Annotated in this window: 52 protein-coding genes, 1 tRNA gene and 6 pseudogenes; 26 read left to right on the plus strand and 33 right to left on the minus strand. The window is 42.0% G+C overall.

Translation table 11 applies throughout. From position 1 onward, the window contains the following. Positions 1 to 87: 87 nt before the first annotated feature. A pseudogene (locus H6G48_RS13910) lies at positions 88 to 423 on the minus strand (hypothetical protein); the annotation flags it as partial. A gap of 34 nt (positions 424 to 457) precedes the next feature. Continuing rightward, positions 458 to 1,093, minus strand: a complete 636-nt coding sequence (gene trmB / locus H6G48_RS13915; RefSeq protein ID WP_190722219.1) for a tRNA (guanosine(46)-N7)-methyltransferase TrmB — start codon at positions 1,091 to 1,093, stop codon at positions 458 to 460. Between the two features lie 65 nt (positions 1,094 to 1,158). On the opposite strand from trmB, the gene H6G48_RS13920 reads away from it, so the two are divergent. The 3 genes from H6G48_RS13920 to petG all read left to right on the plus strand — a co-directional run bounded on the left by H6G48_RS13920 (position 1,159) and on the right by petG (position 3,195). Beyond that, entirely contained in the window at positions 1,159 to 2,295 is a 1,137-nt protein-coding gene (locus H6G48_RS13920; protein WP_190722220.1) for a metallophosphoesterase family protein, read from the plus strand. A gap of 77 nt (positions 2,296 to 2,372) precedes the next feature. Beyond that, positions 2,373 to 2,858 carry a hypothetical protein gene (locus H6G48_RS13925; protein WP_190722221.1) on the plus strand — a complete coding sequence of 162 codons (486 nt, stop codon included), beginning with the start codon at positions 2,373 to 2,375 and terminating at the stop codon, positions 2,856 to 2,858. Positions 2,859 to 3,078: 220 nt separating this feature from the next. Continuing rightward, positions 3,079 to 3,195 (plus strand): cytochrome b6-f complex subunit V, encoded by a 117-nt coding sequence (gene petG, locus H6G48_RS13930; RefSeq protein WP_002738052.1) that lies wholly within the window; start codon positions 3,079 to 3,081, stop codon positions 3,193 to 3,195. A 169-nt stretch (positions 3,196 to 3,364) separates the two neighbouring features. Here the strand turns inward: petG and H6G48_RS13935 are convergent, their stop codons facing one another. After that, positions 3,365 to 3,916: a 1,2-dihydroxy-3-keto-5-methylthiopentene dioxygenase gene (locus H6G48_RS13935; RefSeq protein WP_002759439.1), complete on the minus strand. Its 552-nt coding sequence runs from the start codon at positions 3,914 to 3,916 to the stop codon at positions 3,365 to 3,367. A 131-nt stretch (positions 3,917 to 4,047) separates the two neighbouring features. On the opposite strand from H6G48_RS13935, the gene H6G48_RS13940 reads away from it, so the two are divergent. Continuing rightward, positions 4,048 to 4,120, plus strand: a tRNA-Ala gene (locus H6G48_RS13940). A gap of 41 nt (positions 4,121 to 4,161) precedes the next feature. Here H6G48_RS13940 and H6G48_RS13945 read toward each other — a convergent pair. From H6G48_RS13945 to H6G48_RS13955, 3 genes and pseudogenes are all read right to left on the minus strand, one after another. Next, positions 4,162 to 6,387 (minus strand): hypothetical protein, encoded by a 2,226-nt coding sequence (locus H6G48_RS13945; protein WP_190722222.1) that lies wholly within the window; start codon positions 6,385 to 6,387, stop codon positions 4,162 to 4,164. Positions 6,388 to 6,397: 10 nt separating this feature from the next. Beyond that, positions 6,398 to 7,462: an NAD-dependent epimerase/dehydratase family protein gene (locus H6G48_RS13950; RefSeq protein WP_190722223.1), complete on the minus strand. Its 1,065-nt coding sequence runs from the start codon at positions 7,460 to 7,462 to the stop codon at positions 6,398 to 6,400. Positions 7,463 to 7,487: 25 nt separating this feature from the next. After that, positions 7,488 to 7,873: pseudogene (locus tag H6G48_RS13955) on the minus strand (glycosyltransferase); the annotation flags it as partial. A 686-nt stretch (positions 7,874 to 8,559) separates the two neighbouring features. On the opposite strand from H6G48_RS13955, the gene H6G48_RS13960 reads away from it, so the two are divergent. Continuing rightward, on the plus strand, positions 8,560 to 10,224 hold the full coding sequence (locus H6G48_RS13960) for a hypothetical protein (RefSeq protein WP_190722224.1): 1,665 nt from the start codon (positions 8,560 to 8,562) through the stop codon (positions 10,222 to 10,224). 459 nt (positions 10,225 to 10,683) lie between these two features. Here the strand turns inward: H6G48_RS13960 and H6G48_RS13965 are convergent, their stop codons facing one another. The 5 genes from H6G48_RS13965 to H6G48_RS13985 all read right to left on the minus strand — a co-directional run bounded on the left by H6G48_RS13965 (position 10,684) and on the right by H6G48_RS13985 (position 16,347). Next, positions 10,684 to 11,955 carry a glycosyltransferase gene (locus H6G48_RS13965; protein WP_190722225.1) on the minus strand — a complete coding sequence of 424 codons (1,272 nt, stop codon included), beginning with the start codon at positions 11,953 to 11,955 and terminating at the stop codon, positions 10,684 to 10,686. A 190-nt stretch (positions 11,956 to 12,145) separates the two neighbouring features. Further along, positions 12,146 to 13,213, minus strand: a complete 1,068-nt coding sequence (locus H6G48_RS13970) for an NAD-dependent epimerase/dehydratase family protein (RefSeq protein WP_190722226.1) — start codon at positions 13,211 to 13,213, stop codon at positions 12,146 to 12,148. Positions 13,214 to 13,283: 70 nt separating this feature from the next. Continuing rightward, positions 13,284 to 14,063: a pantothenate kinase gene (locus H6G48_RS13975; RefSeq protein ID WP_190722227.1), complete on the minus strand. Its 780-nt coding sequence runs from the start codon at positions 14,061 to 14,063 to the stop codon at positions 13,284 to 13,286. A gap of 103 nt (positions 14,064 to 14,166) precedes the next feature. Further along, positions 14,167 to 15,000, minus strand: a complete 834-nt coding sequence (locus H6G48_RS13980) for a metallophosphoesterase (protein ID WP_190722228.1) — start codon at positions 14,998 to 15,000, stop codon at positions 14,167 to 14,169. Positions 15,001 to 15,111: 111 nt separating this feature from the next. Continuing rightward, on the minus strand, positions 15,112 to 16,347 hold the full coding sequence (locus H6G48_RS13985) for an LL-diaminopimelate aminotransferase (RefSeq protein ID WP_190722229.1): 1,236 nt from the start codon (positions 16,345 to 16,347) through the stop codon (positions 15,112 to 15,114). Positions 16,348 to 16,503: 156 nt separating this feature from the next. Here H6G48_RS13985 and H6G48_RS13990 point away from each other — a divergent pair, with 156 nt between their 5' ends. Continuing rightward, positions 16,504 to 16,716 (plus strand): DUF2839 domain-containing protein, encoded by a 213-nt coding sequence (locus H6G48_RS13990; RefSeq protein WP_002759416.1) that lies wholly within the window; start codon positions 16,504 to 16,506, stop codon positions 16,714 to 16,716. A 122-nt stretch (positions 16,717 to 16,838) separates the two neighbouring features. On the opposite strand, the gene H6G48_RS13995 is transcribed toward H6G48_RS13990, so the two are convergent. After that, positions 16,839 to 17,780, minus strand: a complete 942-nt coding sequence (locus tag H6G48_RS13995; RefSeq protein ID WP_190722230.1) for an NAD-dependent epimerase/dehydratase family protein — start codon at positions 17,778 to 17,780, stop codon at positions 16,839 to 16,841. Between the two features lie 229 nt (positions 17,781 to 18,009). Here H6G48_RS13995 and H6G48_RS14000 point away from each other — a divergent pair, with 229 nt between their 5' ends. Then, positions 18,010 to 18,462 (plus strand): DUF29 domain-containing protein, encoded by a 453-nt coding sequence (locus H6G48_RS14000; RefSeq protein WP_190722231.1) that lies wholly within the window; start codon positions 18,010 to 18,012, stop codon positions 18,460 to 18,462. 8 nt (positions 18,463 to 18,470) lie between these two features. On the opposite strand, the gene H6G48_RS14005 is transcribed toward H6G48_RS14000, so the two are convergent. The 3 genes from H6G48_RS14005 to H6G48_RS14015 form a co-directional block, all read right to left on the minus strand. Next, positions 18,471 to 19,259, minus strand: coding sequence for a hypothetical protein (locus H6G48_RS14005; RefSeq protein WP_190722232.1), 789 nt, complete (start codon positions 19,257 to 19,259; stop codon positions 18,471 to 18,473). A 246-nt stretch (positions 19,260 to 19,505) separates the two neighbouring features. Then, entirely contained in the window at positions 19,506 to 20,012 is a 507-nt protein-coding gene (locus H6G48_RS14010; RefSeq protein WP_190722233.1) for a type IV pilin protein, read from the minus strand. Positions 20,013 to 20,366: 354 nt separating this feature from the next. Next, complete coding sequence (locus tag H6G48_RS14015) at positions 20,367 to 20,894, minus strand: type IV pilin protein (RefSeq protein WP_190722234.1); 528 nt, start codon at positions 20,892 to 20,894, stop codon at positions 20,367 to 20,369. A 250-nt stretch (positions 20,895 to 21,144) separates the two neighbouring features. On the opposite strand from H6G48_RS14015, the gene H6G48_RS14020 reads away from it, so the two are divergent. Next, the gene (locus H6G48_RS14020) at positions 21,145 to 21,558 is read left to right on the plus strand and encodes a four helix bundle protein (protein WP_061431063.1); all 414 of its coding nucleotides are present in this window, start codon (positions 21,145 to 21,147) and stop codon (positions 21,556 to 21,558) included. 56 nt (positions 21,559 to 21,614) lie between these two features. Here the strand turns inward: H6G48_RS14020 and H6G48_RS14025 are convergent, their stop codons facing one another. From H6G48_RS14025 to acsF (H6G48_RS14060), 8 genes and pseudogenes are all read right to left on the minus strand, one after another. Beyond that, a complete protein-coding gene (locus H6G48_RS14025; RefSeq protein ID WP_190722235.1) occupies positions 21,615 to 21,926 on the minus strand; it encodes a DUF4164 domain-containing protein in 312 nt (103 codons plus the stop codon). 54 nt (positions 21,927 to 21,980) lie between these two features. Continuing rightward, a complete protein-coding gene (locus H6G48_RS14030) occupies positions 21,981 to 22,343 on the minus strand; it encodes a hypothetical protein (protein ID WP_052278088.1) in 363 nt (120 codons plus the stop codon). A 53-nt stretch (positions 22,344 to 22,396) separates the two neighbouring features. After that, positions 22,397 to 22,792, minus strand: a complete 396-nt coding sequence (locus H6G48_RS14035) for a shikimate dehydrogenase (protein ID WP_052278087.1) — start codon at positions 22,790 to 22,792, stop codon at positions 22,397 to 22,399. Positions 22,793 to 22,875: 83 nt separating this feature from the next. Further along, positions 22,876 to 23,019 (minus strand): annotated as a pseudogene (locus H6G48_RS14040) (DUF4164 domain-containing protein); the annotation flags it as partial. Beyond that, complete coding sequence (locus tag H6G48_RS14045) at positions 23,015 to 23,839, minus strand: hypothetical protein (protein WP_002769784.1); 825 nt, start codon at positions 23,837 to 23,839, stop codon at positions 23,015 to 23,017. The gene H6G48_RS14045 and the pseudogene H6G48_RS14040, both read right to left, overlap by 5 nt. 70 nt (positions 23,840 to 23,909) lie before the next feature. Continuing rightward, entirely contained in the window at positions 23,910 to 24,968 is a 1,059-nt protein-coding gene (gene acsF / locus H6G48_RS14050; protein ID WP_190722236.1) for a magnesium-protoporphyrin IX monomethyl ester (oxidative) cyclase, read from the minus strand. A gap of 207 nt (positions 24,969 to 25,175) precedes the next feature. After that, positions 25,176 to 27,140, minus strand: coding sequence for a M48 family metalloprotease (locus H6G48_RS14055; RefSeq protein WP_190722237.1), 1,965 nt, complete (start codon positions 27,138 to 27,140; stop codon positions 25,176 to 25,178). 273 nt (positions 27,141 to 27,413) lie between these two features. After that, a pseudogene (acsF, locus tag H6G48_RS14060) lies at positions 27,414 to 28,471 on the minus strand (magnesium-protoporphyrin IX monomethyl ester (oxidative) cyclase). A gap of 189 nt (positions 28,472 to 28,660) precedes the next feature. Here acsF (H6G48_RS14060) and rpmF point away from each other — a divergent pair. From rpmF to H6G48_RS14080, 4 genes and pseudogenes are all read left to right on the plus strand, one after another. Continuing rightward, positions 28,661 to 28,843, plus strand: a complete 183-nt coding sequence (gene rpmF / locus H6G48_RS14065; RefSeq protein WP_002742494.1) for a 50S ribosomal protein L32 — start codon at positions 28,661 to 28,663, stop codon at positions 28,841 to 28,843. A gap of 88 nt (positions 28,844 to 28,931) precedes the next feature. Then, a pseudogene (locus H6G48_RS14070) lies at positions 28,932 to 29,264 on the plus strand (molybdopterin-dependent oxidoreductase); the annotation flags it as partial. Between the two features lie 84 nt (positions 29,265 to 29,348). Further along, the gene (locus H6G48_RS14075) at positions 29,349 to 30,536 is read left to right on the plus strand and encodes an RNA-guided endonuclease InsQ/TnpB family protein (RefSeq protein ID WP_190722238.1); all 1,188 of its coding nucleotides are present in this window, start codon (positions 29,349 to 29,351) and stop codon (positions 30,534 to 30,536) included. A gap of 37 nt (positions 30,537 to 30,573) precedes the next feature. Further along, positions 30,574 to 30,852: pseudogene (locus tag H6G48_RS14080) on the plus strand (molybdopterin-dependent oxidoreductase); the annotation flags it as partial. 116 nt (positions 30,853 to 30,968) lie between these two features. Here the strand turns inward: H6G48_RS14080 and H6G48_RS14085 are convergent. The 4 genes from H6G48_RS14085 to H6G48_RS14100 all read right to left on the minus strand — a co-directional run bounded on the left by H6G48_RS14085 (position 30,969) and on the right by H6G48_RS14100 (position 35,080). Next, positions 30,969 to 32,555 carry a tetratricopeptide repeat protein gene (locus H6G48_RS14085; RefSeq protein ID WP_190722239.1) on the minus strand — a complete coding sequence of 529 codons (1,587 nt, stop codon included), beginning with the start codon at positions 32,553 to 32,555 and terminating at the stop codon, positions 30,969 to 30,971. A 161-nt stretch (positions 32,556 to 32,716) separates the two neighbouring features. After that, a complete protein-coding gene (locus H6G48_RS14090; protein ID WP_190722240.1) occupies positions 32,717 to 34,012 on the minus strand; it encodes a P-loop NTPase fold protein in 1,296 nt (431 codons plus the stop codon). Between the two features lie 97 nt (positions 34,013 to 34,109). Next, complete coding sequence (locus H6G48_RS14095) at positions 34,110 to 34,361, minus strand: BolA family protein (RefSeq protein ID WP_002737239.1); 252 nt, start codon at positions 34,359 to 34,361, stop codon at positions 34,110 to 34,112. A 71-nt stretch (positions 34,362 to 34,432) separates the two neighbouring features. Next, positions 34,433 to 35,080 (minus strand): hypothetical protein, encoded by a 648-nt coding sequence (locus H6G48_RS14100; RefSeq protein WP_002760602.1) that lies wholly within the window; start codon positions 35,078 to 35,080, stop codon positions 34,433 to 34,435. A 230-nt stretch (positions 35,081 to 35,310) separates the two neighbouring features. Between H6G48_RS14100 and H6G48_RS14105 the strand changes: the two genes are divergently transcribed. Together H6G48_RS14105 and H6G48_RS14110 are read left to right on the plus strand one after the other, a co-directional pair. Further along, positions 35,311 to 35,874 carry a Uma2 family endonuclease gene (locus tag H6G48_RS14105; protein WP_190722241.1) on the plus strand — a complete coding sequence of 188 codons (564 nt, stop codon included), beginning with the start codon at positions 35,311 to 35,313 and terminating at the stop codon, positions 35,872 to 35,874. Positions 35,875 to 35,879: 5 nt separating this feature from the next. Beyond that, the gene (locus H6G48_RS14110) at positions 35,880 to 36,449 is read left to right on the plus strand and encodes a Uma2 family endonuclease (RefSeq protein WP_190722242.1); all 570 of its coding nucleotides are present in this window, start codon (positions 35,880 to 35,882) and stop codon (positions 36,447 to 36,449) included. Positions 36,450 to 36,587: 138 nt separating this feature from the next. Here the strand turns inward: H6G48_RS14110 and folD are convergent, their stop codons facing one another. Continuing rightward, positions 36,588 to 37,445, minus strand: coding sequence for a bifunctional methylenetetrahydrofolate dehydrogenase/methenyltetrahydrofolate cyclohydrolase FolD (gene folD, locus H6G48_RS14115; protein ID WP_149986838.1), 858 nt, complete (start codon positions 37,443 to 37,445; stop codon positions 36,588 to 36,590). Between the two features lie 89 nt (positions 37,446 to 37,534). Here folD and H6G48_RS14120 point away from each other — a divergent pair, with 89 nt between their 5' ends. The 3 genes from H6G48_RS14120 (at position 37,535) to ctpB (ending at position 40,278) form a co-directional block, all read left to right on the plus strand. Then, positions 37,535 to 38,233 carry a single stranded DNA-binding domain-containing protein gene (locus tag H6G48_RS14120; RefSeq protein ID WP_190722243.1) on the plus strand — a complete coding sequence of 233 codons (699 nt, stop codon included), beginning with the start codon at positions 37,535 to 37,537 and terminating at the stop codon, positions 38,231 to 38,233. A gap of 157 nt (positions 38,234 to 38,390) precedes the next feature. Beyond that, complete coding sequence (locus tag H6G48_RS14125; protein WP_190722244.1) at positions 38,391 to 38,810, plus strand: NUDIX hydrolase; 420 nt, start codon at positions 38,391 to 38,393, stop codon at positions 38,808 to 38,810. A 142-nt stretch (positions 38,811 to 38,952) separates the two neighbouring features. Next, on the plus strand, positions 38,953 to 40,278 hold the full coding sequence (ctpB, locus tag H6G48_RS14130; protein WP_288139177.1) for a carboxyl-terminal processing protease CtpB: 1,326 nt from the start codon (positions 38,953 to 38,955) through the stop codon (positions 40,276 to 40,278). A gap of 377 nt (positions 40,279 to 40,655) precedes the next feature. On the opposite strand, the gene recR is transcribed toward ctpB, so the two are convergent. Next, positions 40,656 to 41,246: a recombination mediator RecR gene (gene recR, locus H6G48_RS14135; protein WP_043999193.1), complete on the minus strand. Its 591-nt coding sequence runs from the start codon at positions 41,244 to 41,246 to the stop codon at positions 40,656 to 40,658. A 120-nt stretch (positions 41,247 to 41,366) separates the two neighbouring features. Then, complete coding sequence (locus H6G48_RS14140) at positions 41,367 to 41,900, minus strand: DUF4330 domain-containing protein (RefSeq protein ID WP_190722246.1); 534 nt, start codon at positions 41,898 to 41,900, stop codon at positions 41,367 to 41,369. A gap of 278 nt (positions 41,901 to 42,178) precedes the next feature. Between H6G48_RS14140 and speA the strand changes: the two genes are divergently transcribed. The 7 genes from speA to H6G48_RS14170 all read left to right on the plus strand — a co-directional run bounded on the left by speA (position 42,179) and on the right by H6G48_RS14170 (position 49,038). Next, on the plus strand, positions 42,179 to 44,218 hold the full coding sequence (speA, locus tag H6G48_RS14145; RefSeq protein ID WP_190722247.1) for a biosynthetic arginine decarboxylase: 2,040 nt from the start codon (positions 42,179 to 42,181) through the stop codon (positions 44,216 to 44,218). Positions 44,219 to 44,295: 77 nt separating this feature from the next. Next, on the plus strand, positions 44,296 to 46,311 hold the full coding sequence (locus H6G48_RS14150; RefSeq protein ID WP_190722248.1) for a ribonuclease catalytic domain-containing protein: 2,016 nt from the start codon (positions 44,296 to 44,298) through the stop codon (positions 46,309 to 46,311). A gap of 156 nt (positions 46,312 to 46,467) precedes the next feature. Continuing rightward, entirely contained in the window at positions 46,468 to 46,653 is a 186-nt protein-coding gene (locus tag H6G48_RS27205) for a hypothetical protein (protein ID WP_341275502.1), read from the plus strand. 414 nt (positions 46,654 to 47,067) lie between these two features. Next, entirely contained in the window at positions 47,068 to 47,343 is a 276-nt protein-coding gene (locus H6G48_RS14155; RefSeq protein ID WP_190722249.1) for a UPF0175 family protein, read from the plus strand. After that, positions 47,340 to 47,825, plus strand: coding sequence for a PIN domain-containing protein (locus H6G48_RS27210; protein WP_190722250.1), 486 nt, complete (start codon positions 47,340 to 47,342; stop codon positions 47,823 to 47,825). The genes H6G48_RS14155 and H6G48_RS27210 overlap by 4 nt, the downstream gene beginning before the upstream one ends. Before the next feature lie 189 nt (positions 47,826 to 48,014). Then, positions 48,015 to 48,494, plus strand: coding sequence for an excisionase family DNA-binding protein (locus tag H6G48_RS14165; protein WP_190722251.1), 480 nt, complete (start codon positions 48,015 to 48,017; stop codon positions 48,492 to 48,494). Then, positions 48,478 to 49,038 (plus strand): PIN domain-containing protein, encoded by a 561-nt coding sequence (locus H6G48_RS14170; protein WP_190722252.1) that lies wholly within the window; start codon positions 48,478 to 48,480, stop codon positions 49,036 to 49,038. Before H6G48_RS14165 ends, H6G48_RS14170 begins: the two co-directional genes overlap by 17 nt. A gap of 741 nt (positions 49,039 to 49,779) precedes the next feature. Here H6G48_RS14170 and H6G48_RS26365 read toward each other — a convergent pair. Further along, entirely contained in the window at positions 49,780 to 50,829 is a 1,050-nt protein-coding gene (locus H6G48_RS26365) for a PEP-CTERM sorting domain-containing protein (protein WP_242034649.1), read from the minus strand. Positions 50,830 to 51,208: 379 nt separating this feature from the next. Here H6G48_RS26365 and H6G48_RS14180 point away from each other — a divergent pair, with 379 nt between their 5' ends. Then, positions 51,209 to 51,511 (plus strand): hypothetical protein, encoded by a 303-nt coding sequence (locus H6G48_RS14180; RefSeq protein ID WP_079209850.1) that lies wholly within the window; start codon positions 51,209 to 51,211, stop codon positions 51,509 to 51,511. Next, positions 51,486 to 51,845, plus strand: coding sequence for a DUF5615 family PIN-like protein (locus tag H6G48_RS14185; RefSeq protein ID WP_079209849.1), 360 nt, complete (start codon positions 51,486 to 51,488; stop codon positions 51,843 to 51,845). The genes H6G48_RS14180 and H6G48_RS14185 overlap by 26 nt, the downstream gene beginning before the upstream one ends. Positions 51,846 to 51,970: 125 nt before the next feature. Here the strand turns inward: H6G48_RS14185 and H6G48_RS14190 are convergent, their stop codons facing one another. Then, positions 51,971 to 52,222 carry a type II toxin-antitoxin system RelE family toxin gene (locus tag H6G48_RS14190; protein WP_004162546.1) on the minus strand — a complete coding sequence of 84 codons (252 nt, stop codon included), beginning with the start codon at positions 52,220 to 52,222 and terminating at the stop codon, positions 51,971 to 51,973. Beyond that, complete coding sequence (locus H6G48_RS14195; RefSeq protein ID WP_190722253.1) at positions 52,201 to 52,395, minus strand: hypothetical protein; 195 nt, start codon at positions 52,393 to 52,395, stop codon at positions 52,201 to 52,203. The genes H6G48_RS14190 and H6G48_RS14195 overlap by 22 nt, the downstream gene beginning before the upstream one ends. Between the last annotated feature and the right edge of the window lie 520 nt (positions 52,396 to 52,915).

Below are 52,915 nucleotides of genomic sequence, written 5' to 3' on the forward strand. Positions count from 1 at the left end.
CGTGAATTCTAGGTTAATCATGTTTTTAATGAGTGCTTTGCTTCTAATTATGACTCTTAAACTATATTATTGTCCTTGAGTAAAAAATGCAAGTTGTAGCCGTGCAAAGTATATCTGATTGCTGACGCTTCCAGAGATAAATTCTCCCGGTTCTAAACTCTCATTTCTTTGGTAAGAGATGGTAATTTTTAACCAGGATGGTAGATAGCGACCCTTACCTAAAACGATTCCCGCTCTCTTTTTCGCTTTTTGAGTTCCCGTGATAAAGTATAATCGCCAAGTACCGACTAAAGCCGCAAAAGTAAGATTTTCTTTAGTTTTTTTAGTGTTTTTTTCTTTTGTTAAGAGAAATTCTAGCAATTGAGAGACAGGGGGGCGATTATTGTCCTCAAGTATTAGGGGTGAGTCGAGATTTCTAACCATGATTTCAGACAGTGCCAAGATATTTTAGCTGAAGCTACCGAACTCGAAAAAGCGAGCGATAAACCGGTTGACCCTTATTATAAGTGGACTTTTCCCTCTCCGTCGGTACGGGGAAAATATTTTCCGCTAACCAGGGGGTTTGATGTTGTCGAACAAAATGGGGATGTGCTTGAAATCTCTCGGTCATTTCCAGGGCGATCGATTCCACATCCGACTGTAAAAAAACCCAGCCCCCAGCTACCATATACTTAGCCAAAGCTATGACTAATTCTGGCTGCACAACCCGACGCTTGCTGTGACGCTGTTTAAACCAAGGATCGGGAAATTGAATCGACACCCAAAATAACTTATCTGCGGGCAAAGATTGCAGTAAAATTTCTGGGGCAACATTCATATTGCCAAAAACAAAAGCGAGATTACTTAATCCTAACCTTTCCCGTTCCTGATTCGCTTCAATTACCAAAGGTTGACGAATTTCAATCCCCAAAAAATTAATTTCTGGCTCTACTTGGGCCATTTGTAACAAAAATTTACCCCGCGCACAACCAATGTCAAGATGAAGAGGTTGCGTCAGATCCTGATAAACTTGATCCCAATCGGGGGGATCGATCGGATGGCGATATTTATGACTTAAGGGATTGACGTGCTGACGAACGCGAACTTTAGCCAAAGATATTTTCTCCTCATTTCTCCTCGATCGATCTAGTTTACCGATATTTAGCCCAATTGCGTGCGATGAATTTCCGTTTCGCCATTCTCAGCGATCCTCATATCGCTTTACCCACAACCATTTTGAACCATTCTAATCGCTTTCATCTGGTGGAAGTGAGTATTCCCGCTTTAAAAATTGTTTTAGACCATCTCATCACCCTTAACCTCGATTTTCTGCTGATTGCTGGCGATTTAACCCAAGATGGTGAACCAGAAAATCATCGTTGGTTAGCCGATTGTTTAGCCACTTTACCCTTCCCCGTCTATGTGGTGCCGGGTAATCATGATGTTTTGAGTTTAACCGCAACAGAAAACCAGATCGGTTTAGCAGATTTTCCCTTTTATTATCAACAATTTGGTTACAGCCATCCCGAACAAATATACTACCAAAAAGAAATTTTACCCGGAGTGCAATTAATCGGTCTTAATTCTAATCAATTTGATGAGCAAGGTAAACAAATTGGCAGTTTAGATGCAGAACAATTGCATTGGTTAAAACAGATTTTACCCGCGCTAAAAAACGATCTAGTGATGGTGATGATCCATCATAACGTTATCGAGCATTTACCCGGACAAAGCAATCATGAATTAGGTAAACGCTATATGTTGGCTAATGCGGTAGAACTGCTCGATATACTACAGGAAAACGGCGTAAAATTGTTGATTACTGGCCATCTCCACGTGCAAGATCTGGCTTTTACTAGAGGTATCTATGAAATTACCACCGGTTCCCTCGTCAGTTATCCCCATCCCTACCGGGTGCTAGAATATTGCGAAAACACGGTTGAATTAGCCATAGAATCCTTTCATCTGCAAAATATACCCGGATGGGAGAATTTACCCGCTATTTCTCGGCAATGGTTAGGCGATCGCTCTTATCCTTTTATGATGCGTTTGTTAACCTGCCATCCCCTCAATCTTCCCATGAGTCTAGCGGAGGAATTAGCCCCGAAATTACGAAATTTTTGGGCAGATGTGGCCAAAGGTGACACAATCTTCGATTTTAGCGATTTTCCGCCCCTAGTACGCCGTTATTTTTACGCTTTCAGTGCCATCGATCCCCTCGGTAATCCTCATTTTATCGACAATCAAGCCGTAATTAGTTTCAAGCATCAGTTCAGTTATCGGCGCTCAAACTTGCTGGTGGAGATGGGAGAATAGCTGCAACAAATAATTAACTATAGCTTATAGTTAAGGTACGCGACCGCTATCTTGGCAGAAAATATTAAAAAAAATCAATGGAAGCAATTAAAAAGGAATTGAAAAAAATCGGTTCTCTTGCCCTGTTTTTTTTCTTGGCTTTCGGTTATATTCTTCTGATCATGAAATTATTTCTGGAAGAGTATTCGATTACTACCTACGTTTTGGGTAAAGCGAGCTTAGGGGCGATCATTGCGGCAAAAACCGTGGCCATTCTCGACGCAGCCATGAAGCTAGAATGGTTAGAAAATCGACCCCGTTACCTTAGCATTCTGTATCGAACCTTTGTTTATACCCTAGCAGCACTGATTCTCGGCTCGATCGAGGGTTTTCTGGAAGCTTATCGGGTAACGCGGGTAATTTCGGAGGCAATGGCTAAATTTTGGCAAAGGGAAAGTTTCTCTCAAATCCTTGCGGTTACTCTCTGTCTCGCAGTGGTTTTTTGTCTCCATAATCTCTGGCAAGAAATCGATCGCTATTGGGGTAAAGGCACATTGAGAAAATTTTTTCTCGGTCGCTCCTAAAGTACAGCAGTTATCTTAATGGTGAGATAGCAAGTTTTCCTTTTGGGATTTTTCCCACTTGCCACACCCCTAAGGGAAAATTTTTGATTTTTGCCGGGAATCTGATATTAACCAAGTTTCTGCGATCGCCCTATCTACCTGCTGTCCGCCCTATCTTTCGCGGGCAACCCCTGCTAGGATAAAATACGGGTGAAAAATTGCTAATCCAAGGAGTACAGACGTGATTGAACCTTTAGTGCTAGGGATTGTCCTAGGCTTAATTCCCATTACCCTAGCGGGTTTGTTCGTTGCCGCCTACTTACAGTACAAACGGGGCAATCAATTCGGCTTAGACTAAATCTATCACGCCAATCCCCCGAATTGAGACAATCTCCCGTCAAGCTAGGCACTAGACGGGAGATTTTCCACAGGACAAATTTGCCGCTTAACAGATTGTGGCTGCCGGCGTTGCCATCCCTGCAAAACTCATCTGTCTTATTGGGAAAGCGATCGCCTAAAACCAAGAGCTACACGGCTGTTAAACTAGGAAAACGAATAACGGTTTCCGTGTATTCGGGAACCCATCCGGCGGTACTGGTGAAGTAACGTACTGCTTTAACTCGTTTACTGGCAGTGAGGTGAAACCAGTGTTCGCTATGGGCGGGAACATTGATATATTCTTGAGGTTGAATAGTTAATTCCCCCTGAGAACCATCGGCAAAGACAAAGCCAAAAACCCCCTCCCCATCAATGATATAACGCACCTCATCGTCGGCGTGGGTGTGACAGCGCTCGAATTTGGCCAGTAAAGTGTCGAGATTGGGAATTTCAGGGTGTAAAACGATTAAATCTCTGGCTTGATAACCCGCTTCTTGTTTAAGTTGCTCAAAATAACCGTCTAAGCTGGTTAAAACTATTTCTTTTTCTTCGTCAGTGAGAGAAGCTTGTTTAAGTAGCTGACGAGTGGCTTCGTTTTCGATCGGCCAATAGTTTAAAGTGACATTTAATTTGGCCAATTCCAGACTAATATCGGCTAACTGGGTATAGGTTGTCCCATTCTCTAAGCGTAGTATCGCCATTGGTTATCATCCTCAAGATTACTTTTTCTATTTTAAAGTTTTCCAGAGAGAAGCCGCTCGATTTTTTGCCCCTCGATCCCTTGCCAGTTCCTAGGATTTTCTGCTCAAAAATGCTATTATATTCTATATATGGGGAATTAGCTCAGTTGGTAGAGCGCTGCGATCGCACCGCAGAGGTCAGGGATTCGAGTTCCCTATTCTCCATTTTCCAGAGATATTAACCGCTTTTCAAGGTTCAAGAAAGATTATGAACCAGTCTCAACTTCCCAAAAAGGCGTTACTTTTATTTCTGGGGAGAATAGCAGAGGATTACTGACAGAAAAGCTAAAAGATTTGACTTGTGGTGGTAATTTTCCTTGAAAAAATGCCATTAATTCCTGATCATTTCTCGGTAAATGACTAAGGATAACTCCATTAGCTGAATTGTCTTGAAGAAAGCGAAAATTGGCTTGAGTTCCATCGAGATAATTAACGTTAATTATCACGGGAGGGATTCTAAAGAGTTGTTTGACTATTTTACCCAACCAAGAATATTCAAATTTAACTTGAACACGAGTAATCCCACTATTACGAGTAGGTAATTCATAGACTTGATCCCAAGTAACATTAGTAGTCTCTCCTAGAGGGGTTGGAATGCAACGACTGACTTTTTGTTTTTCTAGAAGATAAAAGTTGGTTTTGATTGCGGGGACTTGGAAGGGCGAATTTACCGAGTCAAGTTGATAATTACAAACCACATAGGAAAAGGCTTTAGGTTCATCAAAAAAAGGATGTCTGCCATCAATAGCTTGAAAGTGATAAATCAGATAATCTCTGGGAGATTGAGATAAGCTTTGATAATTTAGTTCATCCAGTTTTTCTGTATAAGCAGAATAGGATTGAATAATCGGCCGCGGTTTCCAATTAAGCTGATTGCCCGGAATAAGTGAAAATTCCCAGGGAATTATATCAATAGTTTTGCCTTGCACTTTTTCCAGCACAGAATCGGGTATTTTGGTAGCGGCAGCAATGACTTGTAAATTTTGAGTTGTACTCTTTTCACCTCGCATTTTTAATTCTGTGGGATTAAGCATAGAGGAAATGACAACCCCAATATTATTAGCCACCCTATCGGGACTGAAATTACTCCACTTGCGAGCATTTTCCAATATAGTCCAATTAGGACTAGAGGTGATAATAATACATCCCAAAAAAATTATTCCCCAAGCACAATAAGCAATTTTCTTAAACCGATATTTTTTAATAATTGTTGTATAGAGAGAAGCTAAGAGAATAACCACAAGTGTAAAAACAACAACGTGAGCATCTTGCCTAACGAATCCATGCTTAAATGATAAAAACACAGGAAAAATATAGGCAATAGCCAGACTAATTTTTTGGTCTATAATTGCCAAGAACATTAAAAGCAAACTTAAGGCAAAGCAGAGCAAAGCAATTAGTAAACGCGGGTAATTTCCTACAATACTCATCCCACTGGAATAACCAGAAGAAATTTGCCAAGAATTGCTTAAATATCCCATAAGAGAGGGAAAATTATTTAGATTAATTGTTTGGAGGAGAAGTAACCCATAAAGCCCATAAAATACTAACAGAGGTAACAAGTTAAGTAAGTGATTCTGGTTAAATAGAAGATAGATTTTGCCTTTGATCCCCCCTGCCCCCCTTAATAAGGGCGGTGCCGATAGGCGGGCAGATCTGACGATAAACCAGAGAGTTAAAGCCACTCCTCCAGCAATGCAAAGATTAACTATAATATGAATAAAGGCTCGGTTATAAGAGGCTGGATAGAGAAAAATAAAGGCAATGGAAGGAATGGTTAAAGTTAAGTTAATACCAGCGAGAACATTTTTTATAACTATCGATGGTGACTTCTGAAAATATCCCCGAATAATATTAACGATTATGTAGATAAACAGGCTGCCTGCTAGATAAATTCCTAGAGTTAGTTTCGTGAGTATAGAGAACCCAGTGATTAGGCCAATAGCCATAGCTAAATAATTGATGTACTTTTGAAAAAAGTTATCAAAAGACATGAGTATCAGGAGGATAAATATTATCTGATAATCAACAGTAAAGCCGATACTGTTGTAGGGATTTCCTACTAGGGTAGCAAAAATAATTGACAGCACAAAAACTATTTGATTGCTATAGTCCTTGATAAATAATAATCTGAGAATAACTACTGCTAATAGACAAAGGTGTATCAACCAGCGAAAATAGATAATTTGGGAAAAGTTGTGATTTAAAGATGTGCCATGAACCAGATAGCCTAGGGGTCCATAGGTGAAGATAATATCTTGTCCAAAAATTAACTGTTTATGGGCAGCATCACTAATAGCAAAAGCCCAAGAAGCATCTAAACCAATTTCTAGCCAATCAATAATAGGCAAATTTGCCAGAAAAAAGTAGGCAGTAATGATAATTAGTATTCCTTTGACTAATACAGGTGAATCGAGAGATTTTTTCTGCATAATTGTTCAGTTAAAAAATACCTTTTAATTCCTTTTCATAGGTGTGAATCCAATCAAAAATATCTTGGATTAATTTTCTACCGTCTCGCTGGGGTTGCCATCCAGTTATAGAACTGATTTTGCGGGAATCAGTGATAAAAATTGGCATATCTCCGGTGCGATTTTCGGGAATTGCCTCAATCATTATACTATTGCCCGTGATTTCTTGACATAGTTTTGTAGTTTCATAAAGGGACAAGGAAAAATCTTGCCCACCCCCCACATTAAAAGTCTGCCCTTTGAATTGTTCTAAATTAGCAATCTGAATATCGATTAAATCGAGTAAATCAGCTACATGAAGAAAATCTCTAACCTGTTTCCCTGTACCCCCATAACCGATATATTTTAAGGACTTCTGAAAGTAATGATTAGCTACCCAAAGGGCAAAAACTCCCTGATCAACTTTTCCCATTTGCCAAGGACCAGTTAAAACTCCACAGCGATTAATTAAAGTTCTTAATCCGTAGGCATCCCCATATTCATTAATAATCAATTCCGATGCTAACTTAGTGGAACCGTAGAGAGAACGGGGCAAATCTAAGGGAAATTGTTCCGCGATACCAAAAGCAGAAACCCCAGGTAAATTTTGCTGTTCAGATAACTGAAAACGAGTATCTGTTTCTGTATAGTTTAATTGATTAAGATAGGCGATAGGATAAACTCTGCTGGTGGAGAGAAAAATAAAATCTGCTTGGGTTTGTCTAGCTAATTCTAAACAGTTAATCGTTCCAATTAAGTTGGTTTGCAAAACGTAGCCAGGGGAATTATAACCAGCTAAAACAGAAGGTTCTGCCGAACATTCTAGGATTAAATCCACTGGCAAAGCGGATGCTTCTAAGTCTTCTGCATTTCTGACATCTCCATGAACAAATTCAATTCCCGCTTGTTTGAGACGGGAAATATTTAATTCAGAACCCCGACGCTTTAAGTTATCTAAGGCGATAATTTTCCAGTCGGGATAACGTTGGGCTAATCCTAAACCTAAGGAACTGCCCACAAAACCCGCACCACCAGTAATTAACATTTGTCTAGTCATCAAAAATACTCCTCTAGATAAGTAATTATCTAGCCACTTGATTCTTTTTCTGTTTGCGCTTATAGTCGCCTCTAGAAAGGTGTTTTTCTAACCAGATAGAGAGAACTATAAATAAATAACGACTACCCATTTCCTTGAGTTTTAACTTGGAAACCCCTGGAGTACGATCATGTTATCGGGAGAGTCAGAATTATCTGCCATTGCTACCGCAACCGCATCGCCGCTAAAATTTTCTAATCCACAGCGCACCGCCAAACCAAAACCGTTGGGATAATAGTTATTGATGTAGCGAATCCGAGGATTTTCTTGGTTAATTTTTTGCATAACTGCTTCAGTGTTATCTTGGCTATTGTCATTAACAACTAGGATTTCATAGTCAATTTTATCCTCTTCTAAACGTTCAGACATTATAGGAAATATCTTACACAATCTTGGCCAGATACGCAAGACGGCTGACCACTACTACCGAATCACTACCGGGATTAGCTATTAGTCCCTAACAGGACAGGGAATCGGATGATCGATTTAGGAAGACCTAGTATTTGCTAATCATTAACTAGAGGGCGATCGCATAGTAGACAACAAAATGAGCAAAATTCTCAAACTCATAAATAGCAAGGATTACAGACAAAAGTAACATTTTATGAAGATAGACTTGACAAAATCAACGCAGCCTTAAATTGTCGGGAATGAGTCAATCCCTAGAGCTTTTGCATAAGTCGAGACAAAATAAGATAAAATGGTTCGGCAGTTTAAGATTGAAAGATGACTGACGAACAAGTAAAAACTTTGTCGAGTGTATCCAGACACATTTAAGGATATGGTGACAGTCCTGGCAGGCGAGAATATCGCACCTATTCTTGATTTGCGTGGGATTCAACTTACACAGTGACAGATATTTTGAGAAAGATTTCTGTCATTCCCGTTACTTGGCAAAACTGGGCTACGGAAGTATCCAAACTAAAACTTAAAGAGATGGGAAGTAGATAAATATTTATCGTGCCTTATGCCTGGCTCGAAAAACATTTATCTAGAGGTGATTATCTTCACCAGAAGAATTGATCAGCAATTTGGAGTAAACCCTAGATAATTTAATTATGATATTCTTTCAACTTGTAGTTATCGCAGCAACCGCACTTGCTATCACTTTTTCCCTTGGCTATATAGTCTTGCGTGCAGTTACTAACTTAACAGTCAAGGAATGTCTGGCACTTGCAGGGGCCTGTGGTATGGCTTTACAGGGAGCGATTGCCTTCATCGGCTTTCTACTGGGCCTTTCAGGACGTAATTTCTTTATCCTGACCACCGTGGCTCTATTTACCATAGCTATAGCCTTACTACTGCGGAAGCCAAGGAAGACTGAGCCGACTGGGAATTATTCTTGGCTGTACCTGTTGATTGTGTTTTGGACAACTCTAGTTGGCATACAGTTGTTCGTCCTGATCTATAGTGGTGCTAACTGGTATGGCGACTGGTGGATGCACTACGATCTTGCCCAAGTCTACCTAGGACAACAGGCAACTGATACTATTTATTTTAACCGTTACATCGTCTCATCTCGCACGCCTTTGTTCAATCTTTTTTCGAGCTACTATCTTGGTCTTTTGGGAAATCAATTTAGTATCTATCAATTAAGCTCAATATTGCCAGAAGTTTTTTTATTAGCAATGATTCCGTTGCTATTGCGCCCCTACCAGGTAACAATAGCAGTTATCCTAGTGGCTTTCAATGGTCACATGAATAGCACCAGCATTTATCCTTGGCCGAAGATACTTGCTTCCTTATATGTAATTACCGCCATCTATTTTTATCTCGACCTGAGAAAGAATTCCAGGAGGACTTTGTTCTCTCAATCTGCTGTTGGTTGGGGCTTAAGTTCTGGATTAGCGATGCTTAGTCACCCATCAACCCTTTTTTATGTAGCCGCTATGGTTGCCGACAATATCTGGATAAACCGCCACAATTTTGTTAACGTATTACGGCAATTATTGGTTCCCCTATTGATAGCATTTGTGACGTTACTACCCTGGATATTGTGGGGCATAAGCGAATATGGCTTGCCAGAATTCTTGCGAGCTTTATCTAACACCACAGGCAGCATGAGTACCATCGAAAGAGTGATGAATGCCCTTGGCAATCTGACCAGTACACTTGTGCCTATTCCCCTAGGGAAGGCCTTGATTAGTTTCAATACAAATAACCCAATCATAGGACAGATTGGCAATCCATGGCTGAGGTTTTATTATAATGTTCTGCCCGGTGCCTTGAACATAACCATAACTTGCTTGCTCTTATTCGAAGGAGTTAGACGATATTTCCGGAAAAGTTCTTTGCAGTCTATATTGCCAAATTCACTCTTTTTGTTGGTAATCGTCTTTGGGTTTTTAGGTGGTTGCCTGCTGCAACAGGGCTTTAACACTGGCGGTCTAGTTGGTGAGAGCATGACTCCTATAGTCTTTCTTCTCTTGTTAGTTGCCAGTGAATACTTTTATGATCTAGGTGTTAAGTTTCGCCAACTTTTCTTGCTGATTCTTACAGGCGAGTTCTTGATTTCCCGTGGACTTCACTTAGTTTTTCTGGGAATAGGGCATCCCTTTATTTGGGATGACAATTTGAGTCTAAAAAACGATAAAAACCTTGTCTTTGCCAGAGATATTATCGCAACTCCCTGGCTGGGTTTTCTGATTACTACATTGTCCTTTATACTATTATTAGTAATTGGATTGAAAGCCTGTTCAAGAGAACAACGCACTTCTAATTAGGGCTTGCTGAAAAAGTTTTTCGTGGTGGCAGGGTGTGGGGTTTTACCGATTTTGAGGTGGTCAATTACCCAATTTTCAGGGAAAAAGTACCTGAATTTTCCCCCCAATCACTCCAAGGGTCGGCACTTTTTGATTTCCAAAAGGTCTAAAAGTCTTACCCAACAAGGTTTTTAGATTTATTCAGCAAGCTCTAATTAGGGTTTGCGGCAAAAAGTAGGGGCGAAGCATTCGGATAGAAAATCTCCGGTTTCACCGATAGGTTATTGCCCGAATGCTTCGCCCCTACAGGACGCGGGCCGATGAAGACGCAAGGTTTTGAAGCACGATTCTCTCAAAATATTGCACCTGTTTCACGAGAAAAGCCACAAAACCCTTACCTTGCCTACATTTCACATTTATTCAGCAAGCCCTAATTAACACTTGCCTAGTCATCAATAATACTCCACTAGATAATAATTATCAACCGACTTGATTCTTTTTCTGTTTGCGCTTATAGTCGCCTCGAGAAAGGTGTTTTTCTAACCAGATAGAGAGAACTATAAATAAATAACGGCTACCCATTTCCTTGAGTTTTAACTTGGAAACCCCCGCAGTACGATTGCGCCAAGTAATGGGAATTGTCGTGTAGGAATATCCTCGCACGATCGCTTTTAAGGGCATCTCTACTGTTAAATTAAAATGGTGAGACAGTAGAGGTGAGATTCCTTCGATAACCTCCTTCCGATAGATTTTAAAGGCGTTAGTGGTGTCATTAAATTTTAGCCCAAATAAAACTTGAATGAATAGATTAGCCAAACGATTAACGAATAACTTGTGTATGGGATAATCAATAACTTTTCCTCCCTTGATAAAACGAGAACCAAAAACGCAATCGTAGCCTTCTTGCAGTTTATAATAATAGTCCACCATGTTATCGGGAGAGTCGGAATTATCTGCCATTACTACTGCCACTGCATCCCCGCTAAAATTTTCTAACCCACAGCGCACCGCAAAACCAAAACCATTGGGATAATAGTTATTGATGTAGCGAATCCGAGGATTTTCTTGGTTGATTTTTTGCAGAACTGCTTCGGTGTTATCTTTGCTATTGTCATTAACCACTAGGATTTCATAATCAATTTTATCCTCTTCTAAACGTTCAGATATTAAGTGAGTTGTGCTTTCGATGCAATCTTCTTCGTTGTAAGCAGGGATAATTATTGATAGGGTTTTTACCCCATGGTTATCCCTTGATTGACGTGGGTGAGAGTAACCGTCCATCTGGAAAGCTGGTGCTAATCCTTCGGGATAGTACATTTCTGTCTCATTAGTCTTATTCTTGGGTTTAAAAACTAGGCTATCACTGGCGACATAATTGATACTAGCCCCGATTAAAACCCCAATCATTGTGTTGACTCCGGGGCTAATTCCTAACCAGTTTAAGAAGGGAAATATCAAAAAAACTCGCAGTAAAACTGCTAAACCTGCCGAGAGATGATAGAGAGGAAGTTGTATCAAAATCACATCTCTGATTGTCCAATCTCCCCCAGTCCACACCCAGATTCTGTAGATAAAGAAACTGGCAATTAAAGATATTTCTATCGAAATGACATTAGCAACATTCTTCAGAAATGGGGTATTGAATCCCAAGTCATCAATGAACCAATAAATTAAGAATAAGTTGATTAGAAATGCCACTCCCCCAGCAATGAGAAATCGGAAAATTTTATTGTTGTAGATTTTAGTTAACATAATAGTCTCTTAAATATGCTCTGGTTTAGTTTTTTTAGGTCAACATTGCTACTAATAACATCACTAATGTCCTCTAGTTAACTAATTAACAGAGTTCCTCAATTACTAGCAGTATATTTGGCTAAAAATCACTTTTGTAACGAGGGAAAACTAGCAGATAAAAACTGATCAAAATAATTCTTAATTTGCCCTAAGTCCAACGGCTAACGTTTTGACTAAAAATCTCTTTGAGAATATCCGTTACTGTGTAGGTTAACTGCCAATCAGGATAATGATTTTTAAACTTACTCACATCAGAAATCCACCAGATATGATCACCAATGCGATTAGTCTCCACATACTGCCAGTTTAACTTTTTATCCGCAATTGCTTCACATTCTTGAATAGCTTCTAACATGGAACAATTACTAAAGCGACTACCACCGATATTATAAACTTCTGCTACTCGCGGAGTTTGATAAAAATGATAGAAAGCATTGACGAGATCATAACTATGAATATTATCGCGTACCTGCTTACCCTTATACCCATAAATACTGTATTCTTTGCCAATCATCGTACATTTCATTAAGTAGGATAAAAACCCGTGTAATTGCGTTCCCGAATGACTTGGACCGGTTAAACAACCACCGCGAAAAGAGGCAGTTTTCATCTCAAAATAACGCCCGTATTCCTGTACCAACACATCCGCCGCCACTTTCGAGGCACCGAACAAAGAATGTTTACAAGCATCAATACTCATCAACTCGTCAATACCTTGAGCAAAATAAGGATGATTTTCCGAGATTTCCCAACGTAATTCTTTTTCTACTAAAGGCAATTCATTCGGTCTATCCCCGTAAACTTTATTGGTGGAACAGAAAATAAATACTGCTTGGGGACAGTGTTGACGAGTATTTTCTAATAATACTAAAGTTCCGTTAGCATTGACACTAAAATCCATATAGGGATCCTTAGCTGCCCAATCGTGGGAAGGTTGCGCCGCCGTATGGATAATTAAGGATATATCATGACTATAGGTTTTAAAGATAGCTGAAATCGCTTCATGATCGCGAATATCTACAGCATGGTGAATGTATTTATCACCGTAATCTTGGGATAATTTGGCTCGATTCCACTCCGTCGAAGCGTCTTCGCCAAAAAATACCTGACGCATATTATTATCGATACCGACAACGGTATAACCCCGATCACAAAAAAACCTCACTGATTCGGAACCGATTAAACCAGCAGAACCGGTTACTAGAACGATCGCCATAACTATATCCTGAATTTTTTGCCTAGTTGTTCAGAAATTTCTCAAGTTGAGAAAACTTTCTCCGACTTTACTAGATAGGTTCGCCTTTGTCAATTAAACAGGAGGAGATTCCCTTAACTGCGGCAATTCCCTCAAAAATGATCGTCTTATCCACTAGGGGTGATTTAATGGCCTTTTCTTGCCAGTAATCCCTAATTAAGTCCCCATCTCCCCCTGTTAAAATTATCCTGCTCTCTGGATATAAATTTAACCATTCCAGACTGAATTTTTCTATTCCCGCCAAAATTGTATAAATTATCCCACTTCTTATCCCTTCTGCTGTTTCTTTTGCCCACATCTGCGGTAATCTTTCCGGTAAGGACACCTCTGGTAAGGCTGCCGTCCGTTCCCTTAAACTGGCTAATTGCACCTTTAACCCGGGTAAAATTGCTCCCCCCACTAGCTTTTTATCCCCATCCACTCCCGTAAAAGTTAAGGCTGTTCCCGCATCGATGACTAAACAGGGAAATCCGTATTTTTTTCCCGCACCTAAGACAGCTAAAGCTCGATCGATGCCGAATGTTGGATATAAATCCAGTAAAGGAATATCTTTTAAAGTAATTCTCCGTAAATTGCCATAATTTGCCCACAATTCTTTTTGGCTAGGAACCACGGAGGCGACAATCAATGCACAGTTACATTTATTTGTCAAGAGTTTAGGGAAAATTTGTCGCAAAAATTCATTACTTAGGGGTTCGTTCAGGTGAGGAGTATCGAGACAAGCTAACAGGGTTTGACCGCAAAAATACCCCCAATGTAGCCGAGAATTGCCGATCATCAAACCTATCCAGTCAGTATCTTGCTCAGTCATTTAGTTAGTGGGAAGTGGGAAGTGGGGAGTGGGAAGTGGGGAAGTGGGGTGATGGGGAGAATAAATAAAAATAATCTCCTGACGACCGGCTCCTGACTCCTGACTACTGAGTCCTGTTGATCAAAGTAATTACCGTCACTTCGGGGGGACAAAAAAGACGACCGGGAAAATAGGTTCCTAAGCCTCGATTGACATATAATTGATTTTCCCCGACTCGGTGAAATCCCTCGGACCATTGCCAGTATCGGACTACTCTGCTAAACTGCCGGTGAAGGGGAACCCATTGACCATAGGGTTCGGGCAGCGATCGCCTAAGTTTCTCTAAAACTATCGGTAGGGAACCCATACCCGGGATAGTCACTTGGCCTCCGTGGGTATGACCGGATAACTGCAAATCCACGCGCCAATCCCTTAAAACCATGGCTGTATCGGGATTGTGGGAAAGGACAAGTCTGGGTATATCGGGAGCAATTTGCTCGAGGATTTGCGGTAAAAATTCCCCAGACCAATAATCGGCCAATCCGACAATGGGAAAATTTTCGCCGTAGGGTGTGGCGATTTCATTCCAGAGTACCCGAATTCCCACGCCAGTTAAGGCTGCTCTGACCGTTTCCCTTGCGTGGGGAAGATAACTGTCATGATTTCCTAAACAAGCATAAATACCCCCTTGACTTTCGAGAGCTTTTATGCTATCCACCAGGGTAAAAATTGGCTGGGGACTATAGGTAATAAAGTCTCCCGTCAGGAAGATGAGATCGGGTTTTTCTTGATTAGTAATGGCGATCGCTTCTTGCAGGACAGCTACAGGCAAATGCTGTTCATCGCAGTGCAGATCTGACCACTGCACCAACTTGATCCCTTGCAGATGTGCCGGTAGGCCAGCAATTGCGATCGTTAATCTTTCTACCTGTAAGGATTCTAGCCAAAAGGGTCGCATCGGTGAGCCGTTGTCGGTGAGTAGTTACCGAAAAATTGGGTGTGTCAACAGTCTATCAATTCCCGATGGGGTTGTTGGGGGATGCTTCCGCAAACATCCCTCTTTTGACCATTAGCCTGGAAATTTACTGATAATTCTCTCCATAGCGGCCTCGACGTTGGCACGACTATTAAAAGCCGACAGCCGGAAATAACCCTCTCCGGCGGCCCCAAAGCCGGATCCGGGGGTCCCCACCACATTACAGGTATGTAGCAGTTTATCGAAGAAATCCCAACTCGATAGACCTTGGGGCGTTTTTACCCAAACGTAGGGCGCATTTACGCCACCATGGACTTCTAAACCGGCGGCGGTTAATTTTTCTCGGATAATTGTTGCATTTTGTAAATAAAACTTGACAAGTTCTTGTACTTGTGCTTGTCCTTCCGGGGAATAAACCGCCTCGGCCCCCCGTTGGACAATGTAGGAAACGCCGTTAAATTTGGTCGATTGCCGACGATTCCACAGTTTCCAGAGTTGCACATCACTGCCGTCGGCCGCTTTGGCCGTGAGACTTTGGGGAACCACGGTTAAAGCGCAACGGGTCCCAGTAAAACCGGCATTTTTAGAAAAAGAGCGAAATTCGATCGCACATTGCCGCGCCCCCTCGATTTCGTAGATGGAATGGGGTAAACTGGCATCGGTGATAAAGGCCTCGTAGGCCGCATCAAAAAAGATAATCGATCCGTTGGCCCTAGCATAATTAACCCAAGCTGTCAAGTGTTCTTTGGTAGCCGTGGCCCCGGTGGGATTGTTGGGAAAACAGAGATAGATTAAATCGACTTTTTCCGCCGGAATCTGGGCAGTAAAGTTATTTTCGGCGGTAATTGGCAGATAAATTAAGCCCTCGTATTCGCCGCGGTCGTTGGCCTCTCCCGTGTGTCCGGCCATAACATTAGTATCAACGTAAACGGGATATACTGGGTCGGTCACGGCGATCGAGTTATTATCTCCAAAAATATCGAGAATATTGCCCGTATCGCACTTAGAACCGTCGGAAATAAAGATTTCATCGGCACTTATCTCACAACCGCGAGCCTGAAAATCATGGACGGCGATTTTCTCCCTTAACCAAGCATAACCCTGTTCGGGCCCGTAACCCTTAAAGCTAGAGCGATCGCCCATTTCCTCCACCGCTTTGATCATTGCCTCGCGACAAGCTAGGGGCAAAGGTTCGGTGACATCCCCAATCCCCAGACGGATAATATTAGCATCGGGATTAGCTGCCGCAAAAGCTTGGACTCGTCGGGCAATTTCTGGGAAAAGATAACCCGCTTTTAGTTTTAAGTAATTACTGTTAATGGTTGCCATAATTATTATTCTCGTTTCAGTCGCAACCTTTAATTCTATAATAGTCGGTCGTCGGCCGTCAGTTTCGATCGCCCTCCTTCATGGACTGGGAGTGAGTGTAGGCGGTTGTCTTTCGATATACAATCAGAGAAAAACCTCTTAATAACTGACATTAGTATGGGTGAATCAAAACGTCGTCAATCGGCCCTGGGTGATAAGTATGGACAGGAAGAAAACATCCTGCCTTGGCTACCGATTACTAAAAGTCAAGCATCCCAAGCTTACAAGTTAACCACTAGGGGTGCCTGGATTGGTATAGGAGTTTTAGCTGGGGTTTGGGTAGTTATTCGCTTTGTCGGGCCGGCCTTCGGTTGGTGGAATGTCCAATAACTGGTTAAAGCTGCATCAGTTTGGGGGTTAGGGTTTTAGGGTTTTAGGGTGTTGGGGTTTTAGTTGAAATTCCCCACTTCCCCACTTCCCCACTTCCCCACTTCCCCACTTCCCCCAAAAAATTAATTTTGTTGGTTTGCCAAGATCTGGTCATCGATCGCCCAGTCTATTTCTTGCCGATCGCGACCGGAAGGGAGATAATCATTCTGGAAGGAGTCTGTTAAACCACTGACGAGATCATATTCGGGCTGCCAGTTTAACTCCAGGGTGGCCTTATTAATATCAGCGTAAAAATGTTGAACCCGCAGGGGGAAAGGTTTCTTTTTGCCGAAGTCAAATTTTTTGGGGTTATAGTTAACAATCTCGATTTCCTCGGCATTTTTCCCCATCGCTGCCGCGCAAGCTTTTGCTAAACCGTTAAAAGTTACATAGCGATCGCCAGAAATATTATACACTTGACCGATAGCCTGAGAATTACCCAATACTGCGGCCATGGCCTTGGCCAGATCGACAACGTGACCGAATTGGGTAAAATGTTCCCCATGACCGGGTATAGGAATAGGACGATTACGAACCAAACGGTCAAAAAACCAAGCTTCTAGGTCATTATAGTTCCCCGGTCCGTAGATATAAACCGGACGGATGGAAGTCCAGGGTAAACCCATCTCGCTTAAATAGTTTTCTGTCTCGTGTTTTCCCTTGTGGCGACTTTTGGGATCTAGTTTATCCCCTTCTTTATGGGGCATTTGGTCGGATTTTAGATAAACCCCCGCCGAGCTAACATAGACAAAATGCCCGATTCTTTCCCTAAAAATCTGGACGAGGGGCTGAGTATCACTTAATTCTCTGCCATTATTATCGAAAATTGCCTCAAAACTTTCATTTTTAAGCTTTTCTTTCAGTTGCGCTGGGTCAGTGCGATCGCCGTGAATCTGTCGTACTCCAGCAACCGGAGCGGGTTTATTGCCACGATTGAATAATACTACTTCATGACCCTGTTCTACTAACACTTTAGTCAAAGAAACACCGATAAATCGGGTTCCACCCATAATTAAAATTTTCATAGTCGCCATTGTCAATATCAAGGTTATATTATCCCTCGATCGGTGCAGTTTGTGGCTTGTTAGTTGTTGGGTTTTGGGGGTATCCCTTAACTATAATACTAAATCGGTTGAGGAGAGGCACTCTTGGGATAGGGAGAATAAATAATCAGTCTTTGATAACCGGATTTAGTCTGAATTGCCGAAGTTTCGGTAAAATAAAGGTAATTAGTCAACAGAGCAGCTCAAAATTATGACTTTAGCCAAGGTAAAAAATCTTTATGATCAAGATTTTGCTTTGTGGATAGAAGCAACCGTCAAACAATTAAAATCTGGGGATTTATCTCAGGTTGATTTAGAGAATTTGATCGAGGAGGTGGAATCTTTGGGAAGACGAGACAAAAGGGAACTTAAAAACCGTTTAATTACATTATTTGAACACGGTTTAAAACGGCGTTATCTTCCTTTTTCCGACTGTTATCGAGGTTGGGAAGTAACAATTAAACGCTGTCAATCGAAGTTAAAAGATATCCTGAAAGATTCTCCTAGTTTATGCAGTTTTTTAACCGATATTTATGATGATTGTTATCAGGAAGCGGTGGAGAATATGCGAATTGAATATGATGCTAGTTTTCCCGATTTTTGTCCCTTTCCTAAGGATATTGATGGCTTATTAAATCATAAGTTTTGGGAAGATGAAAAATAGGTCAAACTCTAATCTTTGGGGGGAATTGCCATCACTTGATTATCATTAATCACAACCAATTTACCGCCCAATTTTTCGATATTTTCCTTAGCTAACCTGCGGGTTTCTTCGTCTTGGCTATTTATCCAGACTAACATCCAAGCACCGACTCTAGGAGCGCGACTATCGGGATTAGTTTCTAAAAATTTCACCGTTCCCCTAGCGGATTTTTCGATAAATTTATTACCGGCAATTTTTGCCCAATCGGCGGCCATTTGATTAGATTTTTTCGCCGCAGGAATATCACCTAAAAATAATAGTTCATCCACTCCTTTATATAACCAAAGAAAATAGGCATCGGTGACATCAGGAGTGATTTTTGATAAACCTTTATTCATAATCTCAACGGTTCTTTCGGGTTTACCAGCATTCAGGGAAGAAGCGACAGACATCATCAAATAGGCGCGGACAAATTTGGGGTCATTTTTGGTGACAATTTCCATAAAATCGGGACTTAAACCGTAACCAGTTTCCCTACGAGCATCCACATCGCCATAGTATTGTATAAACTGCAACATTGACCAATTGGCTAACATATTGTCAAAGCCAAAGGAAGGTATATTTTTTAATAACTGAACCTGAGCATTTTCTAGGCGAGACTCTTGACGATAATTTCTATCTAATAACTTTTCTTTGGTCAAGGTTTTCACCTTTTCCTGTTGCATTTCCACAATAGCCATGATTAGTCCACCGATGACGGCGACTAAACCAAGAGTTTTAAGTAAGGATAGATTGAGATATTTTTTTGCACCTACCATAGCTTTAAATAAAAGTCAATAATCAGTGTAGGGTTAATTCATGAATTAACCCTACCATCGCGGTTAATTCATGAATTAACCCTACGATGAATTAACCCTACGATGAATTAACCCTACGATGAATTAACCCTACGATGAATTAACCCTACGATGAATTAACCCTACGATGAATTAACCGACAAATCACGCCCTTCATAATTATAACCATTTACTTATCAACAAAAATAAAAGATTTTTGGGGTTATTTTAATTAATTTCAATGCCATCAACACAGCTAAGAACACCGGCGGAATTACTGGTAGAAACATTATCTTCCAAAGGAGTTTCATCCTCGCAAACAATACCAGTATAGGCCCTGGCTGCCGTTTGTCCGGCCGCTCCGGCATAATTTTTAATATCGTTATCAAATGGAGCCAAAGCATTCGCTCGATAGGCGGCTCCAAAAGCATTGGGAGGTCCTACTTCGCTGATATTATAGAATTTTAGGGAAATACTGGCAGCTTCCAGAGCTAGTTCAGATAAAGTAGCAAAAGTCCCTTTTTCATAACGATAACCCTGTTGGGCGCGATTGATTAATCCCAGTGCTGCGCGAGCTTCTGCTTGCCTACCTTTGGCGATTTGTCCTAAGAGACTCGGTAAACTGATGGCAGCGAGAACCCCCAATAAAATCACCACTATCAACAATTCTATTAAAGTAAAACCCCTCGCTTTTTTTCCCTGTGATTTGATTGCTGAAAAAAGAAGGTATTTCATAGTTAGGCACTGGCAATATTGACTATATTTTGGGTGTTGGGGTGTTGGGGTGGTCACTGCGTGCGCGTTGCGGGGGGTGTTGGGGTGTTGGGGTGTTCGGGTGTTGGGGTTTTAGTTGAAATTCCCCCACTTCCCCACTTCCCCACTTCCCCACTTCCCCACTTCCCCACTTCCCCACTTCCCCACTTCCCCACTTCCCCACTTCCCCACTTCCCGAAAAAAATCAAAAGCGCAAGGTTTCCGAGAGAACATTTCCCTGCCACCTTCCGCTAGAGTATGATTAAAGCTGAGTTGTGAAATTGCGATTGTCAGAGAAGTATGTAAGGGCAACCCCCATACTTTTCTAGACGGCGATTACTGGATGAGACGAGCACCGTTAACACAAGCTGCGGTTGCAGTACCAGGACCAACAGTTAAAAGACCAGGGGCAGCAGACGGGTTACTGGTTTGTTCACAGATAACGGCAGTGTAAGCACCAGAGGTGGTTTGACCAACGGCAGAACCATAATCTAAGATATCGTTGGTGTAGGTACTGTTTGCTGTAGCAATATGAGCGGCACCCAATGCGCTTCTGTTTCCAGCCGCTTGGTCAGTAAAGGTTCCATAATAGGTAGAAGTGGCGGTGACAGGCAAGTTAGAAACTTCGGTAAAGGTGGCGTTTTCCAAGCGGTTAGCTTGCTGGGCGCGGTTAACGGTACCGAGGTTGTTGCGAGCTTCCGCTTGTCTGCCTTTAGCTACCTGACCGAGGAGGTTGGGGAGAGCGATGGCGGCGAGTACACCGATGATGATAACGACAACTAGGAGTTCGATAAGGGTGAAACCTTTGTTACGGTTCTTTTTGTTGAGAGCTTGGATGAGTTTGAATTTGAAGGTGGAGTTCATGGGTATATCCTTGTGTTAGGTGTTTTTTGTCCTCTATAAACAATCTACCCACCTGTTTCAGAAAACCTATCACTCTTGGAAAAATTTTTTTTGGGGAAGTGGGGTGGTGGGGAAGTGGGGTGGTGGGGAAGTGGGGTGGTGGGGAAGTGGGGTGGTGGGGAAGTGGGGGAATGGGGATTTTCCTGAATTTAGGTTTGACAAGAGGTATATATAAGGGAAAGTGAGAATCATCAGTCAGGAAAGGGGAATTATGGTGCAAAAACCGAAGAAATTGCTGAACACCCATGAAGACCTAGAAGTTTATCAAATCGCCTTTAATCTGGCTATGGAAATCTTTGAACTGTCTAAAAAGTTTCCCGGGTCGGAAAAATATTCATTAATTGACCAAATTCGACGTTCTTCTCGTTCTGTCTGTGCTAATTTAGCAGAGGCATGGCGTAGAAGACGATATAAGGGTTCATTTTTGCTGAGATTAAATGATGCGGAAGCAGAAGCAGCAGAAAGCCAAGTATGGTTAAAATTTGCTGTTAAATGCCAATATTTAGATATTGAGACTGGTAGAAAACTTTATGGTCAGTATAATAAGGTTTTAGGACTGATTGTCATCATGACTAATAATGCCGATAAATGGCTGCTGAACACCCCAAAATCCCCAAAACCCTAATTCCCCAAAACCCTAATTCTCCATTTCAGGTTAGGTTTAAGTATCGGGGGTAACTTCTAGGGATTGGGGAAAAAACCGAAAAGTTTAGCGGCACCTCCCAAGACAGCAACCACCAAAGCTATCAAAATCCCCCGGTTGGTAAATTCCTGATAACCAACCCGTACCGTTAATCCCTCGATTTTCTCGTCTAATACTTTAATATCGCCTTTTAACTCTCCCTTGAGTCCGGCCTGTCCGATTTCTACTTTGGTTAGCCGGTCCTCTACCTTGTCAAATCTCTCATTCATCCGTTTTTCCAGAGAGTCGATTTTACTCTCAATTCTGGTTAGGACAGCTTCTAGGGAATAAGTTACAGTTTCGTTAGACATTTTGCTATACTCCTAAAGTTATCAATAGTTTTCGGGGTGTGAGACTGGAGAATTTTAGGGATTGTTACCGAGGAAAAGAATTCTAATCGCAACGGTGATAATTGCACCGATAGCGGCACTCATGGCACCGATAAGGATAGGGACAATCAGACCTCGAAAACCCTGTAGGTCAGAAATAGTCTTAACTAGAGTGTATTGCTCATTTTCTACTTTTTCTAGTCTTTTATCCATCCCTTCGACTTTCTCAGTTAGTTTAGCTTGTCCTACCTTTAAATCATTTACATCTCTTTGCAAAGTATCGATTTTCTGATTGACATCTTTTTGCAAGGTGTCCATTTTCTGGTTGACTTCCTTGATGCTGTCTTTAATTTCCTTAAGGACCGATTCTAGGGAATAGGTGACGGTTTCGTTAGACATTTGCTAAACTCCTAAAGTTATCAATAGTTTTCGGGGTGTGAGACTGGAGAATTTTAGGGATTGTTACCGAGGAAAAGAATTCTGATAGCAACGGTGATAATTGCACCGATAGCGGCACTCATGGCACCGATAAGGATAGGGACAATCAGACCTCGAAAACCCTGTAGGTCAGAAATAGCCTTAACTAGAGTGTATTGCTCATTTTCTACTTTTTCTAGTCTTTTATCCATCCCTTCGACTTTCTCAGTTAGTTTAGCTTGTCCTACCTTTAAATCATTTACATCTTCTTGCAAGGTATCGATTTTCTGATTGACATCTTTTTGCAAGGTGTCCATTTTCTGATTGACATCTTTTTGCAAGGTGTCCATTTTCTGGTTGACTTCCTTGATGCTGTCTTTAATTTCCTTAAGGACCGATTCTAGGGAATAGGTGACGGTTTCGTTAGACATTTGCTATACTCCTTAGATTTTCGGGTTTTTGAGCGGCCATTTATTATGATCATAAAGCTCGTAGCCTTGCCTAGGAGTCAGTTCTAGGGATTGGGGAAAAAACCAAAAAGTTTAGCAGCACCTCCCAAGACAGCGACCACCAAAGCTATCAGAATCCCCCGGTTGGTAAATTCCTGATAACGAACCCGTACCGTTAATCCCTCGACTTTCTCATCTAATACTTTAATCTTCTTGACAGGCTTCTTGGACAAGATGGACAACAATTGTCGGCTCGGCGGCGGAAGCCAGTAACATGGTAATAAGACTGCCTATTTCACCCTCTGCTCCCACCGCTAGGAGCTCCCCAACAAGTGCAGAGGTCAGAGGACATTGCTGCTCAACAAGAGCGATGGGAAGTTTCTCCCAAGGGTCAATTCCTTGGCGTTCTGCTGCCAGAATTCTCTTGAAGACCTCTTGAAGAGTCGTCTGGTCCTGAAGCGAAGGCATGAGTCGTACTACGGCGAGAGCGCAAACAGGTTTTTTGAGTGCCTCTAGCAACGCATAAGCAGCGTTGAAGGAACGAGTCTGGTGGTTTAATTCTCTTAAGGCTTCTATCATCAGCGTTCTAAACAACTCTTCATCACATCGTTGAGCGACCAGTTCTTGGACCGCCCGCGCCCGTGCTAGGTTTTTTGAGGTGAACCAATCAGGGCATGAAGCCAGAAGCACTCGTACATCCTCAAAATCAAGGATTCGTGGCGGCTTGAAGTAAGCGAGCAGCTCAGTTCGCAACAGTTCATCAGTAGCCGATGAGTAAACCCGCTCTCGCACAATCTCGACCAGTTGTTGTTGAATGCCCTCATCAGCGATCGCTAGAAGCTGAAGGTAGGCTTTGAGAGCAGCCGAATAATCGCCCTGTTTAAGCTGGTGCAAGAGGCGCTCATAGCGATCTTGTTCTTTCTCGACCGGGTTTCCACTGCCCAAGGCATTGAGGTACACTTCCCTGTCCGAGTCAGTTTCAGCAAATCCCGCCAGCCGCTCAAAAATTCTTCGAGAAAAACTTTCCATGATTAACTCTTTTTGCGCTCGTCTTCAAACCTCAAACTCAGTGAACTGATAACTGATAACTGATAACTGATTAAAGTACCATTTCTCTGGTGGCTTCTGCATCTATGGGTTTAATCAGATACAATCGCAATAGATCCCCGACGATACCTAACTGTAAGGGTAGCTTACCCATTGTTTTTAGCCATTGGGGAGCGCTACTTTCATCGATCGCTTTTAATTGTAAATTACGTTCGGCACAACGGTTTAAACGGGGGAAAAATTGGGGATGGTCCACATTTAAAATGGTGGGAAAAGCGCGAGCGGAGGTATTATTAGTCTGACGAATTACCTCTTGATCAAAAGCGATCGCATCCATTCCTAAAGCATCATAAAAGTCTGAGCGTTCCCGTACAGTTAAACTATGGGTAGCAAAGACGGAAAGCAGGAAAAAACGACTCCATAATCTCGATCGCCAATTATTCCACAATTCCGGTTGAGAGCGCAGTAAGGTTTTAAAGATATCTCCGTGGCGATTTTCATCCTGACACCAACTCTCGAAGTAATTAAAAAGAGGATTAAATTTATACTGGGGATGTTCTTCTAAATGACGATAAATGAGGATATACCGCCAATAACCGATTTTTTCGGAGAGATAGACCGTATATAATACCCATTCAAGGGGGAAAAAGGTGTAGGTACGGGTTTTGGTAATTTTGGCTAGATCGAGGGAAATATTAAAGTCAGCCATGGCTTTATTGAGAAATCCTGCATGGCGCGCCTCATCTCTAGCCATAAGATGAAATATCTCCCCTAACAAGGGATTACGGCTTTTTAGTTGTCGTGACAGTTCCTTAAATAACAAAAAGCCGGAAAATTCGGAGATACAGGAGCGTTCCAGGTAATCTATAAAAGCATTTCTGGTTTTTTCATCGAGATTGTCTTGATAGTTCTCAAATCCTTGCTGACGTTCAAAGTGATGCCGGTTGTAATCGGTCCGCATCTCCTCTAACATCGCTTTGATTTCGGTTTCTTGCAAAGAAAGGTCAAAATTAGCGGCGGCCTCAAAATCGGTGGTATAGAAACGAGGAGTGAGGATAGTTTCGCGCAGAACAGCTTTTTTCTGGGAGGGGGGTTCAACGGTAGTGACCATGATGGAAATTACTTGACTACATAGCTATATAGGATTTTAAACATAAATAGGTAAGCCAATGATAATTATTAAGTTTTATCAATAGTTATCAATAGTTTTCATGGTCTGAGACTTGAGGATTTTAGGGATTGCCGCTCAAAGATTGGGTACTATCCAAGCAAGTACCTAAAACTAGAAAAGGGATGAAGTGGCAGTTTTTTGCGATGCTTAAAATGTGACTGCGATAATTAAACCGGAGACTAATAAGCCAAAACCGCTAACCAAAGGCCAAAAACGGGGATAAAACCGAATATTTCCGCCAGAGTGAGTTATTTGACTCCATTCCAGACGAGGAGATAAATCGCGACGAAACCAACCGAGAACTTGTACATATGTATTATTTGTTGTTGCCATGGGGGAGTTAGTAGTCCTGATTTTATGCCAAAAACCAAAACGATAGTTAGGAGCGAGGGGAATTATGCCGGTGCTATCTTTAAGAAAGAAATTCTTTCCTTGAGCAATTAACTCACCGCGGAGTCGGACGGGGATAGCTGGGAGGGGATGACTGTAAGGATTATCAGTTAAAGAAAAAATATCGCTGAAACTAGCATTGTTGAGACGAGGATAACTGGCTAATCGATTGATAATTATACCCAAACCCCCACCGACTAAAATTAGGGCCAATGCACCCCAAGAGCTAAATTTCAGCCAAAGAAAACCAGCTATGACAACCCCAATAATAAAGCCTAGTCCCGAAGCATAATATAAACACAGTCGTAGAAAAAAGTTTTGATAGAGTTTCTTGGAATCTAATTCCATTTCTTGGCGTAATAATTTCCCCAGACTAAATTCTATATCTAGATCCATCTGTCGGGCATAGTTAGTTAAAGCGCGAATCCTTTCACCAGTCAGGGGATGATTAGATTGCAACTCTAACCATTTGGCCCAAGGGTTATATATATCCCAGAGAAAACTCTGTCCGATCCGGCGAGACTCCAATGCGATACCATAAACGTTACCGGCAATGATCGCATCCTGCTCCAGGGCAATATTTAATACATTTGTACTGAATGACAGGGGACTAAACTGGGCAGTTTCTTGGACTAAACCAAAGGCAATTTTTACTAAAGCGCGGGCCAAAGCATTGGGATTACCAGTAACTTGGGCAGCAAAATGATCGGCGAAGTATTCTCTAGTACGAGACAGATAAAGACAGCAAAAAACAATAATTGGCCTAAAAATAGTGATAATTGATGAGAGAAGGCCTAGAAAAACTGTGTCTTGAAAATTATTACCTTGATTTTGAGCAAAAGAATCGAGATAACAGCTTAAATGGTCGAAACTAGCACAGATAGTCATCAGGGCAAAGTCTCCCTGCCAAATATGCCCTAATTCATGAGCATATACCGTCGCTACTTCCTCATCGTCGAGATAGGTAAATAAACCTCTGCTAACTACTAAGCGAGCATTACCCCGTCGAGAGCCATAGGTAAAAGCGAGGGGCTGTCCGTCTTCGATAATGCCTAGTTTTGGCGGTTTTAACCCTTTTTCTCGGCATACACGCCCAATTACCGCCGCCGATTCCGGGCTATACCGTTTAATTTCCGCTAAGGACACCCAACGCACTCGATAAAGACGTTTTTGTGTCCAATCAATTAGATTCGGGGCGATAAAAAGGATGAGTCCGCCTAAGAAACCGGTCAAGAGCAAGGCAATAATTACACCCGTCCCCGCAGGGATGAGCAGCAAACGGGTAATTACCAAAAAAAGACCAAATAATATAGCATAAAAAGCCGTAATTGTCAATATTCTAGCAAAAATAAGTCTATTTTCGGGGATAGTCCGGGATAACCGGACACTTACCCGTGCTGCTCGTGCTGCCTTGGGCAGCGATCGAAATTTGACCCCATTAGTGGCAATACCGATGGTTTTTTGTTCAGCACTAAAGATTGTCAGTAATCGTTTGGCCCACTGACTAACTTCCTGATCAAGATGATTTTCTAATTCCAGAGCTAAGGCGATCGCTTGTTGCCGTTGATTATTGCTGCGATAGGCCCGAACAAGAGCCATTTTAGCTTGAATATATAAGGGAGAATGAAAATTAGCTGACTGTTGGCAATATTCTTCCAGTAATTCTACAGCCCTTGCGTAATCCTTTAGCTGCAGACATTTTAATCCTTCTTCCAGTGACATAGATATCCCTTAGCTGTTTATCTATCTTTAGAGATACCCAGAATCGTAGCAAAGATTAAAGGAGTTGGGGAAGTGGGGGTGTGGGGTGTGGGGGATTTTTCAGTGAGCAGTAAACAGTAATCAGTGAACTTAAAACTCTGATCAGGACCTAAGCAAAATTAATTATACATTTCGATCAAGCTTTTGCCTCTTGCCTCTTGCCTATCTTCACTAGGAAATTTATTTTGCATGACTACTTAACTGATAACTGATAACTTACCCACTGATAACTGATTAAAGTACCATTTCTCTGGTGGCTTCTGCATCTATGGGTTTAATCAGATACAATCGCAATAGATTCCCGACGATACCTAGCTGTAAGGGTAACTTACGCAATGTTTTTAGCCATTGGGGAGCGCTACTTTCATCGATCGCTTTTAATTGTAAATTACGTTCGGCACAACGGTTTAAACGGGGGAAAAATTGGGGATGGTCCACATTTAAAATAGTTGGAAAAGCGCGAGCGGAGGTATTATTAGTCTGACGAATTACCTCTTGATCAAAAGCGATCGCATCCATTCCTAAAGCATCATAAAAGTCTGAGCGTTCCCGTACAGTTAAACTATGGGTAGCAAAGACGGAAAGCAGGAAAAAACGACTCCATAATCTCGATCGCCAATTATTCCACAATTCCGGTTGAGAGCGCAGTAAGGTTTTAAAGATATCTCCGTGGCGATTTTCATCCTGACACCAACTCTCGAAGTAATTAAAAAGAGGATTAAATTTATACTGGGGATGTTCTTCTAAATGACGATAAATGAGGATATACCGCCAATAACCGATTTTTTCGGAGAGATAGACCGTATATAATACCCATTCAAGGGGGAAAAAGTGTAGGTACGGGTTTTGGTAATTTTGGCTAGATCGAGGGAAATATTAAAGTCAGCCATGGCTTTATTGAGAAATCCTGCATGGCGCGCCTCATCTCTAGCCATAAGATGAAATATCTCCCCTAACAAGGGATTACGGCTTTTTAGTTGTCGTGACAGTTCCTTAAATAACAAAAAGCCGGAAAATTCGGAGATACAGGAGCGTTCCAGGTAATCTATAAAAGCATTTCTGGTTTTTTCATCGAGATTGTCTTGATAGTTCTCAAATCCTTGCTGACGTTCAAAGTGATGCCGGTTATAATCGGTACGCATCTCCTCTAACATCGCTTTGATTTCGGTTTCTTGCTCAGAAAGGTCAAAATTAGCGGCAGCCTCAAAATCGGTGGTATAGAAACGAGGAGTGAGGATAGTTTCGCGCAGAACAGCTTTTTTCTGGGAGGGGGGTTCGACGGTAGTTACCATGATGGAAATTACTTGACTACATAGCTATATAGGATTTTAAACATAAATAGGTAAGCCAATGATAATTATTAAGTTTTATCAATATTTTGGGCAGTAGTGAGGGAGGGAATCGGACAAGGGAGCGAGCCGATTAGGGAAATAGGGAGTAGAATAGAAAGGTTGTGAGTCTATAACTATCGTTAAAATACTATGGCTTGTCCCAAGAAGAAAACCTCAAATGCCAAGCGCGACCAACGGAGAGCGCACTGGAGAAAGCAAGCGGCTCGGGAAGCGCAAAAAGCCTTATCTTTGGGTAAATCTGTCCTTTCTGGTCGTTCTAACAGCTTTGTCTATCCCACTAAAGAGGAAGAAGAAGGGGAAGACGAGGAATAACTTGATAGTGGGGAGTGAGGTAGAGAAAACCTTTTCGCTCCCTAATATTTTAAGATTTGTTTAGGGTTTTCGTTGTGAGTCTCAACTAATGTTAGGCAAATTCTTTAAAAAACCAGAATCTCCCGATCAAGACCGAGTTCCCCCGGTCCAATATCTCGCTAGTGGTTTTCCTGTGCTTACCTACGGGGATACTCCCCAAATCAAGACCGAGGAATGGTTATTCAAGGTTTGGGGAAAGGTGGCCACGACTAAAACTTTTAACTGGTCGGATTTTATGGCCCTACCGCAGTGGGAATTTACCAAGGATTTTCACTGTGTCACCCGTTGGTCAAAATTAGATGTGACTTGGACGGGAATTAAGGTATCGGATTTGATGACCTTAATTGACCTGCTGCCAGAAGCTACCCACGTCATCGAAAATTTTGGGTCTGAAACCCCGCCGTTTTAGGTTGGCTTTGCTGTTAAATCTTAGCGCATTTACAAAATATGTGTTAGAATGTGAGGTATGGAAAAAGCCTATTCTTACCGATTTTACCCCACACCAAAACAAGAGTCGCTATTGCGGCGCACTTTGGGCTGTGTAAGATTAGTTTACAACAAAGCTCTCCACGAACGAACACAAGCTTGGTACGAAAAGCAAGAAAGAGTAGGCTACGCTCAAACTTCTTCAATGTTGACCGATTGGAAAAAGCAAGAAGAATTAGACTTTCTCAATGAGGTAAGCTGTGTACCCTTACAACAAGGGTTAAGACATTTACAAACAGCTTTTACTAATTTCTTTGCTGGTCGTACTAAGTATCCTAACTTTAAGAAAAAACATCAGGGAGGAAGTGCCGAATTTACCAAATCTGCTTTTAAATTTAAAGACAAACAAATCTATTTAGCTAAATGCACAGAACCTTTACCTATTCGGTGGTCAAGACAAATACCAGACGGATGTGAACCAAGTACAGTAACAGTCAGATTACATCCTTCTGGACGTTGGCATATCTCAATAAGATTTGATGACCCAACGATTAAGCCTTTACCAGTAACAGATAAAGCCATTGGAATTGACTTAGGAATTAGTAGCCTCGTGATTACCAGCGATGGCGATAAAGTGTCTAATCCCAAGCATTTTAAGAAACATTATCGGAGACTGCGAAAAGCGCAAAAAAATCTGTCTAGAAAACAGAAAGGCTCAAAGAATCGAGAAAAGGCAAAAATCAAAGTAGCAAGGATTCACGCCCAAATTACTGATAACAGAAAAGACCATTTACATAAGCTAACCACTCAATTAGTTCGTGAAAATCAAACGATTGTGGTTGAGAATTTAGCCATCAAGAATATGGTCAAAAACCCGAAATTATCTCAGGCAATATCTGATGTAAGCTGGGGAGAAATAACCCGACAATTAGCCTATAAATGCCGTTGGTATGGGAGAAATTACATCGAAATAGATAGATGGTTTCCTAGCTCTAAAAGGTGTAGTAATTGCGGGCATATTGCTGAGAAAATGCCGTTAAATGTTCGAGAATGGGATTGTCCAGACTGTGGGACACACCATGACCGAGATATTAACGCAAGTAAAAATATTTTGGCCGCAGGGCTTGCGGTGTCAGTCTGTAGAGCGACCATAAGACCAGAACAGAGTAAATCTGTTAAGGCAGGTGCGAAAAATCCTTCGGGAAAGAAGCAGAAACCCAAATCGTGAGGTTTGGGAATCACCGTCCGTTTACGGCGGTGAGGATGTCAAGCAACACTGTTACGGGGATTATACCACCAACCTCACCCTAGAGGAATTCCTGCACGAGGATAATTTTTTCGCTTTTCAACTGTTTGGTCAACCTTTACCCCCCGACCACGGTGGTCCGCTGCGCTTAGTTGTCCCCCATCTCTACGCTTGGAAAAGTTCTAAATGGATTAATGGCTTAGAATTTCTCGATCGAGAGCAATCGGGTTTCTGGGAACGTAATGGCTACCATCGACGAGGTGATCCCTGGTTAGAGGAACGTTATGGCGGTTTTTAACCAGTTTTGGCTTAAAATCGGGTGAGATAAGCAATCAAGTCTGGTAATTCCTAGCATTAAAACAAGCAAAAGTCAAGGGGGAAGCAACAAATTTTTACACGATCGCAACTGGTTAATTATAATTGCCGAATTGCCTGATCGCACTTTTGAACATATCCTGCTAACCCCAATGCTTGAAATAATTCCCGCGACTGAAGAAATGCTTCTTTCGCTTCCGATATACGATCGAGTTTATAGTAGGTAAGTCCCAGATTAAACCAAGCATTCGCTTCACCCCTCCGATCACCGATTTCCCGTTTGATTGCTAAGGACTGTTGATAAAACTCGAGCGCTTTTTGGTATTCTCCTAGGGAATAGTAAACATTGCCTAAATTACCGTAGGATTTCGCTTCACCCCCCCGATCATCGATTTCCCGTGTGATTGCTAAGGACTGTTGATGAAACTTGATCGCTTTTTGGTATTCTCCTAGGGAATCGTAAACATTCCCCAAACCTAGATAGGAATAAGCTTCTCCTGTTATATCAGAGATTTCCCGTTTGATTGCTAAGGATTGTTGATGAAACTCGATCGCTTTTTGGTATTCTCCTAGGTAATTGTAAATATTGCCCAAATTATTGTAACAATACGCTACTCCCCTTATATCATCAATTTCCTGAAAGATTGCTAAGGACTGTTGGTAAAACTCGATCGCTTTTTGGTATTCTCCTCGGAAACGGTAAGCATTGCCTAAATTATTGTAACAATACGCTACTCCCCTTATATCATCAATTTCCTGAAAGATTGCTAAGGACTGTTGATAAAACTCGATCGCTTTTTGGTCTTCTCCTAGGGAATAGTAAATACCTGCTAATGAGTCGAGACTCGCAACTAAATCAAGTTCTAGATTTAACTCTTTTTGTAAATCGATCGCTTTTTGATAATACTCGATCGCAAGCTGTTGTTCCTGACGATAATCTACCAATGGCGATCGATATAATAAACGAAGGTTATAAATCTTAGCTAAACTGGCATATAAACTCGCTAGTCTTGGCTCTTTTTTGCCTTTATTTACCTCGATTTGCTCGATTAGTTCTAACAAGTCTTCCTTAGAGATTGAAGGAATATCTTTATCTATAGTAATTTCGTCAAAAGATTGTAAAATTGGTAAAAATTCCTGACAAGGTAAAAAGTTACTTGGAGGAGAAATAAAGCGAAAAACTCCTTTTCTCCAACTCCAAAAATCGGGGGACTTTTTGCGTAAATTTACCTCCACTGTGCTTGTTACCCAAAGAACAATGGAATAGGGAAATTCTCGCAATCCTTCCCTTGTCCATTGCAGATAACCAAAAAATTTATCTAGTTCCGATTTTTCCCGTTGCCATTCGGTCGCAACGCGCTCGCTACGCGAGATCGAGTGTAATTTTTCCACTCCTGTGGTTGTGATCACGGCGTTTTTGCTTTGTAATAACTCTGGTTTTTTGGAGACTAAACTAGCAATTGCTGCTCTTAAACTCGGTTCTTTTTGATCTAAATCAATCCGATAACAAGGGATTACTGGTTCTAATTCTTTGCTATAGCGATCGATGATTTCTTCTCGCAATTTTTCCTGATTACACACACAAATCAATATATTTAATCTCTCTTGATTTGCCTCTAGAGAGACGATTAAACCCTCGTATTCTCTTTCATTTTGGTCGATAATTGAAGATGTTTCATTATTCATAATAAGTGGATAGCTGTTAAAAACTGTCAGATACCCCCATTAGGTAGGGTTGATTCATGAATCAACCCTACGGATCAAGGAGTGATCCGCACCCCCCTTATCAAGGGGGGATCAAGGGGGGATCCATCTTCAATTTAATTATAACTACTTACTTATCCCATTCAAATTGTTCCTCTTTTTTTCATTAACTCAACCACAATCGGATGCACGTTATACCACAAATCGCCATTGCGGTATTCCAAAATATATAAACCATGCAGCAGATCTAGAAAATTTTGATCCTTGAGATCCTTCGGTTTTGACTTTTCATAAACAGTTTTAATAATTTCCTCATCTGCTGTACCGATACTTTCAGCAAAATCGAGACTAAGTTCTGTGATTGATTGTTCTAGAACAGCTTGATCAATTTTTAGGGTATTATCATCAGGATAACGACGAACCGATCGCAAACAAACCCGACAGCAATCATTAGTAATGCGAATTAATTCTCGTAACACTCCCCCACTATAAAGACAAATTTTTTCGAGGGTGTCAGGATCGATTAAAGCGGAATCGATGCGCTTAGTGATAATCTCGGTTAAAGTAGCAATAATTTGCGGATCGGGTATAGCATTAGGTGCATTAATTTCTCCCTGTTTAAAGAGTTTATATACAGGCATTTGTACGATCTGATCGTTGGTTTCTGTTTGGAGAGTTGCCTTTAAAGCTACTTCTCTTAAAGCGGCGATCGGAATAGTCATAATAATCCGAAAATTCGGCAACATAATCGCTTTAATATGGGATTGAAAAATATCCCTTACCTGTGCTAAGTCAATTTTATCAATGTCATCAACAATTACTAAGATTTTTTTCTGACTTTGGGACTCGATCACACTAGCTATAATGTTAATTTGGGCAACTAGATCGGTAATTCTCCGCTCATATTTTTGTTTGATTTCCTCGCGAATAGTCGAATTAATCTTGAGAATGCCTTTAATGTGAGCTAGTAAAGAAGAAAAGTTAAAACCTGTTTCGACAGTGGCATCTGCTTGATTGGTTTCGGTGCGGATTTGTTCAGCAAACCATTGATAAAAGCTTTTTTTAATAGAATCTTTAATAGTTAAATTTTGGGCTTCCGCTTCTGACATCATCTGAACTGCGATCGAGAATAAAATAGTAACATGATTTACGTCTGACATTTCGATCGTGTCTGAGATCGAGAAGAAAACAACAAAATAGCGATCATCTAACTTTCTTTTAAATTCGTAGAGTAGGGTTGACTTACCACAACCCCGATGTCCTGCTAGAATAATTTTTCCGTCTTCCGAAGGACTATCTTCGACCAATTGTTCTAATTCTTCGATAATTTCTGTGCCGTATTTGACAGCAAAACGCTGTAATTCTTTATCCGATCGCAGGGGTAAAAGTTCCAAATTGCGATAGGCTTCTCGAAAGGGTTCCAGTAAAGGACTAACCATAAGTAATTAAATTAGACTGTGTGTTGTGAAGATAATTAGCCACAAAGAAAACCAGAAAAAAATTAACTGATAACTGATAACTGATAACTGATAACTGTTATTTTTCTGCTGCCCAACTGTCGGGAGTGTAGGTTTTTAATGCCAAAGCATGGATGGCTTCGGTAGCCAGTGCCGATTGTAAAGCGCCATAAACCATTTGATGCTGTTTAACGCGGGTTTTGCCGGCAAATTCGCCAGAAATAACCACCGCTTCCAAATGATCACCACCTCCCGTCAAATCCCGAATCATCACTTGTGCATCGGGGATTTGTTCTTGAATCATCGCTTCTACTTGGCGAAAGTCAACCATCGTAACTCCTCAAAAGAATTAAAGATACTCTGATCCCATTGTTACCGAAAGCTCGTCAATGGGGACAAAATTTACTGCTGTGGGGGGGAGTTGTTAGGAGTTGCCGAGGTGGGAGTCGGTGCGGAGATGGGTGTGCTGACAAATCCCATCTCGTAGAGTTGTTGATAGCTTTTTTGTCCTAATTCACTGGTGGGGTTTTGGGATTGAATCACCTGAATTAACAAAGGAACCGCCAATTCTGGCTGATTTTGCGCCCTATGGACCAAAGCAAGCTGATAGGTGGCTTCATCCCGCAGTTGTCCGGTGTTTAAAGCACTTTGACGCTGAGAATCGAATACTTTCGGGTCAATTCCTGAGAAACTATTAGCTAATTGCAGATGATAGTTAGATAGTTGGTTAAAAATCCGACGCGCTTGATTGAGTTTGTCCACCGCGACATCGTATTTAGCGGCATTAATAGCGGCGTTCGCTTCTTCCACTAAACGTTGTCCCCCCTGAAGACTCAGGACACTATCGGCTTGATTTAAGGGTTTTAATTCGTTAGGATCGCTGGTGGGATTGTTAGAGTCGGGGGTTTGTGCTTGTCCGTCAGGTGCGATCGCAATCACTAAACCGATCACCAGAGTGAGCAGATAAATTAAACTATAAGGCTGTTTTCGCTTAACCATAAAATTTCTCGACTTAATGTTCCTGATGGGAACGGCTATTTTTTCTAACATCGACAACTGACCTATAGTAGCTTTTTTGGGGCAGTTTCGATCCGACCCCAGCTTTCTAGACGTTAGCTCTAGCGGTTTTGTCGCCATGGCAAGCGCTGATTTTTCCTGAAGAATCAGTACAAGTCCCCAAAAAGTTAGTTTATCCCCCCGATTAATGGTTTAAATACCGATAATTCCGCCCTTGCAAGGCTGTCCAGATAGAATAAAGAGAAAGTAGGAGTTTAGTTAAAATGTCTTTATCGCTGATTACTCGTAAGTTTACGGTGGAAGAATACGAAAAAATGACAACCCAGGGAATAATCAAACCCGATGAAAAAGTGGAATTAATTCGAGGAGAAATTATCAAAATGTCACCGATGGGAACCCGTCAGGCTGCTAGTGTAGATAGATTAATACAATTGTTCTATCAAAAGTTAGGACATAAAATTATTCTCAGAGTGCAAAATCCGATTAGATTAAATAATAACTCTCAACCAGAACCAGATTTAAGTTTACTAATACCTCGATCGGATTTTTATGTTGCTGCCTATCCTTGTCCCCAAGATATCTATTTAATTATTGAAGTTTCTGATTCTACCCTCGATTATGATCGCTATACTAAAATTCCTCTTTATGCGGAAGCAAATATTAAAGAGGTTTGGATTATCAATCTCAAGGAAGAATGTTTAGAAGTTTATCGCCATCCGCTGCAGGGTAGTTATCAAAATATTCAGAAATACTCTATAAATAAGAGGGTTTTTGTGACATCTTTTCCCGATATAGAATTCACTATTGCAGAAATATTAGGAGTGTAGTTAAAATGTCTTTATCACTGATTACCCGTAAGTTTACGGTGGAAGAATACGAAAAAATGACAACCGAGGGAATAATCAAACCCGATGAAAAAGTGGAATTAATTCGAGGAGAAATTATCAAAATGTCACCGATGGGAACCCGTCATGCTGCCTGTATAGCTAGATTAACACAGTTATTTTATCGAAAATTTGGCGATCTTATTCTCTTAGGAGTGCAAAACCCGATTAGATTAAATAATAATTCTCAACCAGAACCAGATTTAAGTTTACTAATACCTCGAGCGGATTTTTATGTTGCTGCCTATCCTTGTCCTCAAGATATTTATTTAATTATTGAAGTTTCTGATTCTACCCTCGATTATGATCGCTATACTAAAATCCCTCTTTATGCAGAAGCAAATATTAAAGAGGTTTGGATTATCAATCTCAAGGAGGAAGGTTTAGAAGTTTATCGCCATCCGCTGCATGGTAGTTATCAAGCTATTCAGAAATATTATCGAGGTGAAAGTATTTTTATTGAATCCTTTCCAGAAATAGAGTTAACTTTAATTGAAATACTCGGTAATATTTATTAAATTAAATTCTACAGCGTCTCTCATAAAGAGAAAGTATAACCTAATTTGGTATCGACGACCGACGACCGACTCCCCAAAACGAAAAATTCGTACCTCACCATAGAATTACTGAATAGCTGATAGCTGGTAGCTGAGGATTTATAACTTGCGTTCGTAACTTAACAATGTATTTTGTAATAACATTGCCACCGTCATCGGACCGACACCCCCGGGGACAGGAGTAAGATAACTAGCTACTTCTAAAACCCCAGCATAGTCCACATCGCCCACCAAACGGTCAGCGACGCGATTAATACCCACATCCACCACTACCGCACCCGGTTTTACCATATCTTTAGTGATTAAATTGGCTTTACCGACAGCAGGTACTAAAATATCGGCACTTCTGGTTATTTCTGCCAGATTTTCCGTGCGCGAGTGAGCAATAGTTACCGTAGCGTTTTCCTCCAATAACATTAAAGCTAAAGGTTTCCCCACTAGAATACTGCGACCCACCACCACCGCGTGCTTACCGGCTATGGGAATATTATATTCTTTCAGGAGTGCCATGACCCCCGCAGGAGTACAACTGCGGATACAGTCCTCACCCCGCACTAAACCGCCTAAATTGAGAGGATGTAAGCCATCAGCATCTTTTTTCGGGTCAATTTGGTAGAGAAGGGAAACCGCATCTAAATGCTTGGGTAAGGGTAATTGAATTAAAATCCCGTCCACCCGCTCATCTTGATTGAGACGGACAATTTCCGCTAAAATTTCTAGTTCACTTGTATCGGTGGGAAAATGACGACCAAAAGAGGCCATGCCGATTTTAGTACAAGCTTTCTCCTTATTGCGTACATAAACGGCACTAGCAGGATTATCCCCCACCATCAACACCGCTAACCCCGGAGGTCTTCCCATTGGAGATTTTAGCGTCTGGATGCGCTCTCCTAGACCAAGCTGGATTTTTTGAGCTAAGGCTTTCCCGTCGAGAATTTGGCAAGTAGTTACGGACATTCTATGATAATACCGAGAACAAAAATCTTTCGGATCCATTCTATGGTCAAAAAGATTGGCTAATAGCACTCGTTAAGGTTAAAGCAAGAATGTCTATCCAGACTCGTGTAGCGCGCATCGGCAGTCTATTATTATTGCTAGGGTTATTCGGTTGTAGTACCCTTGCTGACCTCGGTATTGCCGTTCCCTACATCGGTGATCCTCCCCTAACAGCGATCGAGCAATTACAGGAAAAACCAAAAGGTGCTTTAGTTTATCTTAGGGGAACCGTGAGCAATTATGCCCCTTTTTTAGCGGGAGGGGCCTATCTTTTGCAGGATAAGTCCGGGAAGATTTGGATTCGCACCAATAGCAATAAATTACCCCGTCAAGGCGAAGAAATCGTCATTAAGGGCAAAATTGACTTTGAGGCTATTCCCCAAGGTTCCCAAACCGTCAACGAAGTGTATGTGGTGGAATTAGAACAGATGGATGCAGTAGCGGTTAATTCGGTTCCCACTCCTTCCCCGTCCCCAGAAATTAAACCCTCCCCCACCTCAGAAGTTAAACCCCCAGAAAATAATTCTCCCCCGGTCTCCACTAAACCCCTGGAAAATCCCCGACAGGTGACAATTCCCAGCGCAACCGCAACGAAACCCCCAGAAACTCCCGTCCTTACCCCCGTTAAACCCAATCCCCCCGTGCAACCCGTCGCGGAAGCGATTCCCCCCAAACCCCCCGCAGTGGTTAAACCCGTCCCAGACCCCCTCGATGCCTTCTTTTTACCCCATAAACAAAGCGAGAAATAGCCAGGGTTAGGTGTGGGAATTATGAATTATGAATTATGAATTATGAAGTGGGAAGTGGGGAGAAAATACAAATAATCTCCTGTCTCCTGTCTCCTGTCTCCTGTCTCCTGACTCCTTACCCCACAGTTAACTTTACTTTTGTCCAACCACTTAACTGATGATATTTGTTGCTTTGGCGATTTTAGAACAGGACGGTCGATTTTTAATGCAGTTGCGCGACGACATCCCGACGATTCTCTATCCGGGGGTGTGGGGTTTATTTGGTGGTCACTTAGAAGCGGGTGAAAATCCAGAAATAGGGTTAAAACGAGAGTTAAAAGAAGAAATTAACTACGAAGCCCCTAGTTTACGCTATTTTCGCTCTTATAACGATGATAATCTCTCGCGTTATCTTTATCATGTACCCCTGACCCTGGAATTAGAAAAATTAGTACAAACGGAAGGGCAAGATTTAGCTTTATTACCTCCGGCTGCCATCCGTCAAGGGGAATACTATTCCCAGAAGATTAATCAGACTCGTCCTTTAGGAAAAATTCATCGCCAGATATTACTCGATTTTCTAGAAGTAGAATTATAGTGGATATTAGAGCCAGACAAGGAACTCCCTTATCTATACGGAAGTCGTAGTTAACACTGCTCCTCACCTCCCTCGAAGGCAAAATGCTCCCGCTTTTTGAATGGCTTTATCTAAACGTCAATCTTATTTTGGCTTTGTCTTTATGAACCAGTCGCGTCCCTCGTTCGTTTCCGTGCAGAAACTCCTATCTGGAGGTGCGATCGCTACCCTAGCAGTTAGTTCCCTGATGGTTCTCACCCCCGCAGCCAAAGGGGAAAAACCCTTAGAAGATAACCCGAAAGCAGTCATCGACCAGGTTTGGCAAATTGTTAATAATGAATTTGTAGATCGTGGTTTTCATCAAATTGATTGGCAAAAAAAACGTCAAGAATTGTTAAGCAGAAATTATACTAATCCCCAACAAGCTTACACGGCAATCCGGGAAGCTTTAAAGGAATTGGGTGATACTTATACCCGTTTTTTAACTCCTAGGGAATTTGCTGTCCTCACCAGTCAAACTTCCGGAGAATTATCGGGAATTGGGGTACGTTTAGCCCTTGATAAACGCACTAGCGATCTGGTCGTTGTCGATACGGTGAAAAAATCCCCCGCCAAGGAAGCGGGAGTGAAAAGCGGCGATCGCCTGATCAGAATTAATGGCAAACCCACCGCTTTAATGACCCTAGAACAAGCAATGGAAGCACTACAGGGAGCAGTGGGTACTAGCGTTAGTTTACAGCTTGCCCGTCCCGATCAAGGGGTATTTGAAGTGACTTTGACCCGGGTAGATATCGAAATCCCCTCGGTTAGCTATACCCTTAAACAGGAAGGTGGGGTGAAAGTTGGTTATATCAAACTGGATGAATTTAGTTCCCACGCGGCCGAACAAATGAAAGAGGCGATCGAGGAATTAAGTCAACAACAGGTATCCGGCTATGTTCTCGATCTGCGGGGCAACCCCGGGGGTTTACTATTTGCTAGTGTCGATATCGCTCGCATGTGGATGAAACAGGGCAAAATCGTTAGCACCATTGATCGACGGGGCGGAGATCGTCAATTTATCGCCAATAACACCGCTATTACCGATTTACCCCTCGTGGTCTTGGTCAATAAAGGTTCCGCCAGCGCCAGCGAAATCCTCGCCGGGGCGCTGAAAGAAAATGGCCGGGCGACTTTAGTCGGTACATCGACCTATGGCAAGAGTACCGTCCAATCGGTACACACCCTCTCCGATGGTTCCGGTTTAGCGGTGACAATTGCCCGTTATTATCCCCCCAACGGCGAAAATATCTACAAAAAAGGCATTAAACCCGATGTGCAGATCGAGTTAACCCAGGAACAACAGCTGCGCTTCCGTGATGATCCTTCTTTGGTGGGAACTAAGGATGATCCCCAGTACCAACAGGCGATCTCGCTGCTACAATCCCATAGTGTTAAACGTCCTGGCACTAGCAATCTCAATAACCCTTTGAGTAGTCGAGCCGAATAATTGTCCTCAATAATGTCTAAGTAGGTAGGTGGAATTAAATATAAGATGAACGTAGGTTGGGTTGAAGCATGAAACCCAACGCCCGCTCATGTTACGCTACCGCTAACCCATCCTACAAATAATTGTGCCTCCCTACTTAGGGTTGGCGGCAAAAAGTACGGGCGAAGCATTCGGATAGAAAATCTACGTTTCACCGATAGGTTATTGCCCGAATGCTTCGCCCCTACAGGACACGGGCCGATGAAGACGCAAGGTGTTGAAGCACGATTCTTTCAAAATCTTGCACCTGTTTCACGAGAAAAGCCACAAAACCCTTACCTTGCCTACATTTCACATTTATTCAGCAAACCCTACTTAATCCCAACCTTGGCGAGATTTTACAATTCCCGACGACCTTCTAAAGCTCTCGCTAGGGTTACTTCATCAGCGTATTCTAGATCACCACCCATGGGCAACCCGAAAGCGATACGGGTAACTTTAGTGAAGGGTTTCAGTAAACCCCCGATATACAAAGTCGTGGTTTCCCCTTCGACACTGGGACTGATAGCTAAGATAACTTCCTGAATTTTTTTCTGGCTGACTCTGGTGACTAAAGACTGTATATTTAATTGATCCGGTCCAATCCCATCCATAGGTGAGATAACACCCCCTAAAACGTGATATTTACCCGAATATTCCCTTGTTTTCTCCAAAGCAATCACATCTCTGGAGTCAGCTACCACACAGATAGTCCCCGTTTCTCGGTTAGGATTGCGGCAAATTTCGCAGATCGGTTCGGCCGAAAGATGGAAACAAACCTGACATAATCCTACTTGTTTTTTCGCTGCTACGATCGCCTGGGCCAATTCGATCGCATCTTGTTCCGGTCGTTTGAGAATATAGAGGGCCAGACGTTGAGCGCTTTTGGGTCCCACCCCGGGTAATTTTTGTAACTGCTCGATCAAACGAGCTAAAGGCGGTGTATAAATAGCAGTTAATCCTCTTATCAGTTATCAGTTATCAGTTATCAGATTTGAGTTTTCAAGTGAGCAGTGTTACATGGAAGTTTCCTGCTGTCTTTTCACTGTTTACTGCTCACTGTTTACTAACTAAGACCTTTTTGGTAAACGGACATCGATAACACTGGTGTTGAAATTATAATTATCTCCTTCCAACTCGATTAAAGTGCCAATTTTCACCTTTTGACCGCCAACAACCGCACCAGTATCTGTAACTTCCGCTTGACCACTGAGAGTCATAATCATATCTTGAGAATAGTTTTCCGTGCGGGGATCCGGTAGGACTTTCACGCTACCATCGGGCTGCGGAACTAAGACATTTCTCGATAAAGCTTTAACATTTTTTATATCCACTTGACCGGCCGGTTGATTACGAATAACAATATTAGTTTTCTTCTCGGTATTGAATTGATTAATCAAAGCATTGGGATTAAGAACACTTAAACCCCGGACAATAACATCCACTTCTAGGGGTTCTTTGGTAACTTGAGCGATCGTACTTTTACCACTCGTCCCCGGGACAACAAAAATCCCGATAATTGTCAATAAAATTACTAAGGCCGCTCCAATATCAAGCAAGCTAAATTTACCGAATAAACGTCCTTTTGAGTCTAATAATTTCATAAGCGGTTCACTATAAAATTTTGGGGAGAAGGGAACAGGGGAACGGGGTGATGGGTAGGGTTGATTCATGAATCAACCCTACTATGAATCAACCCTAGGGTGATGGGGGATGGGGAGAAAATACAAATAATCTCCTGAATCCTGTCTCCTGAATCCTGTCTCCTGAATCCTGCCTCCTGAGGGCTAATAGATTCTATCACGATCGGAATCTTGGTCGCGGACAGGAAGTCTGACTTAAGATAGAAGATCGGAGTCTCACACGGAGCGATCGATAGACAATGGCGGGTAAAACTCAACTTAAGAAACAAGAAAAGCAATTATCTCCAGTGGATCTGACCCCTTCTGACGGTAACAACCTCGAAAAAGTTGCCCCCGTTAAACATTGGTCGATCGAAGATAGCGAAAATCTCTATCGCATCCAAGGCTGGGGAGAACCCTATTTCTCGATCAATGCCGCAGGAAATATTACCGTTTCGCCCCAGGGAGAAAGGGGCGGTTCTTTGGACTTATACGAGTTAGTTTCGGCGATTAAGCGGCGTAATATCGGTTTACCCTTGTTAATTCGGTTTAGTGATATTTTGGAAGACCGGATCGAGCGCCTGAATGCCTGTTTTAACCGAGCGATCGCCCGTTATAATTATGCCAATGTCTATCGCGGTGTCTATCCGATCAAGTGCAATCAACACCGTCACATCGTCGAGTCTTTAGTGCGTTTTGGTAAACCCTATCAATTTGGGCTTGAGGCTGGTTCAAAACCTGAGCTAATGATTGCTTTAGCTACCCTAGAACCTGCCTTAAACGGCAAAAATGACAAAACACAACCATTGCTAATTTGTAACGGCTATAAGGACAAAGAATACCTGGAAACAGCCCTGTTGACCACTCGTCTCGGTCATCGGCCTTTGATTGTCATCGAACAATTGGAAGAATTATATTTAACCCTGCGCGTCAGTCGTCAGTTAGGAATTGCCCCTCATTTGGGAGTGCGTGCGAAACTGGGGACAAAAGGGGTGGGCCGTTGGGGATGTTCCACGGGAGACCGGGCAAAATTCGGTTTAACCGTCCCGGAAATCTTAACGGTGGTGACGGAATTAGAACAAGCGGGGATGTTAGATTGTCTGCAACTGCTGCACTATCATATCGGGTCGCAAATCTCCGCTATTAGCGTCATTAAAGATGCCATTCGCGAAGCTAGTCAGATTTATGTGGAATTAGCGAAATTAGGGGCAAATATGACCTATCTCGATGTGGGGGGTGGTTTAGGGGTCGATTACGATGGCTCAAAAACTAACTTCTACGCCTCAAAAAACTACAATATGCAGAATTATGCCAATGATATCGTGGCTGAGGTCAAGGAAGCTTGTGAAGATGCCCAGATTTCACCCCCAATTCTCATCAGTGAAAGTGGCCGGGCGATCGCTTCTCATCAATCGGTGTTAGTCTTTGATATCTTGGGAAGTAGTGAGGTTCCCCAAAACCCTCCCGATCCCTGCAATGGGAAAGAACACCTCATCCTCCGTAATCTCTGGGAAACCTACACGGGTATCGATGAGCGCAATTATCAGGAAGCTTATCACGATGCGGGACAGTTCAAAGAGGAGGCGATTAGTCTGTTTAATTTCGGTTATCTCAGTCTCAAGGAACGAGCTAGAGCCGAACAATTGTACTGGGCTTGTTGTCACAAAATTCTGCAAGTGGCCCGACAACAGGATTATGTTCCCGATGACTTGGAAGACTTAGAGCAAATTATGGCCTCAATTTATTATGCCAATCTCTCGGTTTTTCAGTCAGTTCCCGATAGTTGGGCGATCGATCAACTATTTCCAATTATGCCGATCCATCGTCTCGATCGAGAACCTACCCAAAGAGGTATTCTCGCCGATTTAACCTGTGATAGTGACGGAAAAATTGCCCAGTTTATCGATTTGCGCGGGGACGTAAAATCAGTTTTAGAATTGCATCCGTTGGAGTACAAAAACGGTAAACATTCTCCAGAACCTTATTATCTAGGAATGTTTCTGGTGGGTGCTTATCAAGAGATTATGGGCAATTTACATAATCTTTTTGGCGATACTAACGTGGTACATATTCAGATGAGTCCCAAGGGGTACGATATCGAGTATCTAGTCAAAGGAGATACGATCACGGAAGTATTAGGTTATGTGCAGTATTCCGCAGAAGACCTGTTAGAAAAAATTCGTCTTCGTTGTGAACAAGCTTTGCAGGAAAATCGCATGACTGTGGAAGAATCCCAATTACTACTACAGGATTATGAACGCAGTTTGCGACGTTATACCTATCTAGTGGGTGGGGATTGACGATTGCTCTTGCCGATCGAGTAATCGATCGAGGATGATAGAAAATAGACAAAATAGATAGGCAGTAAGGGGAAGCAGTGGAAAAGGGAACGCTGGTAGAATTTCGAGTCCAAGGAGAAAGGCGCTTAGGGGTGATCGATCGCCCAGAAGGTAAAAAAGATTGGATCGTCATCGATCAAGGGGGGAACCCGCATAAACTGCGTCCCCAACGCTTCGATTACATTATCAAAGCAGGTCCGTCCAACTATAAAGAGATTGGCAATTTTCTGCGGGAAGTCCAACCCTATCTAGATGCTAGTGGTTTAGAAGTGGCCTGGGAATTATTAGCCGGGGAAAATCAGTTAGTCACTCCCGAAACCATGGCCGAGATTCTCTTTTCCGATCGCAGTCCCCAGTTTTGCTATGCGGCCCATTGTCTCTTGAGTGATGATAAAGTTTATTTTAAAAATAAAGGGGATGGTTACGAAGCCCGATCGGAAAATCAGGTAGAGGAAATCAAACACCAGCTAGAGGTGGAACAACAGCGTCAACGGGAAAAAGGCCAATTTCTCCAACGTCTCCAACAGGCCTTGGCCGGTGAAACGGTAGAATGGTCAGAAAGCGATCGAATTCGTCTGGAATCTCTAGAAAAATTTATCCTCCAACCCGAACAAAAATATCCAGCAGCCATGGACATACTCTCGCTGCTGGGCCGTTCCCAAACCCCCGAGGCTGCTTTTGAATTGTTAGTCGATTTGAAATGGTGGAGTAGTCACGAAAACCTTTTCCTGCGACGCAGTTCCTACCCCGTTCAATTCTCGAAAAAGGTACTTGATGTGGCGCGTCTTAATTTACTCAATCCCCCTGCGGATGCGGATGTCAACAATCGTCTCGATTTAACCCACCAAAAAATTTATACCATCGACGATGAAAGTACCGAGGAAATCGATGACGGATTATCGGTGGAAATGCTCGCGGATGGTGGTCATCGTCTCTGGATCCATATTGCTGATCCTAGCCGTTTAGTGCTTCCCGATGATGAATTAGACCTAGAAGCACGTCGTCGCAGTACCAGTCTTTATCTTCCCACGGGAATGGTTCCCATGTTTCCCCTAGAATTGGCCGCCGGTCCAATGAGTTTGGTACAGGGTAAACTTTGTCCCGCATTGAGTTTTGGGGTAATCCTCGATGAAACGGGGGCGATCGCCGATTATCGGATTCATCCTAGTACAATTAAACCTACCTATCGCCTCACCTACGAAGATGTGGACGAAATGTTACATCTGGATCTGCAGCATGAACCGGAAGTAAGGATTCTCAACCGTTGGGCAAAACAACGCCACGCATGGCGCAAATCTCAGGGATCGATTAACATCCAAATGCCAGAATCATCCATTAAGGTGAAGGATAACGACGAAATTATCGTAGAATTGCAGGAAGTTTCCCCATCTCGGCAATTAGTGGCGGAAATGATGATTTTAGCTGGAGAAATCGCCGGTCGCTACTGTCAGGAACACGAGATCCCCGTGCCTTTCCGCGGACAACCACAACCAGAATTACCCCCCGATGAGGAGTTAATTTTACTACCTGCGGGCCCGGTGCGTTCCTGTGCCTTGCGTCGCTGTATGCCGCGCAGTGAGATGACGACGATTCCTAACCGTCATGCTAGTCTGGGATTGAATACCTATTCCCAAGTAACTTCGCCAATTCGCCGTTATACTGACCTTTTGACCCATTTTCAACTAAAAGCCCATCTCCGGGGCGATCAACTGCCTTTTACCCGGGATAGAATGCAGGAAATTCTCTATAGTGTCGCTAGTTCGGCTCAAGAAGCCACCTCGGTGGAACGACAAACTAATCGTTATTGGAGTTTGGAATTTTTGCGACGACAGGGAGATCAAGTCTGGCAAGCTTTGGTTTTACGCTGGCTGCGGGAAGAGGAAAATTTAGGCTTGATTTTATTGGAGGAATTGGGGTTAGAATTACCCCATCGTTTTGAGCGCTCGGTATCTTTAGGCGATCGCTTTCAAGTACAAGTTAGTCGCTCTGATCCCCACCGCGATGAGATCCGTTTTCGCGAGTTATCGGGTTTTGTCTCCTCCCAAGCAAGTTAATCTCTCGGGGAGTCAGTATTCAGGAGTCGGGAGATAGGGTGATAGGGATTTACGGGGTTTAGGGAAATTTCAGCCAAATGCTCCACTACCCCACACCCTGCCACCACCGAAAAGCTTTTTGCCGCAAACCCTAAATAGGGTTCTTCGGTTTGTGTTATGCAATGGACGGAGGTTATAAGGGATGAAACTCTTATAGAGAAAGGCATTTGGCGATTTTTGTCAATTATTTTTGATCTAGAGCGAACTAATCAATTAAATCTCTTGCCAGATAAGAATTTAGTCGATTTATGCCACCCTATCGAACTATACCAAGTAACGAAGAACCGTCTGTTTTTACTCTAGAAAAATGGGTTCTTCGGTTTGTGTTATGCAATGGACGGGGGTTATAAGGGATGGAACCCCTATATAGAAAGGCATTTAGCGATTTTTGTCAATTATTTTTGATCTAGAGCGAACTAATCAATTAAATTCCTTGCCAGATAAGGATTTAGTCGATTTATGCCCCCCTATCGAACCATACCAAGTAACGAAGAGCCGAAAAATGATAGATCAAATCAACCTACGGGCGCAAATCTGTTGTAATACTAAATCTGGTTATTAAAGACTGATTATTTATTCCCCTTTTTGCATGAGTGCATGAGCAGAAAACGGGTTTCTCGGAGAAACCCGTTTTCTGTGCGTTACTCAACGGATTTAGTATAAAATGTTAGTATCTGGCAGTTAAAAGAGCCAAAAACTTCTGCATAATCCCAACGTATGACCATAACTATACGATTTGATTGGCCTATTAATATCTCGGAATCTCTCCATTCACAAGCAGAGGAACAGGCTAAGATAGCATATATCATGACTTTGTTAAAACATGGAGAAATTAGTAGTGGGATAGCTGGCAGGCTATTGGGAATCTCTCGTTTAGAAGTTCTCGAACTTATGGGTCAATATGGGGTTGCCATCTTCCCCGACCAAAATCGAGAAGAGTTAGAACAAGAAATTACAGAAACCCTGCAACTATTAGAAGATTCTCCTGCGTGATTATTGTCTCTAATACCACTCCGTTAAGTGAGTTAGCTAAAGTTGGTCAACTTAACTTACTCCAAAAACTCTTTAGCAAAATTATCATTCCCCAAGAAGTTTATAATGAAGTCACCACAGGAAATCATCGGGCTGCTTCGGTTGTTCCTGCTGCTCAGTGGATTGAGGTATTTACCCTTCAATCTCCCGCTCAATTATTACAATTGCAAATTCAGTTTAAACTAGATTTGGGGGAAGCGGCTACAATTGTCTTGGCAGAAGAATTAAAAGCGAATCGAGTCTTAATAGACGAAAAATTAGGAAGAAAAGTCGCTCAGTCTAGAAATTTGCCCGTAACTGGAACAATTGGACTTTTATTAATCGCCAAGAAGAAAGGAATTATTATTGAAGTTAAACCCATTTTAGAGCAGTTTTTGAGTCAAGGTAAAAGAATTAGCCCAATTCTTTATCAAGAAATATTAGGAATGGCTGAAGAAAGCTAGAAATTAATTCCACACAGAAACCAGAAGAGCCAGAATTTTATCGATAAATGGGAGCCAGTGCGGAAAACTTATTCGATCAAAAGCTCTAGAAAGCTTATGATGTATCGATTTCAGGGTTCTTGTCCCCCTGTCAGATTGGTATGTTAAAATGAGGTGAAATAATATCAATGCGTGGAGTCATTCTTTGATATGAGTAAATATTCTAATTTTGACCCAACTCATTTTGTTGTCGAACCCGAAGAAACTGAACAAATAACCCAATTAAATCAGCTGCTTAATAGAGAAATCCCGACGAGACTCGTAACTGAACAGGGAGAAAATGTCCATATTCCCGAATCGGTTTTAATGGTACTTCGTTACAGTGTAGCTGCCTTAGCATCGGGACAGGTAATTCAGTTAAATGTTACCCCTCAGGATTTAACTATAGAAGAAGCGGCTAATTTGTTAAATGTTTCTAACTCTTATCTAATAAAATTACTAGAACAGGGGCAAATTTTATCGACTAATGTAGGCAGTGATAGACGGATAAAACGAGAAGATTTGGTAATATATAAAGAGAGAAAATATCGAGAAAGAGAACAAATTTTAAATAACCTTGTGGCCATGACTGAAGCGGAAGGACTATACAGAAAAGATGAGGAATTAAACCTAGATGACAGCAGAGCCTAGGGTTGTTTTAGATGCTTGTGTTCTTATTCCTCAGTATTTACGCGATACTTTATTATCAATTGCTTGGCAAGGTTTATACTCTCCTTACTGGTCGAAATTAATTTTAGAAGAAACAACCCGCAATCTGATTAATCGATATAATATAACTTCAATAAAAGCCCTTAATTTAGTGGAGACAATGAAAGCAGCTTTTCCCGAAGCCATGATTGAAGTGCCATCTGGTTTAATTGAGTTAATGACAAATGACTTAAAAGACCGTCATGTTCTAGCAACTGCTGTTATGGCTAAAGCTAATCTAATTTTAACTAATAATCTTGCCGATTTTTCCCTGTCAGCTTTAGAAACTTGGGGTATAAAGGCTCAATCTCCTGATACTTTTTTAAGTCATTTGTTCGATGAATATCCCGAAGAAATTAAATTCAGTCTAAATCGGCAGGTCGAGAAATATAAAAATCCTCAAAAATCTCTAGCTGAATTACTAGAGTTTTTAGATAAAAAAGCTAATTTATCTAATTTTTGTCAAAAGATAACTAAAATTCTTTGATATAACTGAACTTCTCCAGTGTAAATGTACTAGCTATCTAAACATGGCTACAGAGGGAATCGCTTACTCTAGAGATTGATGACACTATCTGTTACAATCAAGTTAGCGATCGCTATACAGCGAACTCTAGGGAATCGCTCCACTCCAGATACAGTCAACGGTAAAGCCATTTTCAAGTGAAAAATGTACCCAGTAGCCTCTTTTCAATTTTTTCTGAGAAGCTCCATAAGGGTTTTGTTAATTTTTTAGTATTTCTGTATGGGGGAAGTCCAGTTATTACAGGATTCAACGTTTCTGACCCTGATGTTCTCTATTCTCTGGTTACTCATCAACCCATTCAACTCTTACAAAAAAACCAGAATCAAGATTCTCTAAGTCAGGCAAATGTTTAGATTAACTTTATTTTCTAGGAATTCAGATTGGGATGACTAATTAACGTAAGTTCGAGATAAGCTGAAACCCTTATTCTGTCGTTGGCTGGAACACTGATTCCCGCGTTGAGGAAGTCTCAAAATAGCCTTAACGCGAACATCAGATTAATTTAACCACGAGTTATGATCGCAAAAAAAGTGATTTTTTGATTATTGATACTTATCAAGGGATTCCAATTATCAATCCAGCCGAGTTTCTCACCTTTTTCTAAGGTTACTGAGATTTTTTTAAGGTTACAAAAGATGGTAAAAATAAACCCCTTCAAATGAGTGAATGAAGGGGCGATTGTGAGTTTTTCATTGATGGTTTTTAGGAGACTTTTGTGGTTTCCTTTTCTGAGGATTTGGATGGCTTTAGTTTGCGCTTGAGGGTTGCACCTGCACCGAAGATTCCGAGGGCGAGGAGTCCAATGGTGGAAGAGGGTTCGGGAATTGCTGCTCCATCATTTGCTTGAGCACTAACATCAACAATAGCAACAGATCCATTACCTAAGTCGATTGTTGGTACAGCAATACCACTTAAGACAATTCCAAGATATAGAGGATTATCTAGTTTTCTGTCACTCAAAACATCATTTTCGAGGATGCTCTTAATAGAGGAAAGAGTAATTAAATTTGCTGGATTTTCAATGGGGTCTTCGTTAATACTGTTTAGAAGATAAAAACTCAGCCCTGATAGACTGTCACTTGTAACATTTACTTGGTTAACATCTATAGCAATATCTATAAGATTGATAGTACCAGATGCAGTGGTATATGATGCCTTAAGACCAATACCACCCGATTTAGAATAATCTCCACTTACTAATCCCACTGGAATCCAAAAATCAGCTTTTGTACCCGTAATACCAATATCTGTTAACTGAGCAGATGTTAAGTTCCAAGGATCATTCCCTGTTGTCTGGGAAGCCCAGTTAACAGGAGGTGTAGGTCCCAAAGTACCATCAGCCACTACTGTCCATTGTGCGTAGTAATTAGTTCCATACGTAGCGGCGGGAGCAGTATAACTATTGCCAGAGCCTACAGATTGTGTAACGCTACCACGAGGTCCTGAATTTGTGTAATTAATACCAGCAAACGTAAGACCTGAAGGATTCCCTAATATTGGAATAAAAAACTTTTGTTCTGCTGAAGAAATTTTTGGGAAGATCTTTCCATCGGCTTGATTAGGTCCCGCAGTCCATTTGATGGTATCTGCTGCTGTAGGCGTAGACCATATCCATTGGTTACTACCAGAATCACGTCCACCTATCCCCCCAGAGCTTCCAGTAGCAGAAGCCGCTGATGCTGCCGATTGTCCTGATAACACCAGAACCAGAAACCCCGTAGAGACCACAGCTATTTTTTTAAAATTATTCATATCATTAAAACTCCGATAAGTGAGATCTCATATCTCAGGTCAAGCAACAGCCCAACCCAACAACAAAGACGGACAACAGGACAATACACGCTCCCCCCCCCCCCCAACAAAGTATCAAAAACTACAATTTAATAAATCTTTATATTTCTCTCCCTAGCAGCGACTCCCAAAGGAAGGAATCTCAATTAGTTTCCCCTGTTTTACTCCTTCTCAGGCGAACTATCGTCTTCTGTGAGGGATTGTGGCGCAGTATGTCGGATTCGCCTTTGCGTTCTCCCTTGACTGCCCCTCAACGCGATCGCTAACCCAAATTAAGCACGATTACCCCGCACCAACCAGATGATAGACTAGGGATACGAGCTTTTATCAAGGCATCGCCATGACCACCAACGCAGCAAAAACCCAATGGCAGTATTTAGAGAAGCGTCCTCATTCCTGGCGACAGCAGCTTTACCTTAAGGGAAAGAAACTAAGAGCCTATACAGTTTGGTCGGATCTGCTGGTCAACGGTGATACCGTCCTAGAAGCAGCAGATAATTGGGATTTACCCTTAGCCGCGATTCAAGAAGTTATTTGTTATTGCCAAACCCATCAGTCTCTTTTGCAACAAGAGGCAGAAGAAGAACGCCGTTATTTAGAAGAAAGGGGAGTAGTGCTTGAGCCTTCGGTTACTCATCGATGAAGACTCCCTCGCCAAGGTTCTTGTCAAAATACTGAGAGTTGCTGGTCACGATGTCATAACGGTCAACGAAGTAGGACTTTCTGGACAGCCTGATCCTGTTGTCTTGAACTATGCCCGACAAAACAATCGAATCCTGCTAACTCATAATTGCCGAGATTTTGAAGCCCTCCATCAAGAAAGCCCCCGCCATTCAGGTATTTTGGCCATTTATGAGAATAGGGACTACTCAAAAAATCTCAGTAGAGGGGAGGTTGTTAAGGCAATCGCCAATCTTGAAACGGCTAACATCCCTCTGTCTAATCAGTTCATCTCCCTGAACCACTGGAACTACTAATCCTAGCTCTTCCTGAACAGCGACTCACAGAAGAAACAGTCTCAGGTGCTTTCCCCCGTTTTACTCCTTCTCTGGCGAACATCCTCTTCTGTGAGGGATTGTGGAGCGGTATGTCGGATTCGGTATTATTTATAAATATCACCACGAGAACCGATCTCAGTGATAATGAAAAGCCGTTCTTCTCGATTGACTTGCATTAATACCCGATAATTACCAACTCGCAGACGATAACCCTCACGCCCTTTAAGTTTCTTGAAATCTGTCTGAGTAGGACTAACCAGCAATTGATCCAGTTCATTTAAGATACGCTCTTGGCTACGAGGCTGTAACCGTTTTAGGTAACGCTCGGCTGGTTTTAAGATGATGTAACGCCACATCCTAATTCAGCCTTTAACTTTACTAAGGATTTGCCAGGATCGCGCCCTTCTAGATACTCCTGATAGGCTTTCTCTGCCGTTTCAATTTCTTCGGGAAGCACGTCATCAGCCGTCTCAGAAGTTTCTAAATACTCTAGGAATTGCTCAATATCTACAGCACTTTGGTCGTTCATGCTACTGCCCTTACCTCCTTATTGTTTTTCTGGCTTTCATTTTAAGTTTTACCACATTTATAAGTGTATCCTAAGAGTGCGATCGCATCGATTCACAGGAGAAGGAATCTCAATTAGTTTCCCCTGTTTTACTCCTTCTCAGGCGAACTATCGTCTTCCGTGAGGGATTGTGGCGCAGTATGTCGGATTCGCCTTTGCGTTCTCCCTTGACTGCCCCTCAACGCGATCGCTAACCCAAATTAAGCACGATTATATTGCCATAAAGCCGTAGAGGCTTGGTCTCCAACCCCTTGAGGACAAGATAGGCTGCACCCGCTCATTCTGTCGGTTGGAGAGGGGAAACCCGTTACTGATTCTGCTCACAGAGAAGGACTAATTTTATTGGTGTAGAATAGAGACAATTATTGCTGGACTTCCCCCGTATAAATATACTAGCTATGGCTAAAAGTCTTACACAGCCTGAGTTAAAGCAATATAATACTAATGGACTACTGGACACAAACTCCGGAAGTCCTTACGC

It is taken from the genome of Microcystis flos-aquae FACHB-1344 (assembly GCF_014698375.1).
In the GTDB taxonomy this organism is placed as follows: domain Bacteria; phylum Cyanobacteriota; class Cyanobacteriia; order Cyanobacteriales; family Microcystaceae; genus Microcystis; species Microcystis aeruginosa.

Excerpts from the sequence above, each read along its gene's own strand:
- H6G48_RS14125 (WP_190722244.1), top strand. The coding sequence starts at position 38,391 with ATGATATTTGTTGCTTTGGCGATTTTAGAACAGGACGGTCGATTTTTA.
- H6G48_RS14105 (WP_190722241.1), top strand. The coding sequence starts at position 35,311 with ATGTCTTTATCGCTGATTACTCGTAAGTTTACGGTGGAAGAATACGAA.
- H6G48_RS13980 (WP_190722228.1), bottom strand. The coding sequence starts at position 15,000 with ATGCGACCCTTTTGGCTAGAATCCTTACAGGTAGAAAGATTAACGATC.
- H6G48_RS14100 (WP_002760602.1), bottom strand. The coding sequence starts at position 35,080 with ATGTTAGAAAAAATAGCCGTTCCCATCAGGAACATTAAGTCGAGAAAT.
- H6G48_RS14030 (WP_052278088.1), bottom strand. The coding sequence starts at position 22,343 with ATGTCTAACGAAACCGTCACCTATTCCCTAGAATCGGTCCTTAAGGAA.
- H6G48_RS13995 (WP_190722230.1), bottom strand. The coding sequence starts at position 17,780 with ATGAAAATTTTAATTATGGGTGGAACCCGATTTATCGGTGTTTCTTTG.
- H6G48_RS27205 (WP_341275502.1), top strand. The coding sequence starts at position 46,468 with ATGCAATGGACGGAGGTTATAAGGGATGAAACTCTTATAGAGAAAGGC.
- H6G48_RS14035 (WP_052278087.1), bottom strand. The coding sequence starts at position 22,792 with ATGTCTAACGAAACCGTCACCTATTCCCTAGAATCGGTCCTTAAGGAA.
- folD (WP_149986838.1), bottom strand. The coding sequence starts at position 37,445 with ATGTCCGTAACTACTTGCCAAATTCTCGACGGGAAAGCCTTAGCTCAA.
- H6G48_RS14010 (WP_190722233.1), bottom strand. The coding sequence starts at position 20,012 with ATGAAATACCTTCTTTTTTCAGCAATCAAATCACAGGGAAAAAAAGCG.
- H6G48_RS14075 (WP_190722238.1), top strand. The coding sequence starts at position 29,349 with ATGGAAAAAGCCTATTCTTACCGATTTTACCCCACACCAAAACAAGAG.
- H6G48_RS14165 (WP_190722251.1), top strand. The coding sequence starts at position 48,015 with ATGAGTAAATATTCTAATTTTGACCCAACTCATTTTGTTGTCGAACCC.
- H6G48_RS13925 (WP_190722221.1), top strand. The coding sequence starts at position 2,373 with ATGGAAGCAATTAAAAAGGAATTGAAAAAAATCGGTTCTCTTGCCCTG.
- H6G48_RS13960 (WP_190722224.1), top strand. The coding sequence starts at position 8,560 with ATGATATTCTTTCAACTTGTAGTTATCGCAGCAACCGCACTTGCTATC.
- H6G48_RS14085 (WP_190722239.1), bottom strand. The coding sequence starts at position 32,555 with ATGAATAATGAAACATCTTCAATTATCGACCAAAATGAAAGAGAATAC.
- H6G48_RS14015 (WP_190722234.1), bottom strand. The coding sequence starts at position 20,894 with ATGAACTCCACCTTCAAATTCAAACTCATCCAAGCTCTCAACAAAAAG.
- H6G48_RS14155 (WP_190722249.1), top strand. The coding sequence starts at position 47,068 with ATGACCATAACTATACGATTTGATTGGCCTATTAATATCTCGGAATCT.
- H6G48_RS14055 (WP_190722237.1), bottom strand. The coding sequence starts at position 27,140 with ATGTCACTGGAAGAAGGATTAAAATGTCTGCAGCTAAAGGATTACGCA.
- H6G48_RS14045 (WP_002769784.1), bottom strand. The coding sequence starts at position 23,839 with ATGGAAAGTTTTTCTCGAAGAATTTTTGAGCGGCTGGCGGGATTTGCT.
- H6G48_RS13965 (WP_190722225.1), bottom strand. The coding sequence starts at position 11,955 with ATGTTAACTAAAATCTACAACAATAAAATTTTCCGATTTCTCATTGCT.
- H6G48_RS14140 (WP_190722246.1), bottom strand. The coding sequence starts at position 41,900 with ATGAAATTATTAGACTCAAAAGGACGTTTATTCGGTAAATTTAGCTTG.
- H6G48_RS13990 (WP_002759416.1), top strand. The coding sequence starts at position 16,504 with ATGGGTGAATCAAAACGTCGTCAATCGGCCCTGGGTGATAAGTATGGA.
- H6G48_RS26365 (WP_242034649.1), bottom strand. The coding sequence starts at position 50,829 with ATGAATAATTTTAAAAAAATAGCTGTGGTCTCTACGGGGTTTCTGGTT.
- H6G48_RS13920 (WP_190722220.1), top strand. The coding sequence starts at position 1,159 with ATGAATTTCCGTTTCGCCATTCTCAGCGATCCTCATATCGCTTTACCC.
- H6G48_RS13945 (WP_190722222.1), bottom strand. The coding sequence starts at position 6,387 with ATGCAGAAAAAATCTCTCGATTCACCTGTATTAGTCAAAGGAATACTA.
- H6G48_RS14095 (WP_002737239.1), bottom strand. The coding sequence starts at position 34,361 with ATGGTTGACTTTCGCCAAGTAGAAGCGATGATTCAAGAACAAATCCCC.
- H6G48_RS13970 (WP_190722226.1), bottom strand. The coding sequence starts at position 13,213 with ATGGCGATCGTTCTAGTAACCGGTTCTGCTGGTTTAATCGGTTCCGAA.
- H6G48_RS13975 (WP_190722227.1), bottom strand. The coding sequence starts at position 14,063 with ATGACTGAGCAAGATACTGACTGGATAGGTTTGATGATCGGCAATTCT.
- H6G48_RS14090 (WP_190722240.1), bottom strand. The coding sequence starts at position 34,012 with ATGGTTAGTCCTTTACTGGAACCCTTTCGAGAAGCCTATCGCAATTTG.
- speA (WP_190722247.1), top strand. The coding sequence starts at position 42,179 with ATGGCGGGTAAAACTCAACTTAAGAAACAAGAAAAGCAATTATCTCCA.
- H6G48_RS14020 (WP_061431063.1), top strand. The coding sequence starts at position 21,145 with ATGGTGCAAAAACCGAAGAAATTGCTGAACACCCATGAAGACCTAGAA.
- H6G48_RS14180 (WP_079209850.1), top strand. The coding sequence starts at position 51,209 with ATGACCACCAACGCAGCAAAAACCCAATGGCAGTATTTAGAGAAGCGT.
- H6G48_RS14110 (WP_190722242.1), top strand. The coding sequence starts at position 35,880 with ATGTCTTTATCACTGATTACCCGTAAGTTTACGGTGGAAGAATACGAA.
- H6G48_RS14170 (WP_190722252.1), top strand. The coding sequence starts at position 48,478 with ATGACAGCAGAGCCTAGGGTTGTTTTAGATGCTTGTGTTCTTATTCCT.
- ctpB (WP_288139177.1), top strand. The coding sequence starts at position 38,953 with ATGAACCAGTCGCGTCCCTCGTTCGTTTCCGTGCAGAAACTCCTATCT.
- H6G48_RS13950 (WP_190722223.1), bottom strand. The coding sequence starts at position 7,462 with ATGACTAGACAAATGTTAATTACTGGTGGTGCGGGTTTTGTGGGCAGT.
- H6G48_RS14195 (WP_190722253.1), bottom strand. The coding sequence starts at position 52,395 with ATGAACGACCAAAGTGCTGTAGATATTGAGCAATTCCTAGAGTATTTA.
- acsF (WP_190722236.1), bottom strand. The coding sequence starts at position 24,968 with ATGGTCACTACCGTTGAACCCCCCTCCCAGAAAAAAGCTGTTCTGCGC.
- rpmF (WP_002742494.1), top strand. The coding sequence starts at position 28,661 with ATGGCTTGTCCCAAGAAGAAAACCTCAAATGCCAAGCGCGACCAACGG.
- H6G48_RS13935 (WP_002759439.1), bottom strand. The coding sequence starts at position 3,916 with ATGGCGATACTACGCTTAGAGAATGGGACAACCTATACCCAGTTAGCC.
- H6G48_RS14025 (WP_190722235.1), bottom strand. The coding sequence starts at position 21,926 with ATGTCTAACGAAACTGTAACTTATTCCCTAGAAGCTGTCCTAACCAGA.
- H6G48_RS14005 (WP_190722232.1), bottom strand. The coding sequence starts at position 19,259 with ATGGTAGGTGCAAAAAAATATCTCAATCTATCCTTACTTAAAACTCTT.
- H6G48_RS14000 (WP_190722231.1), top strand. The coding sequence starts at position 18,010 with ATGACTTTAGCCAAGGTAAAAAATCTTTATGATCAAGATTTTGCTTTG.
- H6G48_RS13985 (WP_190722229.1), bottom strand. The coding sequence starts at position 16,347 with ATGGCAACCATTAACAGTAATTACTTAAAACTAAAAGCGGGTTATCTT.
- H6G48_RS14190 (WP_004162546.1), bottom strand. The coding sequence starts at position 52,222 with ATGTGGCGTTACATCATCTTAAAACCAGCCGAGCGTTACCTAAAACGG.
- H6G48_RS14120 (WP_190722243.1), top strand. The coding sequence starts at position 37,535 with ATGTCTATCCAGACTCGTGTAGCGCGCATCGGCAGTCTATTATTATTG.